The 56,971-nt window shown below is 67.6% G+C and carries 46 protein-coding genes (1 of these 46 cut by a window edge); 31 read left to right on the top strand and 15 right to left on the bottom strand.

The annotated features are described in order from the left end of the window. From narH to ACVOK1_RS01560, 10 genes are all read left to right on the top strand, one after another. Positions 1-1,391, top strand: partial view of a nitrate reductase subunit beta gene (gene narH / locus ACVOK1_RS01605; protein ID WP_333628251.1) — the 3' portion only. Its footprint begins 160 nt before the window's first position; only the last 1,391 of its 1,551 coding nucleotides appear in the window; its start codon lies off the left edge, out of view; it ends in the stop codon at positions 1,389-1,391. After that, positions 1,388-2,068, top strand: coding sequence for a nitrate reductase molybdenum cofactor assembly chaperone (gene narJ, locus ACVOK1_RS01600; protein ID WP_481560871.1), 681 nt, complete (start codon positions 1,388-1,390; stop codon positions 2,066-2,068). Before narH ends, narJ begins: the two co-directional genes overlap by 4 nt. After that, entirely contained in the window at positions 2,065-2,772 is a 708-nt protein-coding gene (gene narI, locus ACVOK1_RS01595; RefSeq protein ID WP_079222084.1) for a respiratory nitrate reductase subunit gamma, read from the top strand. The genes narJ and narI overlap by 4 nt, the downstream gene beginning before the upstream one ends. Positions 2,773-2,775: 3 nt before the next feature. Further along, entirely contained in the window at positions 2,776-3,675 is a 900-nt protein-coding gene (locus ACVOK1_RS01590; RefSeq protein WP_481560870.1) for a peptidylprolyl isomerase, read from the top strand. Between the two features lie 24 nt (positions 3,676-3,699). Beyond that, on the top strand, positions 3,700-5,031 hold the full coding sequence (locus ACVOK1_RS01585) for an MFS transporter (protein ID WP_481560869.1): 1,332 nt from the start codon (positions 3,700-3,702) through the stop codon (positions 5,029-5,031). 118 nt (positions 5,032-5,149) lie between these two features. Continuing rightward, positions 5,150-6,364, top strand: a complete 1,215-nt coding sequence (locus tag ACVOK1_RS01580; protein ID WP_481560868.1) for an oxygen-independent coproporphyrinogen III oxidase — start codon at positions 5,150-5,152, stop codon at positions 6,362-6,364. 11 nt (positions 6,365-6,375) lie between these two features. After that, positions 6,376-7,152, top strand: coding sequence for a helix-turn-helix domain-containing protein (locus ACVOK1_RS01575; protein WP_481560867.1), 777 nt, complete (start codon positions 6,376-6,378; stop codon positions 7,150-7,152). A gap of 19 nt (positions 7,153-7,171) precedes the next feature. Next, complete coding sequence (gene modA, locus ACVOK1_RS01570) at positions 7,172-7,915, top strand: molybdate ABC transporter substrate-binding protein (protein WP_481560866.1); 744 nt, start codon at positions 7,172-7,174, stop codon at positions 7,913-7,915. Positions 7,916-7,918: 3 nt separating this feature from the next. Beyond that, a complete protein-coding gene (gene modB, locus ACVOK1_RS01565; RefSeq protein ID WP_108769029.1) occupies positions 7,919-8,602 on the top strand; it encodes a molybdate ABC transporter permease subunit in 684 nt (227 codons plus the stop codon). Then, positions 8,592-9,260: a sulfate/molybdate ABC transporter ATP-binding protein gene (locus ACVOK1_RS01560; RefSeq protein ID WP_481560865.1), complete on the top strand. Its 669-nt coding sequence runs from the start codon at positions 8,592-8,594 to the stop codon at positions 9,258-9,260. Before modB ends, ACVOK1_RS01560 begins: the two co-directional genes overlap by 11 nt. Positions 9,261-9,501: 241 nt before the next feature. Here ACVOK1_RS01560 and ACVOK1_RS01555 read toward each other — a convergent pair whose 3' ends face one another. After that, complete coding sequence (locus ACVOK1_RS01555; protein ID WP_481560864.1) at positions 9,502-11,049, bottom strand: flavodoxin domain-containing protein; 1,548 nt, start codon at positions 11,047-11,049, stop codon at positions 9,502-9,504. Beyond that, positions 11,046-11,474 carry a PAS domain-containing protein gene (locus ACVOK1_RS01550; RefSeq protein ID WP_108769026.1) on the bottom strand — a complete coding sequence of 143 codons (429 nt, stop codon included), beginning with the start codon at positions 11,472-11,474 and terminating at the stop codon, positions 11,046-11,048. The genes ACVOK1_RS01555 and ACVOK1_RS01550 overlap by 4 nt, the downstream gene beginning before the upstream one ends. Before the next feature lie 345 nt (positions 11,475-11,819). Here ACVOK1_RS01550 and glgA point away from each other — a divergent pair, with 345 nt between their 5' ends. Genes glgA through glgX form a run of 7 tightly spaced genes read left to right on the top strand, consistent with a single transcriptional unit; the run spans position 11,820 to position 23,949 of the window. Further along, complete coding sequence (gene glgA / locus ACVOK1_RS01545) at positions 11,820-13,364, top strand: glycogen synthase GlgA (protein ID WP_481560863.1); 1,545 nt, start codon at positions 11,820-11,822, stop codon at positions 13,362-13,364. Beyond that, positions 13,361-15,595 (top strand): 1,4-alpha-glucan branching enzyme, encoded by a 2,235-nt coding sequence (locus ACVOK1_RS01540; protein WP_481560862.1) that lies wholly within the window; start codon positions 13,361-13,363, stop codon positions 15,593-15,595. The genes glgA and ACVOK1_RS01540 overlap by 4 nt, the downstream gene beginning before the upstream one ends. Beyond that, positions 15,592-17,313 (top strand): malto-oligosyltrehalose trehalohydrolase, encoded by a 1,722-nt coding sequence (gene treZ, locus ACVOK1_RS01535; RefSeq protein WP_481560861.1) that lies wholly within the window; start codon positions 15,592-15,594, stop codon positions 17,311-17,313. Before ACVOK1_RS01540 ends, treZ begins: the two co-directional genes overlap by 4 nt. Continuing rightward, on the top strand, positions 17,310-19,145 hold the full coding sequence (locus ACVOK1_RS01530; protein ID WP_481560860.1) for a 4-alpha-glucanotransferase: 1,836 nt from the start codon (positions 17,310-17,312) through the stop codon (positions 19,143-19,145). Before treZ ends, ACVOK1_RS01530 begins: the two co-directional genes overlap by 4 nt. Next, on the top strand, positions 19,142-21,682 hold the full coding sequence (treY, locus tag ACVOK1_RS01525; RefSeq protein ID WP_481560859.1) for a malto-oligosyltrehalose synthase: 2,541 nt from the start codon (positions 19,142-19,144) through the stop codon (positions 21,680-21,682). Before ACVOK1_RS01530 ends, treY begins: the two co-directional genes overlap by 4 nt. Next, positions 21,669-21,842, top strand: coding sequence for a DUF2934 domain-containing protein (locus tag ACVOK1_RS01520; protein WP_108769021.1), 174 nt, complete (start codon positions 21,669-21,671; stop codon positions 21,840-21,842). The genes treY and ACVOK1_RS01520 overlap by 14 nt, the downstream gene beginning before the upstream one ends. Next, on the top strand, positions 21,808-23,949 hold the full coding sequence (glgX, locus tag ACVOK1_RS01515; RefSeq protein WP_481560858.1) for a glycogen debranching protein GlgX: 2,142 nt from the start codon (positions 21,808-21,810) through the stop codon (positions 23,947-23,949). The genes ACVOK1_RS01520 and glgX overlap by 35 nt, the downstream gene beginning before the upstream one ends. 77 nt (positions 23,950-24,026) lie before the next feature. Here the strand turns inward: glgX and ACVOK1_RS01510 are convergent, their stop codons facing one another. Both ACVOK1_RS01510 and ACVOK1_RS01505 read right to left on the bottom strand, forming a co-directional pair. Then, on the bottom strand, positions 24,027-24,341 hold the full coding sequence (locus ACVOK1_RS01510; RefSeq protein WP_481560857.1) for an AzlD family protein: 315 nt from the start codon (positions 24,339-24,341) through the stop codon (positions 24,027-24,029). Next, complete coding sequence (locus ACVOK1_RS01505) at positions 24,338-25,072, bottom strand: AzlC family ABC transporter permease (protein WP_481560856.1); 735 nt, start codon at positions 25,070-25,072, stop codon at positions 24,338-24,340. The genes ACVOK1_RS01510 and ACVOK1_RS01505 overlap by 4 nt, the downstream gene beginning before the upstream one ends. Before the next feature lie 125 nt (positions 25,073-25,197). Between ACVOK1_RS01505 and ACVOK1_RS01500 the strand changes: the two genes are divergently transcribed. After that, positions 25,198-25,662, top strand: coding sequence for an Lrp/AsnC family transcriptional regulator (locus ACVOK1_RS01500; RefSeq protein ID WP_481560855.1), 465 nt, complete (start codon positions 25,198-25,200; stop codon positions 25,660-25,662). A 9-nt stretch (positions 25,663-25,671) separates the two neighbouring features. On the opposite strand, the gene ACVOK1_RS01495 is transcribed toward ACVOK1_RS01500, so the two are convergent. Continuing rightward, positions 25,672-26,070 (bottom strand): OsmC family protein, encoded by a 399-nt coding sequence (locus tag ACVOK1_RS01495; protein ID WP_481560854.1) that lies wholly within the window; start codon positions 26,068-26,070, stop codon positions 25,672-25,674. Positions 26,071-26,220: 150 nt separating this feature from the next. On the opposite strand from ACVOK1_RS01495, the gene ACVOK1_RS01490 reads away from it, so the two are divergent. From ACVOK1_RS01490 to ACVOK1_RS01480, 3 genes are all read left to right on the top strand, one after another. Continuing rightward, the gene (locus ACVOK1_RS01490) at positions 26,221-26,622 is read left to right on the top strand and encodes a response regulator (protein WP_108770692.1); all 402 of its coding nucleotides are present in this window, start codon (positions 26,221-26,223) and stop codon (positions 26,620-26,622) included. A 9-nt stretch (positions 26,623-26,631) separates the two neighbouring features. Continuing rightward, positions 26,632-28,209 carry a sensor histidine kinase gene (locus ACVOK1_RS01485; protein ID WP_481560853.1) on the top strand — a complete coding sequence of 526 codons (1,578 nt, stop codon included), beginning with the start codon at positions 26,632-26,634 and terminating at the stop codon, positions 28,207-28,209. A 142-nt stretch (positions 28,210-28,351) separates the two neighbouring features. Continuing rightward, positions 28,352-28,936 carry a hypothetical protein gene (locus ACVOK1_RS01480; protein ID WP_108770691.1) on the top strand — a complete coding sequence of 195 codons (585 nt, stop codon included), beginning with the start codon at positions 28,352-28,354 and terminating at the stop codon, positions 28,934-28,936. Between the two features lie 182 nt (positions 28,937-29,118). On the opposite strand, the gene ACVOK1_RS01475 is transcribed toward ACVOK1_RS01480, so the two are convergent. Both ACVOK1_RS01475 and proP read right to left on the bottom strand, forming a co-directional pair. Continuing rightward, the gene (locus ACVOK1_RS01475) at positions 29,119-30,207 is read right to left on the bottom strand and encodes a catalase family protein (RefSeq protein ID WP_481560852.1); all 1,089 of its coding nucleotides are present in this window, start codon (positions 30,205-30,207) and stop codon (positions 29,119-29,121) included. A 107-nt stretch (positions 30,208-30,314) separates the two neighbouring features. Next, positions 30,315-31,802 (bottom strand): glycine betaine/L-proline transporter ProP, encoded by a 1,488-nt coding sequence (gene proP / locus ACVOK1_RS01470; protein WP_481560851.1) that lies wholly within the window; start codon positions 31,800-31,802, stop codon positions 30,315-30,317. A 614-nt stretch (positions 31,803-32,416) separates the two neighbouring features. Here proP and ACVOK1_RS01465 point away from each other — a divergent pair. The 3 genes from ACVOK1_RS01465 to ACVOK1_RS01455 all read left to right on the top strand — a co-directional run bounded on the left by ACVOK1_RS01465 (position 32,417) and on the right by ACVOK1_RS01455 (position 35,330). After that, complete coding sequence (locus ACVOK1_RS01465; protein ID WP_164072546.1) at positions 32,417-32,833, top strand: host attachment family protein; 417 nt, start codon at positions 32,417-32,419, stop codon at positions 32,831-32,833. Between the two features lie 4 nt (positions 32,834-32,837). Next, on the top strand, positions 32,838-33,161 hold the full coding sequence (locus ACVOK1_RS01460) for a thioredoxin family protein (RefSeq protein ID WP_481560850.1): 324 nt from the start codon (positions 32,838-32,840) through the stop codon (positions 33,159-33,161). 171 nt (positions 33,162-33,332) lie between these two features. Then, a complete protein-coding gene (locus ACVOK1_RS01455; protein WP_481560849.1) occupies positions 33,333-35,330 on the top strand; it encodes a DUF4034 domain-containing protein in 1,998 nt (665 codons plus the stop codon). A 151-nt stretch (positions 35,331-35,481) separates the two neighbouring features. Here the strand turns inward: ACVOK1_RS01455 and ACVOK1_RS01450 are convergent, their stop codons facing one another. Both ACVOK1_RS01450 and ACVOK1_RS01445 read right to left on the bottom strand, forming a co-directional pair. Beyond that, a complete protein-coding gene (locus ACVOK1_RS01450; protein WP_481560847.1) occupies positions 35,482-36,369 on the bottom strand; it encodes a carbon-nitrogen hydrolase family protein in 888 nt (295 codons plus the stop codon). Next, positions 36,366-37,013, bottom strand: coding sequence for a GNAT family N-acetyltransferase (locus ACVOK1_RS01445; protein ID WP_481560846.1), 648 nt, complete (start codon positions 37,011-37,013; stop codon positions 36,366-36,368). Before ACVOK1_RS01445 ends, ACVOK1_RS01450 begins: the two co-directional genes overlap by 4 nt. A 15-nt stretch (positions 37,014-37,028) precedes the next feature. Here ACVOK1_RS01445 and ACVOK1_RS01440 point away from each other — a divergent pair, with 15 nt between their 5' ends. Then, the gene (locus ACVOK1_RS01440; protein ID WP_481560845.1) at positions 37,029-37,430 is read left to right on the top strand and encodes a ketosteroid isomerase-related protein; all 402 of its coding nucleotides are present in this window, start codon (positions 37,029-37,031) and stop codon (positions 37,428-37,430) included. A gap of 183 nt (positions 37,431-37,613) precedes the next feature. Here ACVOK1_RS01440 and ACVOK1_RS01435 read toward each other — a convergent pair whose 3' ends face one another. Then, on the bottom strand, positions 37,614-37,862 hold the full coding sequence (locus tag ACVOK1_RS01435) for a hypothetical protein (protein WP_481560844.1): 249 nt from the start codon (positions 37,860-37,862) through the stop codon (positions 37,614-37,616). Positions 37,863-38,287: 425 nt separating this feature from the next. Further along, a complete protein-coding gene (locus tag ACVOK1_RS01430) occupies positions 38,288-40,489 on the bottom strand; it encodes an autotransporter family protein (protein WP_481560842.1) in 2,202 nt (733 codons plus the stop codon). Positions 40,490-41,014: 525 nt separating this feature from the next. On the opposite strand from ACVOK1_RS01430, the gene ACVOK1_RS01425 reads away from it, so the two are divergent. Beyond that, on the top strand, positions 41,015-43,366 hold the full coding sequence (locus tag ACVOK1_RS01425) for a GH92 family glycosyl hydrolase (RefSeq protein ID WP_481560841.1): 2,352 nt from the start codon (positions 41,015-41,017) through the stop codon (positions 43,364-43,366). Positions 43,367-43,447: 81 nt separating this feature from the next. Here ACVOK1_RS01425 and ACVOK1_RS01420 read toward each other — a convergent pair whose 3' ends face one another. Both ACVOK1_RS01420 and ACVOK1_RS01415 read right to left on the bottom strand, forming a co-directional pair. Continuing rightward, positions 43,448-44,824 carry a sensor histidine kinase gene (locus ACVOK1_RS01420; RefSeq protein WP_481560840.1) on the bottom strand — a complete coding sequence of 459 codons (1,377 nt, stop codon included), beginning with the start codon at positions 44,822-44,824 and terminating at the stop codon, positions 43,448-43,450. Next, positions 44,817-45,491, bottom strand: coding sequence for a response regulator (locus ACVOK1_RS01415; RefSeq protein WP_481560839.1), 675 nt, complete (start codon positions 45,489-45,491; stop codon positions 44,817-44,819). Before ACVOK1_RS01415 ends, ACVOK1_RS01420 begins: the two co-directional genes overlap by 8 nt. Positions 45,492-45,553: 62 nt before the next feature. On the opposite strand from ACVOK1_RS01415, the gene ACVOK1_RS01410 reads away from it, so the two are divergent. The 3 genes from ACVOK1_RS01410 to ACVOK1_RS01400 are packed head-to-tail and all read left to right on the top strand — an operon-like array spanning position 45,554 to position 51,068. Then, positions 45,554-46,801, top strand: coding sequence for a TolC family protein (locus ACVOK1_RS01410; RefSeq protein WP_481560838.1), 1,248 nt, complete (start codon positions 45,554-45,556; stop codon positions 46,799-46,801). After that, positions 46,798-47,997 (top strand): efflux RND transporter periplasmic adaptor subunit, encoded by a 1,200-nt coding sequence (locus ACVOK1_RS01405; protein ID WP_481560837.1) that lies wholly within the window; start codon positions 46,798-46,800, stop codon positions 47,995-47,997. Before ACVOK1_RS01410 ends, ACVOK1_RS01405 begins: the two co-directional genes overlap by 4 nt. Next, positions 47,994-51,068 carry an efflux RND transporter permease subunit gene (locus tag ACVOK1_RS01400; protein WP_481560836.1) on the top strand — a complete coding sequence of 1,025 codons (3,075 nt, stop codon included), beginning with the start codon at positions 47,994-47,996 and terminating at the stop codon, positions 51,066-51,068. Before ACVOK1_RS01405 ends, ACVOK1_RS01400 begins: the two co-directional genes overlap by 4 nt. Before the next feature lie 66 nt (positions 51,069-51,134). Here the strand turns inward: ACVOK1_RS01400 and ACVOK1_RS01395 are convergent, their stop codons facing one another. Beyond that, positions 51,135-52,553 (bottom strand): aldehyde dehydrogenase family protein, encoded by a 1,419-nt coding sequence (locus ACVOK1_RS01395; protein ID WP_481560835.1) that lies wholly within the window; start codon positions 52,551-52,553, stop codon positions 51,135-51,137. Between the two features lie 118 nt (positions 52,554-52,671). Here ACVOK1_RS01395 and ACVOK1_RS01390 point away from each other — a divergent pair, with 118 nt between their 5' ends. Further along, on the top strand, positions 52,672-53,586 hold the full coding sequence (locus ACVOK1_RS01390; protein WP_481560834.1) for a LysR family transcriptional regulator: 915 nt from the start codon (positions 52,672-52,674) through the stop codon (positions 53,584-53,586). 85 nt (positions 53,587-53,671) lie between these two features. On the opposite strand, the gene ACVOK1_RS01385 is transcribed toward ACVOK1_RS01390, so the two are convergent. Further along, complete coding sequence (locus ACVOK1_RS01385) at positions 53,672-54,511, bottom strand: helix-turn-helix transcriptional regulator (RefSeq protein ID WP_481560833.1); 840 nt, start codon at positions 54,509-54,511, stop codon at positions 53,672-53,674. 123 nt (positions 54,512-54,634) lie between these two features. Here ACVOK1_RS01385 and ACVOK1_RS01380 point away from each other — a divergent pair, with 123 nt between their 5' ends. Then, the gene (locus tag ACVOK1_RS01380; RefSeq protein WP_481560832.1) at positions 54,635-56,827 is read left to right on the top strand and encodes a TonB-dependent receptor; all 2,193 of its coding nucleotides are present in this window, start codon (positions 54,635-54,637) and stop codon (positions 56,825-56,827) included. The last annotated feature ends 144 nt before the right edge of the window (positions 56,828-56,971 follow it).

Genomic DNA, 56,971 nt, shown 5'->3' with positions numbered 1-56,971 from the left:
AGGAGTGGGAGAACCAGGACAAGTGGAATGGCGGCTGGGTGCGTACCCGCGCCGGCAAGCTGGTGCCGCGCGCCGGTGGCCGCTGGCGGATGCTGGCCAAGATCTTCGCCAACCCGGACCTGCCGCAGATCGACGACTACTACGAGCCGTTCGACTTCGACTACCAGAACCTGCACACCGCCAAGGACAGCCAGCACCAGCCGACCGCGCGGCCGCGCTCGCTGATCAGCGGCGAGCGCATGCAGAAGATCGAGTGGGGCCCGAACTGGGAGGAGATCCTCGGTTCGGAGTTCAGCAAGCGCTCGCGCGACTACAACTTCAATGAAGTGCAGAAGGAGATCTACGGGGCCTTCGAAAAGACCTTCATGATGTACCTGCCGCGCCTGTGCGAGCACTGCCTGAACCCGGCGTGCGTGTCGGCGTGCCCGTCCGGTGCGATCTACAAGCGAGAGGAAGACGGCATCGTGCTGATCGACCAGGACAAGTGCCGCGGCTGGCGCATGTGCGTGTCGGCCTGCCCGTACAAGAAGATCTACTACAACTGGAAGAGCGGCAAGTCGGAGAAGTGCATCTTCTGCTACCCGCGCATCGAGATGGGCGAGCCCACGGTGTGTTCGGAAACCTGCGTGGGCCGCATCCGCTACCTGGGTGTGATGCTGTACGACGCCGACCGGATTGCCGAGGCCGCTTCGGTGGCCGCGGAGAAGGATCTGTACCAGGCACACCTGGACATCTTCCTGGACCCGGAAGACCCGGCGGTGATCGCTGCTGCGCGCAAGGAAGGCATCCCGGACAGCTGGCTGGAAGCGGCCAGGCAGTCGCCGGTGTACAAGCTGGCCATCGACTGGAAGCTGGCCCTGCCGCTGCACCCGGAATACCGCACGCTGCCGATGGTCTGGTACGTGCCGCCGCTGTCGCCGATCCAGTCGGCCGCCGAGCGGGGCCGCATCGGCATGAGCGGCGAGCTGCCGGACGTGGCGTCGCTGCGCATCCCGGTGCGCTACCTGGCCAACCTGCTGACCGCGGGCGACGAAGCGCCGGTGGTGCGCGCGCTGGAACGGCTGATGGCGATGCGCGCCTGGCGCCGGGCCAAGAACGTGGATGGCGTGGAGGACACCGCGGTACTTGACCAGGCCGGGCTGAGCATCGCCCAGGTGGAGGAGATGTACCGCTACCTGGCCATCGCCAACTACGAGGACCGTTTCGTGATTCCCACCGGCCATCGCGAGTACGCCAACGATGCCTTCGGCGAGCGCGGCGGCTGCGGCTTCACCTTCGGCAACGGCTGCAACGGTGACAGCCCGGCCGACCTGTTCGGCCAGCGCAAGACCACCAGCTTCGTGGTCAACAACGGGCCGAATCACCGGCGCCGCAAGGAGGTGGTCGAATGAGCGTCCTGAAGCTGGTCGGGGTGCTGCTGGATTACCCCCGCGAAGAACTGTGGCAGCACGGCGACGAGCTGCTGGCCGCCTGTGACCAGGCCGCGTTGTCGGCTGGCCGCCGCCAGCAGCTGCGCGGCTTCGTTCAGCAGCTGCTGGACAGCGATCCGCTGGACGCGCAGGCCGCCTGGCTGGCGACCTTCGACCGCGGCCGCTCGATGAGCCTGCTGCTGTTTGAACACATCCATGGCGAATCGCGTGACCGTGGCCAGGCCATGGTCGACCTGGTGGAGACCTACCGCCGCGCGGGTTTCGAGCTCGATGCCCGCGAACTGCCGGACTACCTGCCACTGCTGCTGGAATTCCTGGCGCACCGGCCGCAGGAGGAGGCCCGCGAATGGCTGCACCACATCGGCCATATCGCCGGGATGCTGGCCGCACGTGCGGCCGAGCGCAAACTGCCGCATGTGCCGCTGCTGGAAATCCTGGTGGAGGCCGGCGACGGCAAGATCAACCTGGAGGCGCTGCGGCAACGCGCCAGCGAGGAACCCCGCGACGATACCGCCGAGGCGATGGACCGGTTGTGGGAAGAGGAGGCGGTGCGCTTCGGCGCCGAAGCTCCTGCCGAAGACTGCAAGCCACCGACGCGCTCGCCCGGGCGTCCCGTGCACCGTGAGGTCCAGCCATGAACTACTACCTGCATCAATTCGCCTTCCAGTACTACCCGTACATCGCCGTGGCGGTGCTGCTGATCGGCAGCTGGGCCCGCTATGACAAGGCCATGTACACCTGGCGCACCGGCTCCAGCCAGATGCTGTCGGACAAAGGCATGCGCATCGGCAGCAACTGCTTCCACATCGGCATCCTGGCCATTCTCGGTGGCCACCTGGTGGGCCTGCTGACCCCGCATGCGGTGTACGAGCACTTCATCACCTCCTCGCAGAAGCAGATGCTGGCGATGGTGGTGGGCGGCGTGTTCGGTGCGCTGTGCTTCATCGGCATCAGCATCCTGCTGGTGCGCCGGCTGTTCAATGCACGGGTGCGGGCCACCGGCAGTTTCGGTGACACGCTGGTGCTGGTGCTGCTGTTCGCCCAGCTGTGCCTGGGCTTGTACAGCATCCGCATCTCCTCCGGCCACCTCGACGGTGGGGTGATGGTGCAGCTGGCCGAGTGGGCGCAGCACATCGTGACCTTCCGTGCCGGCGCCGCCGATTACATCGAGGGTGTCAGCTGGGTCTACAAGATGCACATCTTCCTGGGCCTGACCCTGTTCCTGATCGCGCCGTTCACCCGCCTGGTGCACGTGTGGAGCATTCCGATCAGCTATCTGTGGCGGCCGTACCAGGTGGTGCGCCGTCGCCAGGCCCCGCTTCGCTACGGCCCGCGGGAGTAAGCCATGGGCAGCCTGCCGAAGTTCCTGCCGATCACCGTGATCGACTCCAATGCCCCGGTTCCGGCCGAGGCCCATTCGCACCACCACGAGGCGGGGGCGCAGGGGCCGCGCTCGCTCGGGCAACCGGCGCCGTGCCGGCTTTACGTGGACGAGACCGCGATCAGCGAGGCCGACATCGCCCGCGAGATGCAGCACCACCGGGCGATGCGTCCGGAACAGTCGCGGGCCGAGGCGGCACGTGCGCTGGTGGTGCGCGAGCTGCTGCGCCTTGAGGTGCAGCGGTTGGGCCTGCACGCAGCGCAGGGTGGCCGGGTGAGTGACGAGGAAGTGCTGATCCAGCAGCTGATCGAGGACGCGATCGAAGACCGCGTGCCCAGCGACGAGGACTGCCGGCGCTATTTCGAACAGAACCCGGAACGCTTCCGTTCGCCCGATCGCGTGCGCCTGCGCCATATCCTGCTGGCGGCACCGGCCGATGACGTGGCCGGGCGGCTGGATGCACGCAACGAAGGCGAGCGGCTGGTGGCCGAGCTGAAGGAGGCTCCGCACCTGTTCGCCGATTTTGCAATGCGCCATTCGCGCTGCCCTTCCAGCAGCGAGGGCGGTGACCTGGGCTGGCTGCAGCGCGGGCAGACCACGCCCGAGTTCGATCGGCAGGTGTTCCGCCTGCGCGAGGGCCTGGCCGGTTTCCCGGTGGAATCGCGCTGGGGCTACCACGTGGTCTGCATCGACGCGCGCGAGGAGGGACAGCCGCAGCCTTTCGAGGCGGTGCTGCCGCAGATCCGCGACTACCTGGAACTGCAGGTGCGCCAGCGCGAGGTGCAGGCCTACCTGCTGCAGCTGCAGGAACGCTACCCCGTGCGCGGGCTGGATGAGATCGAAGCTGAAGCCGGGAACGGCTGACCCACTCTTGGGAAAGGAGATTGCATGAACCAGGCCCTTGCCCCCGTCAGTGCCGGGCAGCAGCAGCGTGCGCTGTGGCTGAGCACCTTCGCCTTCACCGTGTGCTTCGCGGTGTGGATGATCTTCTCGATCATCGGCATCCAGATCAGCGAGCAGCTGGGGCTGAACGACACCCAGTTCGGCCTGCTGATCGCCACCCCGGTGCTGACCGGATCGATCAGCCGGGTGTTCCTTGGCATCTGGTCGGACCAGTTCGGTGGCCGCAAGGTGATGGTGCTGGTGATGCTGTGTGGCGCGGTGGCCACCTGGATGCTGACCTACGCCCACACCTACACCCAGTTCCTGTTCGCTGCGCTGTGCGTGGGCATTGCCGGTGGCAACTTCTCGGTGGGCGTGGCCTATGTGTCCAAGTTCTTCCCGGCCAGCAGGCAGGGCACGGCACTGGGCATCTTCGGCGCGGGCAACATCGGTTCAGCGGTGACCAAGCTGCTGGCGCCGCTGGTGATGGTGGCGGCCGGCTGGACCATGGTGGCCAAGGTCTGGGCGGTGGCGCTGGCGGTCACTGCCGTGCTGTTCTTCCTGTTCAGCAAGGAAGACCCGTCGCTGGAGCAGCGCCGCCGTGACGGCGTCAAGCCGGTGCCGTTCGCCGAGCAGATGGCACCGCTGAAGAATCTGCAGGTGTGGCGCTTCTCGCTGTACTACTTCTTCGTGTTCGGCGGCTTCGTCGCCCTGGCACTGTGGCTGCCGCACTACCTGGTGGGCGCCTACGGCATGGACGTGGGCCATGCCGGCATGCTGGCGGCCTGTTATTCGATTCCGGCCAGCCTGTTCCGCGTGGTCGGTGGCTGGATGGCCGACAGGATCGGTGCGCGGCGGGTGATGTACTGGACCTTCGGCGTCTCGGCCATCTGCACCTTCCTGCTGGCGTACCCGGATACCGAGTATGTGGTGAAGGGCATCCACGGTCCGATCCACTTCCACCTGGCCATCGGCGTCGTGATGTTCACCGTGCTGGTGTTCGTGCTGGGCTTCTTCATGTCGCTGGGCAAGGCGGCGGTCTACAAGCACATTCCGGTGTACTACCCGCAGCACGTGGGTGCGGTGGGCGGCGTGGTCGGCATGATCGGTGGCCTGGGTGGCTTCATCCTGCCCATCGTGTTCGGTGCGCTGAACGATGCGCTGGGCATCTGGAGCAGCTGTTTCATGCTGCTGTTCGTGCTGGTGGCCACGGCGCTGGCGTGGATGCACTTCGCGATCCGCCGGATGGAGCGCCGGCATTTCCCGCAGATCGACCACGAAACCGACCTGCCCGAAGCCATCGACGCGGCCGCGGCTGACCGCACACGCACGACGTAGCGGTGTGGCGCCGCGGGTGGCCAGGTAGTGCCGACCGCTGGCCGGCATGCATCCAAGGATGCGCCGCGCTTGATTTCAATCAGGACCCTGCGCAGAGGAACGCTGGAGAATGTCCGCCATGAGCTTTCCCTTCGATGCAAGCGGAGACACCGCACTGCAGGCGGCATTGCTGCAGCAGCCGCGCCACGTGCTGTTTCCGGCCGCCGACCAGTTCAGTCCTGGCTTCGGCGAAAGTGGCTGGCGCGCGGCCGTGCGTGCCAGCAACGAACACCTGATCCCGCGCTGCCTGACCCTCGGCTTCCAGTCGGGGCGGGCAGGGCAGGTGACCACCGCCACCGTCTATCTGGACATGCTGCTGACCGCCCTGCGGCGCCAGGCCGATGTGCTGGCCGACGACCGCGAAGTGGTGGCCATGGTGCTGCAGCTGGGTCTGGCCGAGGTGCTCGGCACCAGCGCGCTGGGCCAGCTGCTGGACGCCGTGCCGCAGGCGCTGCGCACGGTGGCGCGGCCACAGGTGGAAGTGCGGCTGGATGCCGGCAGTACGCTGGCCCCGGCGCAGCTGCGTGCGGTGGGCTGTACCCGGCTGACCGTGATCGACCGCGCCGATGCACTGGGGCCGACCCTGCTGGCGCAGTCACGCCAGGTTGGGTTCACTGCGCGCTACTACCAGTTGCGGGTGCCATCGCTCGCGGATCAGGGCTTCATCGAACGCGTGCATGAGGTGCTGGCCGAGGCACCCGAACGGGTGCTGCTGCCCGCGCCGTGCGGGTTGCCGGAACAGCCGGCGGCCGGGCAATGGCTGCAGGCCTGGCGGCTGCTTGGCGATGCCGGCTACGTCGCCATCGGTGGCGACCACTACCAGCGCGGTGACCTGCCCGATCCCAATGGGCCCGGCGATGGCCAGCGCCATTGCGACCTGGCTGGCGTGCCACGTCGGGACCGTAGCGATTTCGTCGGCCTGGGGCTGGCGGCCTGCAGCCAGATCGGCGAGGTGTTCTACCGGTTGGAGGACGACCTTGCAAGGTGGCAGTCACGCCTGCAGGCGGGCCAGATCGGCGTGACCGCCGGGCTGATCCTGTCCGAGCAGGAGCGGCTGTCGGCGGAGGTCGCGCAGAGCCTTGCCTGCGACCATTCGGTGGATGCCGCCGCCTTCGAGTGGCGCAACGACGTCGCCTTTGAGGATTGTTTCGCCGAGGCAACGCCGGCACTGCAACCGCTGCTTGCACGCGGCTGGGCCCACTGGGATGCGCGCGTGCTGCGCCTGGCCGAAGAAGGGCGCCTGCTGTGGCGTATGATGGCGGCATGTTTCCGGCCGGCGGTCGCCAGCGCTTGAGTGTCGCCCCGATGTCCTTCAATCCGCCTTCCCGCGGCCGCCTTGGCCAGGCCACACCGAACCCCGCGGCCGCCGATGACGGCGATGCGCTGCATTTCTGCAGCACCTGTGCGTTTTCCGATGCCTGTATCTCGCAGGGCTATGACAAGACCGCGCTGGGTGACCTGCACGTGCTGGTCGACCATGTCGGTCCGTTCCATGCCGGTGACTACATCTTCCATGCCGGAGAGCAGTTCGATTCCATTGCCGCGGTGCGTGCAGGCATGGTCAAGACCTTCATCGATGACAGCCAGGGCAACGAGCAGGTGCTCGGCTTTGCCCTGCCCGGTGAAGTGATCGGTCTCAATGCCATCCATGGTTCGCGCTTCCCCTGCAATGCGGTGGCGCTGGATACCGTGCACCTGTGCCGCATTTCGTTTCCCAAGCTGAGCCTGCTGGCCACGCGCATGCCCGGGCTGCAGGCCAAGCTGTTCAGCCTGCTCAGTGCGGAGATCGGCAAGGTCGCCACGCTGGCCGCCAACCACCGCACCGAGGAGCGCATGGCCGCGTTCCTGCTGGACATGTCCGAGCGTTACGCGCGGCGCGGATTCTCCGCCACGCGCTTCAACCTGACCATGGCCCGCACCGAAATCGCCAACTACCTGCGCATGGCACCGGAAACCGCCAGCCGTGTGCTGCGGCGCTTGAGCGATGATGGTGTGATCGCGGTCAAACAGCGCGAGATCCTGCTGCTGCAACCTGAGCGTCTGGCCGCGCTCGCCATGGCCGATGAATCCGAACCAGACTGAGACCCACCGGGGGCAGATGATGAAGCGTGCAGGACTGTTGTTACTTGGGTTGCTGGCAGCGATGCCGGCCTGGGCGGCCGACCTGACGGTGTCGGCGGCCTCGAGCCTGACCGAGAGTTTCCGCGAACTGGGTGCGGCCTACGAGAAGGCCCATCCGGGCACCAAGGTCGATTTCAACTTTGCGGCCTCCGGCGTGCTGCTGCAGCAGATCAGCCGCGGTGCGCCGGTGGATGTGTTGGCCTCGGCCGACGAAACCACGATGGACCAGGCCGAGCAGCAGAAGCTGCTGGCACCCGGCACCCGCGAAGTGTTCGCGGTGAACGCGCTGTGGGTGGTGGTGCCGCCGCAGGCCAAGGCCGCACCGCGTGCGCTGAAGGATCTGGCCGATGCCGGCGTGCAGCGCATCGCGCTGGGCAACCCGGACAGCGTGCCGGTGGGCCGCTACGCCAAGGGCGCGCTGGAGAAAGCCGGGCTGTGGCCGGCGGTGCAGGGCAAGGCCATCACTACCCAGAACGTGCGGCAGTCGCTGGATTACGTGGCACGGGGTGAAGTGGATGCCGGCTTCGTCTATGCCACCGACGCGCAGGCGATGCCGGACCGCATGCGCCGGGCCTTCGAGGTGCCGGTGAGCGGGCGCATCGCCTATCCACTGGCGGTGATCCAGGCCAGCACCCAGGCGGTGGAGGCGAAGCGCTTCACCGCCTTCGTCCGCTCGCCGCAGGGCCAGGCGATCCTGGTCAAGCACGGGTTCGGCAAGCCCTGAGGCATGGATCTGGACTGGAGCGCGCTGGGCTTGTCGCTGAAAGTGGCCGGCTGGGCCACGGCGATCAACCTGGTGCTGGGCGTGGCACTGGGCGCGCTGCTGGCACGCCGGCGCTTTCCCGGCCGTGAGCTGCTGGATTCGGTGCTGACCCTGCCGATGGTGTTGCCGCCGACAGTGCTGGGCTACTACCTGCTGGTGCTGATCGGGCGCAACGGCCCGATCGGCGTGTGGCTGCAGTCGTGGTTCGGCATCAACCTGGTGTTCACCTGGCAGGCAGCGGTGATTGCCGCCGCGGTGGCCTCGCTGCCGCTGGTGTTCAAACCGGCGCGGGCTGCGTTCGAAGGCGTCGATGGCCAGCTGGAGAATGCTGCGCGCACGCTGGGCGTGTCCGAGGCGGCGGTGTTCTTCCGCATTACCCTGCCGCTGGCCTGGCGCGGCATTCTCGCCGGCCTGCTGCTGGCGTTCGCGCGCGCTATGGGCGAGTTCGGGGCGACGCTGATGGTGGCGGGCAGCATCCCGGGCCGCACCCAGACGCTGTCCATCGCCATCTACGAGGCAGTGCAGGCCGGGCAGGACGGCAAGGCCAATGCGCTGGTGATCCTCACCTCGGTGGTGTGCATCGTCATCCTGCTGCTGGCCGCGCGGCTGGTCGGCGGGCGCCGCCAGGAGCTGCGCGATGTGGCTTGACCTGCAGGTACACCGGCCGATGCAGGCGGCGACGCCGCAGTTCGTGCTGGACGTGGCGCTGCAATGCACGCAGCGCCAGGTGGTGCTGTTCGGCCCCTCGGGCGCGGGCAAGAGCCTGACCCTGAAAGCGGTGGCCGGCCTGCTGCGGCCCTGGCGTGGCCATGTGCGGCTGCAGGGCCAGACGCTGTTCGACAGCGGCAGTGGGATGAACCTGCCACCGCAACGGCGCCGGCTGGGCTATGTCTTCCAGGACTACGCGCTGTTCCCGCACCTGAGCGTGCGCCAGAACGTGGCCTTCGGCCTGGAAGGTGGCTGGTTCAATCCGCGCCGCGGTGCGCGAATCGACGCGGTGGAGCGCTGGTTGCAGGCATTTCGCATCGATCACGTGGCCGACCTGCTGCCATCGCAGGTCTCCGGCGGCCAGCGCCAGCGTACCGCGCTGGCCCGCGCCCTGGTGACCCAGCCGCAGGCGCTGCTGCTGGACGAGCCGTTTGCCGCGCTGGACCATGACCTGCGCCAGCACCTGCGGCAGGAACTGCAGGCGGTGCTGGATGAGACCGGCATTCCGCTGCTGCTGATCAGCCATGACCCGCATGACGTGGACGTGTTCGGCCAGCAGGTCGCACGCATGGTGGACGGCCGCATCGTCAGCGATTGACCCGCGCTGTAGAACCGAGCCCATGCTCGGCTGCTTTCCGCGTTGCCGAGAAGGGGAGCCGAGCGTGGGCTCGGCTCTACAGAAGTGAGATCATCAGGTACCGGTTGCCCACTGGATGAACGCCCAGCGCCGTGTCGGGGCCATGCCGAACCGATGCTGCGGCGAACGGGAGTGCCATGCGCGTACGATCATCACCCGGACCAGCACCGGGGCGCTGGGGCTGCAGGAATGGATCCCGGCGTCAATACAACTCGCAATGCGTGCGGCCTTCACCGCGCAGTGCGTCCCACTGTCCCTGACCGCCGATCGCGTCGATGGCCTCGCGGACCGCGCCTTCCAGATGCCGCTTGTTGCCACACAGGTACAGATGCCCACCACGTGACAGCAGGTCGCGCACGTCGTCGGCGCGTTGCTGCAGCAGGTGCTGCACATAGACCTTTTCGGTACCGTCACGCGAGAAGGCGGTATGCAGCCCGGCCAGCAGGCCGCCAGACTGCCAGGCCTGCAGCTGCTCGCGGTACAGATAATCGTGCTCGCGATGCTTCTCGCCGAACACCAGATGCACATCGCGCGCACAGGCGCCCGCCTGTAGTTCCTGCATCAGGCCCATCAGCGGCGCGATGCCGGTGCCGGTGCCGACCATCAGCAGTGGCGCGTCGAGGGCGTCGGGCAGATGGAAGCCGGGGTTGGAGCGGCAGTACACGCGGGCATGGCCACTGCCATGCAGCAGGCTGCCGGTGGCCGTACCGAAGCGCTCGCGGCCGCGCAGGGTGTAGTGCACTTCGCGCACGCACAGGCTTACCTGGTCATCGCCAGGATGGGAGGCAATCGAATAGGCGCGGGGCAGGCGCTGCGAGAGCAGGCTGCACAGCCGTTCCAGCGGCACGCTGTCCGGGGTCGCGTGGTCCTGTAGCAGGTCCAGCACGTCCAGCCCATGCAGGTAGGCCTCCAGCTCGCGTTTCTGGCTGACTTTGAGCAGGTTCTTCAACGGTTCGCTGCCACTGAGGCGGGCCAGTTCGCGCAGCACGCCCTTGCTGGGCAGGCGCAGTTCGCGGTCCTGCAGGGCTGCGACCGCGGCAGGGTCGCCGTACCAGGTGGCCAGCGCCTGCAGCAGTGACGGATCGTTGTCGGGCATCACGTGCAGGGTGTCGCCGGCCCGGTAGGCCATGCCGCTGCCGGCAATGTCGAGTTGCAGATGCCAGGCCGCCGGGCCTTGGCTGTTCAGGCGACGGCGTTCGAGGATGGGGGCGGCGAAGGCGTTGTCCTCACCATACGCAGTCACCTGCAGCCGCAGGTCCTGGCCGGCAGCCAGATCCCCCTGCAGCACCTGGCCCAGCACCGGCCGCCATTGCTGGAAGAACTGTTCGTAGCCGAGGTCGGCATCCACGCGATGCAGCAGCGGGATCGCCTTGCGCTCGCTCAGCGCCGTGTCCAGCGCCTTGGTGAAGCCGCAGAAGTTGGGGTAGCCGGTGTCGCCGAGCCCGAACACGGCGTAACGCAGGCCCGGCAGTGCGGTGGTCTGGCGCAGGCTGTCGAAGAAGTGTTCGCCGTTGGCCGGCGGCTCGCCATCACCAAACGAACTGGAGATGGCCAGCAGTACGTCGCCGTGGCCGAGGCTGGCGACATCGATCTGGTCGAAGGCCAGGACCTGCGGTGCGTGCGGCTGCAGGTCCGGGTCCGCGCCCAGGCGCTGGGCCAGGGCGCGGGCATTGCCCGATTCGGAGGCGAAGCCCACCAGCAGTCGACCGATGGGGAGCCCCGACAGGTGGCTGGCGGGCAGCGCGTTCATGCGGCTTCGTAGAAGTCGTCGAAGGTTTCCTTGCTGAACTCGACCAGGTCGTAGTTCTGCATCAGATCGTTCACCACGCGGCGGATGCTGATGTACGAGGTGATGTTGCCCTCGGCGTCAAACAGGGGCTGCACGGTGGTATCGACCACGTAGAGCGCGCCGCCCTTGCCGAGGTTCGGCACGATGCCGGTCCAGATCTTGCCGGCCTTGATGGTGTCCCACATGTCCTTGTAGACGGCCTTGGGCACGTCCGGGTGGCGGACGATGCTGTGCGGCTGGCCGATCAGCTCCTCGCGCGCAAAGCCGGTGAGCGTGCAGAACAGGTCGTTGGCATAGGTGATGTTGCCCTGCAGGTCGGTGGTGGAGATCACCATGACGTTCTGCAGGGCGTTCAGCAGCTGGGCGTTGTCGGGGGTGTAGCTCATCGCAGGTCCTCTGGAAGCCGGCAGCGCCGGTGTTGGGGTTCCTGCATAGAGATACGCGCCAGGCGCGTGCTGCAGATTGATATTGGTCAAGTGCAGCCGCGTGAGGCCCTGCGACCGGGTGACGCAGGGTGTCCACAACGGTGCGCACCCAACGATGCGTACTGAGCTGATGCCGCGCTGTCACAAAGAAATCGCCGTCGCTTCACGGGTGTTTGATATGGAACAGTGCACATTCGCGTAGAGCCTACGCAAACGTCCCCCACGTTCCGCGACGACTTCCTTCCCAGACCTGGCGCCCATTCGGGCGTGGCTGGCGTCTGCCTGACTGATTCAGAGAAGTTCACCATGGCCCTCGACCTCGTCGCCGATTCCCTGCACGATCCCGTTGCAGAGACTGTCCTGCCCGCCCTCGACCTGGTGCCGATCGGCACCCGCCGTGGCCCATCACAGCCGATCGAACTGCCGGAGCTGGTGCAGCGGGTACTGTTCGTTGCCACCGAAATGGCGGACTTCATCAAGGCCGGCGGCCTGGGTGATGTGGCAGCCGCGCTGCCGCGCGCGGTGCGTAGCGGCTGTGATGCACGCGTGCTGTTGCCGGGCTATCCCGAAGTGCTGCAGCGCCTGCCGCATCTGCGTGAGGTAGGTCGCGTCGCCGGGCGTGCCGGGCTGCCGGCCTGCACCGTGGCCATGGCGCTCCAGGCCGATGGCCTTCCTATCTATGTGCTGCTGTCGCCGGCGCTGTACGAGCGCGAGGGTTCGCCCTACGTGGATGCGCAGGGCCGCGAATGGCAGGACAACGCGGTGCGTTTTGCCACCTTGTCCCATGCCGCTGCGGAACTGGCCGCCGGTCGTGCCGGGCTGGACTGGACGCCCCAGCTGCTGCACCTGAATGACTGGCCGGTGGCGATGGCCGCCGCTTATGTGCGCTGGGATCGCACTGCGGTGCCGACCCTGTTGACCATCCACAACCTGGCTTACCAGGGTCTGTTCCCGTTTGCTCTGGCGTCGACCCTCGGCGTACCTGTGGAGCATCTGGACGAACTGCATTTCCACGGCCACATGTCCTTCCTGCAGGGCGGCATTGCCAATGCCACCCGCCTGAACACGGTCAGCCTGCGCTATGCGCAGCAGATCACCGCTGCCGAGAATGGCTGTGGCCTGCACGAACTGCTGGCGCAACGCGCTGCCGGTGGCCACCTCAGTGGCATCGTCAACGGCATCGACGCCAGCTGGGATCCGCGCCGTGACATTCACCTGAAGGCACGTTTCAGCATCGGCCAGTGCGCGGGTCGCGCAGAGAATGCGCAGGCCGTGCGCCAGGCCTTTGGGCTGCAGCCCTCGTCGGGCCCGCTGTTCGCCGTTGTCTCGCGGCTGGTCCATCAGAAGGGCCTGGACATCACCTGTGATGTTGCACCGCAGATCGTGGCGGCCGGTGGCCAGCTGGTGGTGATCGGCGGTGGCGAGCCGCAGGTAGAGGCCCAGGTGCAGGCACTGGCCCAGCGCTACCCCGGGCGGGTCGGGGCCTTCATCGGCTTCGAGGAGGGCCTGGCGCGGCAGATGTTCGCCGGCGCTGATTTCCTGCTGATGCCCTCGCGCTTTGAACCCTGCGGCCTCAGCCAGATGTACGCGCAGCGCTTTGGCTGCCTGCCGGTCGCGCATGCGACAGGCGGCCTGGTTGATACGGTCGAGGACGGCGTGACCGGCTTCCTGTTCCATGGCGCCAACGCCGATGGGTTGCGCCGCTGCGTGGAGCGGGCGATGCGCACGTTCCGGCTGCCGGCACTGATGCATGCGATGCGACGTGCGGCGATGCTGCGTCCGGGCGGTTGGGAAACGGCCGGCAAGGCCTACCTGGCGCTGTACCAGCAGACCTGCCAGGTGGCTGCATGAACGACGAAGGACGGGGTGCGGTGGCGTTCGACTACGAGGCTGTGACGCAGGTTGATGCGGTCGTGCCGATGGCGGCCGAATTGCAGGCGCTGGTGCAGGGTCGCCCGGCCGATGCTTTCGCGTGGTGGGGCCCGCATGCCGATGGCAACGGTGGCCGTGTGATCCGCGCGCTGGTGCCGAACGCACACCGGGTGGAGGTGATCGAGGGCAGCGGCCGCTGCTGGGACCTTCGTGGTACTGATCTGCCGGGGCTGTTCGAGGGGCGCGCCGGTGCCGACGCGATCCCGCTGCTTCAGCTGCACTTCCCCGATGGCGTCGAGCAGGTGCACGACGTGTATGCGTTTGGTCCGCTGCTGGATGAGGCGCTGCTGCAGCGTATTCATCAGGGCGACGCCGAAGCGGTGCGCGCACTGGGCGCTACCGAATTGACCGTCGAAGGCATCGAAGGTGTGCGGTTTGCGGTCTGGGCACCGAATGCGCAACGCGTGGCGGTAGTGGGTGACTTCAATGGCTGGGACGGTCGCCGCCACCCGATGCGGCTGCGCCATGCCGCCGGCGTGTGGGAGCTGTTCATCCCCGGTGTCCAGCCGGGCGCGTGCTACAAGTTCCGCCTGATTGGAGCAGACGGCCAGACCCTGCCCGACAAACTCGACCCGATGGCACGCTGGGCCGAGCGCTCGCCGGCCACTGCCTCACGCGTGGTGTCTGCTGACCCGTTGCAGTGGAACGACCAGGCCTGGCTGCAGCGCCGCCGTCAGCAGGGCATCAACGCGCCGTTGTCCATCTACGAAGTGCACGCGGGATCCTGGCAGCGCGGCGACGACGGTAGCGTGCTGGACTGGGACGCACTGGCGTATCGGCTGATCCCCCATGTCACCGGGCTGGGCTTCACCCACATCGAGCTGCTGCCGATCAGTGAGCATCCCTTTGGTGGCTCCTGGGGTTACCAGCCGCTGGGCATCTACGCACCGACGGCGCGCTACGGCACTCCGGAAGCCTTTGCTCGGTTCGTGGACCGCTGTCACCAGGCCGGCCTGGGCGTGATCGTCGATTGGGTCAGCGCGCATTTCCCCGATGATGCCCACGGCCTGGCGCGCTTCGATGGCACCGCCCTGTACGAGCACGCCGATCCCCGTGAGGGCAAGCATGCCGACTGGGACACGCTGATCTACAACTACGGCCGCAATGAAGTGTCGGCCTATCTGATCGGCAGTGCGCTGGAGTGGATCGAGCATTTCCACATCGACGGGCTGCGCGTGGATGCAGTGGCGTCGATGCTGTACCGCGATTACAGCCGGCCCGAGGGGCAGTGGGTGCCCAATGCACAGGGCGGCCGCGAGAACCTGGAGGCGGTTGCCTTCCTGCAGCGCATGAACCAGACCCTGCACGAGCGCTTCCCGGACGTGTTGGTGATCGCCGAGGAGAGTACGGCGTGGCCGGGGGTGACCAATGCGGTGGCCGAGGGCGGGCTGGGATTCACCCACAAATGGAACATGGGCTGGATGCACGACACGCTGCACTACCTGCAGCGCGACCCGGTGCATCGCCAGCATCACCACAGCGAGATCAGCTTCGGCCTGGTGTATGCCTTCTCAGAGCGTTTCGTGTTGCCGCTGTCGCATGACGAGGTGGTTCACGGCAAAGGCTCGCTGCTCACCAAGATGGCGGGCGACCGCGTCCAGCAGTTCGCCCAGCTGCGGGCGTACTACGCTTTAATGTGGGCGCACCCGGGCAGCAAACTGCTGTTCATGGGGGGCGAGTTCGGCCAGGCGGGCGAGTGGGCGCACCAGCGCGGGCTGGAATGGGAGCAGGCCGCGACCGCCGAAGGCGGCGGATTGATGCGTCTGGTCGGTGATCTGAACGCACAGCTGCTGCGCCAGCCCGCACTGCATCGCGATGAGCGCGACGAACGCGGCTTTGCCTGGAGTGTGGCCGACGACAGCGGCAACAGCGTGTACGCCTTCATCCGTCAGGACCCGACCGGCGAAGCACCTGCGATGCTGGTGGTCAGCAATTTCACGCCCGTGCGCCGTGAGGGCTACCGCGTTGGCGTACCCGAGTCCGGCCTGTGGTCGGAGCGGTTGAACACTGACAGCCACCATTATGCAGGCGGCAACGCAGGCAACCTGGGGGCGGTAGCCACCGACGCGCGGCCGATGCATGGGCACGCGCAATCACTGCGGCTGACCCTGCCGCCGATGTCGACGCTGTACCTGCAGGTTGTCGCATGACCGGTGCCGGTCGTCTGGGTGCGTGGCCAACGGGCGCGGGGATGGTGGAGTTCCGGCTGTGGGCGCCTGACATCAGCCAGGTGGAGCTGGTGCTTGGCGGGGCCGCGTTACCGATGCTTCGGCAGGCCGATGGCCTGCATTGGATCCGGACGACGGCGGCGCAGGGCGATCATTACCGCTTCCGCCTGCCGGATGGCAGCGAGGTGCCGGATCCCGCTTCGCGCTGGCAGCCCGAGGGCGTTGAAGGCCCCAGCGCCGTTCTGGCAGAGGATACCCATGCCTGGCAGACCCGGGACTGGGACGGCGTGGCCTGGCCGGACATGGTGATCTACGAGGTGCACGTCGAGGCCGCCGGCGGGTTTGCAGCGCTGGCGGCGCAGCTGCCGATGCTGGCGGCGACGGGCATCACCGCCATCGAGCTGATGCCGGTGGCGCAGTTTCCCGGTACCCGCAACTGGGGCTATGACGGTGTATTTCCCTACGCCCCGGCACAAGCGTATGGCGGACCCGAAGCACTGAAGCGTTTTGTCGATGCGGCGCATGCCGCCGGCCTGGCAGTGCTGCTGGATGTGGTCTACAACCACTTCGGGCCGCAGGGCAACCATCTGGCGCAGTATGCCAAGGGCTTCTTCCACAGCGGCCGCAGCACCCCATGGGGTGAGGCTATCGATTTCGAACAGCCGCATGTGCAGCGCTTCTTCATCGACAACGCGCTCATGTGGCTGCAGGAGTATCGGCTTGACGGGCTGCGCCTGGATGCGGTGCACGCGATCGATGATGACCGCTTCCTGCAGCAGCTCAGCGATGCGATCCGCACCGAGGTGCCGCACGCGCACCTGGTGCTGGAGAACGAACGCAACCAGGCGCGGTGGCTGCGCGGTGCCTACCAGGCGCAGTGGAATGACGACTTCCACAATGCGCTGCATGTGCTGCTGACCGGGGAGCACGAGGGCTATTACGCTGTCTACGCCGGGCGCGCCGAAGCACTGCTGGCGAGCTGCCTGGCCGAGGGCTTTGCCTGGCAGGGCGAGCCCGACCTGCGTGGCGAGGCGCGCGGCGAGCCCAGTGGCGACCTGCCGCCGTCCCGCTTCGTGGTGTTCGCGCAGAACCATGACCAGGTAGGCAATCGTGCCTTCGGCGAACGGCTCAGCCAGTTGCTTGACCCGCCGGCCTTGCGCATGGCCACCGCGCTGACCGTGCTCACGCCCATGGTGCCGCTGCTGTTCATGGGCGAGCCGTGGCAAGCCACCTCGCCGTTCCTGTTCTTCACCGATTACCAGCCGCCGCTGGACGGAGCAGTGCGCGAAGGGCGTCGGCGTGAGTTCGCCGGCTTCAGCGCATATGCCGACGCTGCGTCACGTGCGCTGATTCCCGACCCGAATGATCCCGCGACGCTGCAGGCATCGTATGTGCCGCCACCGGGCGCCGGATTCGCGGCACAGCAGTCGTTGGCGTGGCTTCGCGATCTGCTCGACCTGCGTCGACGCTGCCTGCAGCCGGGCCTCGAGCAGGCGCGCTCGTTGGGCGCAACGGTGCTGGGCACGGGCGCCGTACAGGCGGGGTGGCAGCTGCCGGCCGGGCAGTGGTGGATCGCCATCAACGCAGGGCCTGCTGAAGTGCCGCATTCGCTGCCTGACGGAGAATCGCTGCTGGAACTGCCCACCGGCCCGTTGCTGCAGGCGGGCGGTGGTCTGCAGCTGCGCTGGCTGCCGGCATGAGCGGCGATACAGCGCTCCACGCAGCCGCGCGTTCTGCAGGGCTGACGCCGCAGTGGGAGGATGTTGCCGGGCGGCACTGCGAGGTGGCGCCGGAGGTGCTGCGCGCCGTGCTGCAGGTGCTGCAGCCGCAAGCGGAAACGGGCGCGCCACTGCACACCGCGATCTGCGGGGAGGCGGTGGTCCTGCCGTGCGCTGCAGGCGCGGCGTGCTGGGTCGATGAGACCGGCCAGCAACGCGACGCGCGCCAGGATGCGGCTGGGCGATGGCCGGTGCCGCTGCAGCCCGGCTATTGGCATTGGCAGCAGGGGCCGCGTCGTATCGAGGTCGCCGTCGCACCGCAGAAGGCATGGTGGCCCGCGTATCTTGACCGTGTCTGGGGCCTGGCGGCGCAGGTCTACAGCCTGCGCAGCGCAGGCGATGCCGGCATCGGCGACAGCGCCGGCTGTGCACCCTGGCTGCAGCGGCTGGGCCAGCACGGTGGGCAGGCGCTTGCGCTCAGCCCGATGCACGCCGGCTTACCGCCGGGTGCCGGCTACAGTCCATATTCGCCCAGTGACCGCCGTTGGTTGGACCCGCTGCAGGCCTCGCTGCTGCAGGCGGTACCCGATGCTGCCCGCGCCGTGCTGGCGGACGATCCTGCGCTGGCCGGGGCGGTGAACGCTGCCACTGCCGCGCGTCGCATCGAGTGGCCCGGTGCGGCTGACCTCAAGTGGCGCTGGCTGCGCGCGACGCGGCTGAAGCTGCAGCAGGCGCAGCCCGAGCTGTGGAGCGAAGTCCGCCAATGGCAGGACCAAGCAGGCGCGGCGCTGCAGGACTACTGCGTGCTGGCGGCCGACGCGCGGAGCGGTGAGGCGCAGGACCATGCATTCGCACAGTGGATGGCCCAGCGCTGCTGGACGCAGCTGCACTCGCAGGCGCGCAGCAACGGCGCGGCCATTGGCCTGATTGCCGATCTGGCGGTGGGCTGCGCACCCGACGGTGCCGAAGCGCGTTCGCATGCCCACGCCATGCTGGCTGGCCTCGAGCTGGGTGCGCCACCTGATGCCTTCAATACCCAGGGCCAGGCGTGGGGCATCACCGGCTTCTCGCCGCTCGCCCTTCGCAGGCAGGGCTATGCGCCTTTCATCAACCTGCTGCGGGCGGTCATGGCCGGTCGCGGTGGCGTGCGCATCGACCATATCCTTGGCCTGTACCGGCTGTGGGTGCTGCCGCAGGGCGCCTCCGCCCGCGACGGTGTCTATCTGCAGTTCCCGCTGCAGGATCTGTTGAACCTGCTGGTGCTGGAATCCTGGCGGCACCAGTGCCTGGTGATCGGTGAGGACCTGGGTGTGGTTCCGGCAGGTATCCGCCAGCAGCTGGCCGCGCGCGGCGTGCTGGGTGTGGATGTTCTGCCGTTCACCCGTGATGCGGCGGGCTTCCTGCCTGCCCAACGTTGGCGCCGCGAGGCGGTCGCCATGCCCTCCACCCACGATCTGCCACCGCTGGGCGGTTGGCTGCGCGGACGTGACCTGCGCTGGCGGGCACGCCTGGGCGAAATCCAGGACCTGCCTTCAGCACTGGCGCAGCGGCGCCTGGATGTCGCGGCAATGGCCGACCTTGTTCAGGGAGACTGCGTGGAAGACGATGCACTGGGCCTGCTGGCCAGGACCCCCTCGCGGCTGGCGCTGCTTCCATTGGAAGACGCGCTGGGACTGCGTACGCAGGTCAACCTGCCGGGTACCGTCGGTGGCCACCCGAACTGGCGGCGGCGCTTGCCGCTGCACTGGAATGAGGCCGCCCTGCAGTCGCGGTTGCGGCACATCAGCGCGGGCCGCGACGGGGGCCACGCATGACCGCACTTCGCGCGACCGCACGCCTGCAGCTGCATGCCGGCTTCGATTTCGACGCCGCCGCGGCACAGGCGGACTACTTCGCCACGCTGGGCGTCAGCCACCTGTATCTGTCACCCATCGCCGCCGCGATGCCAGGCTCCACGCACGGCTACGATGGCATAGATCCCACCCGGATCAACCCGGAACTGGGCGGCGAGGACGGTTTCCTGGGGCTTGCGCGTCGCGCCCGCGAGTGTGGGCTGGGTCTGCTGCTGGATATCGTGCCCAACCATCTGGCCGCCGCGCCGGAGAATCCGTGGTGGTCTGACGTACTGATGCACGGGCGCCGCAGCCGCCATGCGCAATGGTTCGACATCGACTGGGAGGCGGCCGGCGCGGGCCAGCGGCTCTGGCTGCCCGTGCTTGACCGACCGCTGCAGGAGGCCATCAAGGCTGGCGTTCTGCGGGTAGAGGAGTTCAGGGACCAGCCCTGTCTGGTCCATCACGATCTGCGCCTGCCGTTGTCGCCGCGCAGCTATCCGTTGCAGCCAGGCGCCCGCCAGGGCTGGATCGAGCGCTGCAACCGCTCTGCGGAGCGCATGCACATGCTGCTGCACCGCCAGCACTATCACCTGGCGTGGTGGCGCACCGGCGGCGACCAGGTCAACTACCGGCGCTTCTTCGACATCACCTCGCTGGCCGCGTTGCGGGTCGAGCGCGAGGACGTGTTCGATGCCGTGCACGCGCTGCCGCTGCGGTTGGTGCGCGAGGGCTGGGTGGATGGCCTGAGGATCGACCACATCGACGGTCTGGCCGATCCGGGCGGGTACCTGCAGCGGCTGCGCGCACATCTCGATGCCGCCGCTGAAGCTGGCGGTCGTCGTGGTGCGGACATCACCTTGCACGTGGAGAAGATTCTTGCCGAGCGTGAGGCATTGCCCGCCGGCTGGTCGTGCGATGGCACCACGGGCTACGATTTCATGGATCAGGCCGGTGGGTGGCTGCATGCACCAGATGCGGCGCAGGCCTTGAGCGAGCAGTGGCAGGCACGCTCGGGCGACACGCGCAGTCTGGAGCAGGTGCAGCAGGCCGCCCGCGATGCACTGCTGGATGGATCGCTGCACGCAGACCTGCAGCGCCTGCTGGCCTGTGTACGGCAGGCAATCGGTGAGGCGGCTGGCCATGGAGATCTAAGCGATGCAACGCTGCGCCGGTCACTCTGCGCGCTGCTTCGTCACTACCCGGTCTATCGCCCCTATGCACTGCAGACGCCAGCCGAGCGGAGTTTCCTGGCCAAGGCCGAAGCTGCTGCCGTGCTGGGACTGGATGCTTCGGGACGCGCGGCCCTGAGCCTGCTGGTCAACGCGCTGCAGGCGCCCGAGGGCCACGAACTGCGCGTGCGGTTTGGCCAGCTCTCGGCACCGCTCAATGCCAAGGCGGTGGAGGACACGGCGTTCTATCGCTACTACCGTGCGCTGTCGCGCAACGAGGTTGGAAGCGATCCGCAGCGCATCGGCCTTGAGGGCGAAGCGTTGATCGAGGTCGCCCAGGGCCGTGCGCGCCAGCATCCGCAGGCGATGCTGGCCTTGGCCACGCACGACCATAAGCGCGGCCCGGATGCGCGCGCGCGCCTGGCGCTGATCAGCAGCGACGTCGGGGCATGGCAGTCGGCGCTGGCCGATTGGGAGCAGCAATGCGCGGTGGCAGGGATGCCGATGCCATTGCCCGGCGCCGAAAGCTATGCACTGTGGCAGGCGCTGGTCGGCGCCTGGCCGATGCACGGTGCGCCCGCCGCGGACTTCCCGCAGCGCATGGACCAATGGCTGCGCAAGGCGCTGCGGGAAGGCAAGCGGATCAGCAGCTGGCTCGATCCCGCTCTCGCCGTTGAAGACACCGCGCAGCGGTGGCTGCAGGCCTTGATGCATGCCAGCGAACTGCAGGGGGTGCGCGAGGCACTGGGTGATTTCGTGGGGACGCTGGCGGCCGCCGGTGCCAGCAACGGGCTTGCACAGCTGTGCCTGCAGCTGTGCCTGCCGGGTGTTCCCGATATCTACCAGGGCACCGAGTTCTGGGATCTCAGTCTGGTGGATCCGGATAACCGGCGCCCCGTGGATTTCGCACAGCGCGCACAGGCATTGGCTGATGATCGATCGTGGTCGGAGTTGCTGCAGGACTGGCACGAAGGCGCGCCTAAGATGCGCCTGCTTTCGCAGCTGTTGCAGCTGCGGCGCAAGCATCCGGCGTTGTTCCTGCGCGGCACACTGCAGGGCCTGTCCGATTCCGCTTCGGCAGATCTGGCCTTCGTGCGTGAGCACGCAGGACAGGTGCTGCTGGTGGCGGTGCGCAGGGCGAGCGCTGGGCGATGCCCCGGTCCTGCCCTTGCGTGGACAGAGGATGCGGAGCAGCGCGTGTCTGCGCTGCCGCAACGAACGATGCAGAACGTGCTGGACGGTCGCACGGAGATTTTCAACGGTTCCGCCTCGGATGCGCTGCTGTTTGCCGGCAGCCCCGTTGCGGTGTGGATCAGCCAGGAGAGTGGGGCAGATGGACAGCAGTGAGCGACGCCGCCGCATCGAGATGCTGGCGCACCAGATCTGGGAGGCCGAGGGCCGTCCGGATGATCAGGAGCAGCGTCATTGGCACATGGCCGAGCGGCTGGTGGAAGCAGAGATAGCAGCCCTTCATGCGGGGAAGGACGAGAACGATGGCAACCCGTAAGTGGACGCAGAGCTCGCGCGTCCGCGAGGGCAGGCCGTTCCCGCTGGGCGCGACCTGGGACGGGCTGGGAGTGAATTTCGCGCTGTATTCGCGCCATGCCACCAAAGTAGAGCTGTGCCTGTTCGATGCACGCAACCGCGAGATCGAGCGCATCGTGCTGCCGGAGTATACCAACGAGGTGTGGCACGGCTACCTGCCGGACGTGCGCCCGGGGCAGCGCTATGGCTACCGCGTGCACGGCCCCTATGCGCCTCAGGAAGGACACCGCTTCAATCCGAACAAGCTGCTGCTGGACCCGTATGCCAAGCAGATCGTGGGCGAGATCAAATGGGCGCCACATCTGTTCGGCTATACGCTGGGCCACCGTGATGCCGATCTGAGCTTCGACCGCCGCGACAGCGCGCCGTACATGCCGCGCTGCGCAGTGATAGACCCGGCGTTCAGCTGGGGCAGCGAGCGCGCGCCCGCAACGCCCTGGGACCGCTCGGTCATCTACGAAGCACACGTGCGTGGGCTGACGATGCAGCATCCGGGCGTTCCCCAGGCCGAGCGCGGCACGTTCTCAGCGCTGCGGCACGATGCGGTGGTGGACCATCTGGTGCATCTGGGGGTGACGGCCATCGAACTGCTGCCGGTGCATGCCTACGTGGATGACCAGCAGCTGCTGGAGCGCGGCCTGCGCAATTACTGGGGCTACAACACCATCGGCTTCTTCGCACCGCAGCCGCGCTACCTGTCGCTGGAGACGGTGGCCGAGTTCAAGCAGATGATCGCCCGCCTGCACAGCGCGGGCATCGAAGTGATCCTGGACGTGGTCTACAACCACACCGCCGAAGGCAATGAACTGGGGCCGACGCTCTCGTTCAAGGGCATCGACAACGCCAGCTACTACCGGCTGGCTGATGACCGCCGCTTCTATATCAACGATACCGGCACCGGCAACACTTTCGACCTGACCAACGCCGGCGCCCTGCGGATGGTGATGGATTCGCTGCGCTACTGGGTGACCGAGATGCGCGTCGATGGCTTCCGCTTCGACCTGGCCACCATCCTCGGTCGCGAGCGTCATGGCTTTGATCCGTCGGGCAGCTTCCTCGATGCGGTGCGCCAGGACCCGGTGCTGAGCCAGGTCAAGCTGATCGCAGAGCCGTGGGACATCGGCCCCGGCGGCTACCAGCTGGGTCAGTTCCCGCCGGGATGGGCCGAGTGGAATGACCGGTTCCGCGACACGACCCGTGCGCTGTGGCGTGGTGATGCGGGCCAGTTGCCGGAGTTCGCGGCCCGCTTCACCGGGTCTGCGGACCTGTTCGACCATCATGGCCGCCGGCCCTCGGCCAGCATCAACCTGGTCACGGCGCACGACGGCTACACCCTGCATGACCTGGTGAGCTACAACGACCGCCACAACGAGGCCAATGGCGAGGACAACCGCGATGGCCATTCGCACAATCTGTCGTGCAACCACGGCGTGGAAGGCGATACCGACGATGCGGGCATCCTCGCCCTGCGTTCGCGGCAGATGCGCAACCTGCTCGGCACGCTGCTGCTCGCGCAGGGTACGCCCATGCTGCTGGCCGGCGATGAGTTCGGCCATTCGCAGCAGGGCAACAACAACGCCTACTGCCAGGATAATCCGTTGAGCTGGATCGACTGGGAGCGCGCGGCGCAGCCGGGTCCGCAGGCGCAGGCGGCCTTCGTGCGGCGCGCGTTGGCATTGCGCCGGCGCTATGGGCTGCTGCGGCGCAATCGCTTCCTGACCGGTGACTTCGATGCGTCGCTTGGAATGCGCGACATCGAATGGCGGCGCCCCGATGGGGAGCCGATGGGCGAGGGCGACTGGCACAACCCCGACCAGCGGGCGCTGTTGATCGTGCTGGACGGCCGCAGCCCGGACAGCGGACTGCGCGAGCCCGGGCGCCATGTCAGCCTGGCCCTGCTGCTGAACCCGAGCGACCAGGAGCAGCGGTTCCGGCCTTCCGACGAGACGCTGTCGTTCCGTCGCGTGGTCCTGCAGACCGACGACGCGCCACTGGAGATGGACGAGGAGGGGCAATGGGCCTTGCCCGCCCGCAGCCTGTGCCTGCTGGCATCCAGCAGCGCAGGGTGATGGCGGGGCGCCGGGGATGCCCCGGCGCTGACGGGCCGGGGTCATGAGGTAGCGCCGGGCCATGCCCGGCGAACCGCTCACCCCAGCACGTAGCGCAGCACTCCCGCCGACACGACGCCGATCAGCACCGTCGGCAGCATCGACAACCACGTGGCGGCCAGCAGGGTAATCGCCAGCGCCGCCAGGTCGGCCGGGTTGTCCGCCACGAAGTCGGGTGCGATCACCGAGATCAGTACGCAGCCCGGCGCCGCCTCCATCACCGTCACCGCGCTCTTGCTCAGGGTGCGGTTGCGCAGGGCGAGGAAGCCGACGATGCGGGTGAGATAGGTGACTGCGGCCATCAGCACGATGGTCAGCAGCGCGGTCCAGTGGATCAGTCCGCCGAGGATCATGCTGCGTCCTCCGCCAGCAGCCACGCTGCTGCCAGACCGGCCAGCGCGCCGCTGGCCACGTACCAGGCGCCGGGCACCAGCAGGTAGGTGCCCGCCGCCACCACCAGGCTGACCAGCCAGGGTCGGGCGGGCTTCATGCCCTGCCACATGCCCCGCAGCAGGACCAGCAACACGGCCGGGAAGGCCATGTCGAACCCATAGGCATGGACGTCACCCAGCAGTGGCCCGACCAGTGCGCCAATGGTCGTGAACACCACCCAGACGGTGTAGAGCCCGGCCGAGACACCCAGGTAATAGGCCAGGCTGAAGCCGGGCGCCCGCCGGCGTGCATCGGCCACGCCCATTGCCCAGCTCTCATCGCACATGAAGAACAGCGCGGGCAGCACGCGGCGCCGCGGCAGGTGCTGCAGAAGCGGAGCCAGGCTGGCGCCCATCAGCAGGTGGCGGCTGTTGACCACCGCGGTGATCGCCACGATCAGGGCGATATGCGGCGGCGAGGTCCACAGCTCGACGGCGGCGAATTCCGAGCCACCGGCGAAATTGAGACCGGTCATCAGCGGTACTTCCAGTGCGCTCAGGCCCTTCTGTGCGGCCTGCGCACCCAGCACCAAGGCGAACGGCAGGAAGCCGACCATCACCGGGATGGCGGCGCGCAGGCCGCGCAGGAATTCGGCACGCGGCGCGGTGTCGCAGGCGGGGTCGGGCAGGGGCAGGGTGGTGCGGGCGTCCATGGAGCGATCGCGTGTGTGGGGACGACCATGCTAGCGGCGAAGCCGCAGAATCGGGTTGCGTTGATGCCGCAATGATCCGATTATTTGAAATCCTGTGCGCCCTTGTGCCAACCCGGTGAAATGCCGTGCAGAACGAGCTTGACGCCCTCGACCGCCGCATCCTCGACGCCCTGCAGCGCGATGGCCGGCTGCAGAACCTGGAGCTCGCCCGCCAGGTGGGCCTGTCACCGTCCGCGTGCCTGCGCCGGGTGCGCCTGCTGGAGGGGGGCGGCTACATTGATCGCTACGTGGCGCTGCTGAACCCGGCCAAGGTGGGCCGGGGGTTCACCGTGTTCGTGCGGGTCTGGCTGCGCGGGCAGGACGAGGACACCACCAACCACTTCATCAACAGCATCAAGTCCTTCCCGGAAGTGCTCGAGTGCCACCTGATGGCAGGCGACTGCGATTTCCTGCTGCGGGTGGCGGTGGCCGATCTCGATGCCTACCGCCAGTTCCAGATCCGGCACCTGAACCGGATCGCCGGCGTGCAGAACACCAAGACCGAGATCCCGATGCAGCGGATCAAGCAGACCACCGAATTGCCGCTCTGAAACCGGGCCTCAGCCGGCCTGGCCGCGCTCGCTGGTGATGCGGGCGCCTTCGCGCATCACCAGGGTCACCGGGGTCTTTTCCACCACCTCCAGCAGCCGCGACCACTGCGCATCGCTCAGCTCTGCGCTGGCATGCAGCACCCGGTGCACGTGCAGGCGGCCATCCTCGTCGCGCTCGGAGCGCAGCTCGGCATGGAAATCGCCCAGTTCCCAGCCCTTGCGCTGGGCATACATGCGCAGGGTGATGGCGGTGCACGACGCCAGCGACGCCAGGTACAGATCGAACGGGGCAAAGCCGCGGCCCTGTCCGCCCAGCGTGGCCGGTTCATCGGCGTCGACGCTGAAGGTGCCGTTGCTGACGTGGTGCAGGTAGTTGTCGGCGGTGGAGATGATGCGGGCGTAGGCCATGGTGGGACAGGGGGGAGTGAAGACCGGGAAATGGTACCGCCGGCGGCCCGGCGCGGGTGCGTGCGCGCGGTCGTCACGCGCTCTTGTAGGCCGATTGGCCACCCTTTGCCTGCAACAGTCGGAAGTGCCGCCTGGACAGGAGCGTTGTACGTGTTGGAAGCCGTTGATAATCCGGGCCTGGAAGGCGTGCGTGTACTGGTGGCGGAAGATGAGTTCGCCATCGCCATGTTCCTGGTCGACTACCTGGAACTGAAAGGCGTGCAGGTCGTCGGACCCGCGGGCGACCTCGCCGCGCTGGGCAGGCTGGTGGATGAACAGCCCATCGATGTGGCCCTGCTGGACATCAACCTGGGCGGCCAACAGGTCTACCCGCTGGCGGACCGCCTGGTCGAAGCCGGCATTCCCTTCCTGCTGACCTCCGGCTATGACGACAACGTGCCCAGCCGTTTCGCCGACGTGCCGCGCTGTGCCAAGCCCTATCACATCCAGGCGCTGGCCCAGCAGCTGGAGACGCTGGTGCAGGCCACGCGTGCGGCCGCAGGTGGCCAGTGAAGGCTGCACATGGGTAGCCGATTGCAGATGAGCTCGCCGGTGGCGACCACGCCGGTGCGGCCGACGTCGCCACCGCTGCACGCGCTGCGCGGCGGCATGGCCGAGCGCATCGCCTCGCACGACTGGTCGGCGACGCCGCTGGGTGCGCGCGATGAGTGGGCACCGCATCTGCGGGCAACGGTCGATCTGATGCTGGCCCACGGCTTCCCGATGATCGTGCTGTGGGGCGAGGAACTGGTCCAGCTTTACAACGATGGCTATGCCGAGATCCTGGCCGACAAGCACCCGGGCGGCCTGGGCCAGGCCACGCGCATCTGCTGGCCGGAGGTGTGGCACATCAATGGCCCCATCTATGCCCGCGTCTGGCAGGGCGAGACCATCACCTACGAGGACAAGCTCTACCCGCTGGCGCGGCAGGGCGTGCTGGAAGACATCTGGTTCACCATCACCTACAGCCCGATCCGTGACGCCGATGGGCGCATCGAAGGGGTGCTGGTAACGATGTTCGAAACCACGTCCGCGCACACGGCGCATGCGGCGCGGGCGCACGAGCAGCAGCGCCGGCGGCAGAGTGACGAACGCCTGTCACTCGCCTTCCAGATGCTGCCGGTGGGGCTGTGCATCGTCGACACCGAGGGCCGGGTGCTGCAGTCCAACGAGCAGATGCGCGCCTACCTTCCCACCGGTCAGCTGCCTTCGCGTGATACCGGCAACATGCCGCGTTGGCAGGGCTGGCATGAGGATGGCAGCCCGATTGGGCCCGAGGACTTCGCGGTCGCCCGCGCGCTGCGCGGCGACACGGTTGTGCCCGGGCTGGAATTTCAGTTCACCCACGATGATGGACAGGTGCGCTGGACACGCATCGCAGCGGCGCCGCTGCGCGATGCGCAGGGTGAGGTGACCGGCGTATTCGCCATCGCCATCGACATCGACACGCTGAAGCGTGCAACCGAGCGCCAGGCCGTGCTGTTGGCCGAGCTGCAGCATCGGGTGCGCAACATCATGGCCATGATTCACGCCATTGCCTGGCGCACGCAGGAAACGGTGGGCAGCGTCGAGGAATATGCAGAGCGCCTGTGCGGCCGGCTGATGTCGCTGGCGCGCACGCAGGCGCTGCTGACGCGCGCCGACAATGCCGGCGTGTGCCTGCGCGGCATGCTGGACGAGGAAATATCGGTGCAGGTGCATCGATCGGACCAGTACGGGCTCGAGGGGCCCGACCTGCTGCTGCCGCCGAAAGCGGCCGAGGTGCTGTCGCTGGCCGTGCATGAGCTGGTGACGAACTCGCTGAAGTACGGCGCCATCAGCAATGATGGGCGCATCAGCGTGTCGTGGTCCGTGCAGGCGGAGGGCGGGAGCAGTCCCTGGCTGGTCCTGCACTGGTGCGAGAACCATGTGACGGTTTCGGACTGGTCGCCGCCGCGGCGGCGGGGCCTGGGCTGCTCGCTCATCGAGAAACGCGTGCCCTACGAACTGGCGGGTAGCGGGCAGCTGCAGTTCCGCGCCGATGGCGTAGATGCCCATATCCGCTTCCCGCTGCGTGAGCGCGACAGCCTGCTGCAGACGGACGCGCCGGCCACGGGGTGAGCAGTCGTCGGCATTGGCCGCGCCGCGTGCACGGCCTGTGCGATGATCCGGGGCATTGAAGCTACGGATCAGGATGCAGCACATGAATGAAGGGACGCAGTGGCCGGTGCGCGGTCTGCGCGCGTCTGTCACGGGGGACGCCATGCACGTACGTCGCTTTGCCGGCGCATTGTCTGCATTGATTGTGGCCGCGCTGGCCCTGCCCCTGCAGGCGGCACCCGCGCCGCCCAGCCTGGTGCAGGCGCTGAAGGCGGCCGAGGCTACGCTGCAGCTCATTCCGGGCGATGACATCGAACTTGACTTCCGACCTGCATGGACTGGCGTGGCCGATCTGGATGGCGATGGCCGTTCTGAGATCATCTACTTCTACACGTCCACCTACACCGGGGGAACGTTCGCACAAAGAAACGTCGTTGCCGTGATGACGGCACTGACGCCGGATGATCCACGCGGCAAGGAGAATCCGAAGAGCCTGTCGCCGGTGGATGCCGAGGATTACGCGGCCATCCGTGCATCCGGCTATGCCGATGATGCGGGCATGCAGATACCGGGTGCGGTGCAGTCCATCCGCATCGAGGGCAGCCGCATCATCGTCGACTTCATCGTGACCGCCGGTGCGACGGTCTGCGAGATACCCCGCGGCTTCCGCCACGTCTGTCCGCCAGAGGGGCCGTATCAGTGGGTCCTGCACTGGACGCCGGGAAAACTGACCCGGCAGGAACCGTAGCGTCGAGCTTGCTCGACTGATCCAACTCTTTGTAGAGCCGAGCCCATGCTCGGCTGCTCCCGCTTTTTGTAGAGTCAAGCTTGCTCGACTGCTCCCGCTCTTTGTAGAGTCGAGCTTGCTCGACTGGCTTGCAAGAAGCAGTCGAGCAGGCTCGACTCTACATCGCTCACCGGAGGGCTGGATCATGTGCCTGCAACCGGCTCGTGCAGCGGACACCGATTGTGCTGCGACCGGTGCGCACGCGAGGCGGCCATGACGACCTTGCGTGCGCGGTTCAGCGCACCCAGCGGCCGATGTGCTTCCAGCGCGTGCCATGGACTGAACGCCAGGCGGTCTTCGACGCCCGGTGATTCCGCATCATCCCAACTCACCTGCGGCGGAACATGCAGCTCGGCCACGGCAATGAACGGGCTCTGCTCCTCTGGCCATTCCACCGAGGCATCCTCGATGGGCATCGTTTCTTCGTCCCGGCACAGCTGTGCACACAGCTCCCACACCAGATCGGCGCGACCGCTCGCAAGCGCCTCCTGGATGGCATCGCGCTGGCTGTCCTCGCTGTTCTCTACCGGTGCACCATCCAGTGCCTGCAAGGTCGCCGACACAGGACGCAGGCAGAACTTGGCCACGTAGGGGCCGAAGCGGAACGGCACCTGGCTGAAGAAGGTTTCCCCCATCGGGTGTGTCTGCGGTTCGCCGCCCATCCCTTTGATCTTGCCGCTGCCGCCGCCTGCGGCTTCCAGCAGCCTTTCGCCGCCGCGGAGGGCGGCCGAGATCACTGCTTTGGTGCGAGGCATCCGTTCGGTGGTTGCCGCGAGCAGCTTGGTGGAACGGAGAAAGCCTTTTGGACCCGGGCTGGTGAAGGCCGGGCCGTTCACCATCAGGAAGTCCTGGCTGTGCTGTTCTTCGCTTTCCGCGACGCGGGCGCCGCTCACACCAAGGATCTTGATGGCGATGGCGCGTGGGGTGGACACCGTGTCCGGCAACTGTTCGGCGGGCGGGGAAGAGAAGCGGACGAGCGCCTCATACGTTGCAGGCGCAGCGAAGAGTCCGTGTGCCAGTTCCTGCGGCAGGCCATCCGCAACCTGCAGCCTGCCCTTGAGCAGCGCCTGGCCTTTCGCATGCACGGCACGATGCGCATGGCCTTCGGCCGCTGCCACCGTTCGCGCCATGCCGAGGAACACCTCGCGCAGCGCGTCGATGGTCTCGGCCTCGTCAGCCTCTGGCTGCTCCATGCCGGCGTGGAAGGGAACGGGGGGAAGTAGCGTGCGCATGGCTGGCTCCATCAGGGATGAAGCCAGCATGCGTGATTGCGGTTATCCGACAGTGCAGGGCCGGCATGGGCCCCTTTCACGACCCATGCGCGGGCGCCTACGATGCCTCAGGCAGGCTTGGGAGTCTCGCCGTCACCGGCTTCCGGCAGCGGCGGCAGGGTCGGGTCAACCGTCACCGGCCCATCGCTCTTCAGCAGGGCGGCGGCTTCCTTGTCGCTGGCCACGGCCGGCGGCGAACCGCGCAGCGGCATGTTCGCCGTCTCCTTCACGAACATCATGGTGACCAGGCCGATCACCGCCGCAATCATCAGGTAGTACGCCGGTACCAGCGGATCACCGGTACGCTCGACCAGCCAGGCAGTGACCAGCGGCGTGGTACCGCCGAACAGCGACACCGACACGTTGAAGGCGATCGACAGCGCGCTGTAACGCACCGGTGTGTAGAACAGAGCCGGCAGCGTGGACGGCATCGAACTGGTGAAGCACACCAAGGCCAGGCCCAGCAGCATCAGGCCGAGGAAGATCAGCCAGTCGTTGCCGCTGCCGATCAGCAGCAGGCACGGCACGGCAAGCACCAGCAGCGCGATGCAGGCGCCGATGATCATCGGCCGGCGGCCGAGCTTGTCGCTGAAAAGACCGCCGACGATGTTCAGCGGCATCATCACCAGCATCACGATGATGATCAGCAGCAGGCCCTTGCTCTCCGCATAGCCCATGGTCACGCTCAGGTAGCTGGGCATGTAGGTCAGCAGCATGTAGTCGGTGACGTTGAACACCAGCACCAGGCCCATGCACACCAGCAGCTGGCGGCCATGCATGCGGAACAGGTCGCCCAGGCCCGGGCGGTCGTGCTCGCGCTTCTCGGCTTCCTCGGCGAAGGCGCGGAAGGCCGGGGTTTCCTCCAGCTTCATGCGCATGTACAGGCCGAGCAGGCCCAGCGGACCGGCGACCAGGAACGGGATGCGCCAGCCCCAGTCCAGCATGTCCTCGCTGCTCAGCAGCATGTGCAGCGCGGTGACCGTGCCGGCGCCGGCGATGTAGCCGCCCAGCGTGCCGAACTCCAGCCAGCTGCCCATCAGGCCCCGGTTGCGGTCGGTTGAGTACTCGGCGATGAAGGTGGCCGCGCCGCCGTACTCGCCGCCGGTGGAGAAGCCCTGCACGACGCGCGCGAGCAGCAGCAGGACCGGGGCCCAGATGCCGATGCGTTCGTAGGAGGGAATCAGGCCGATGGCAAAGGTGCCCAGCGCCATCAGGATCATGGTGAAGGCCAGCACTTTCTGCCGCCCGTAGCGGTCACCCAGCGGACCGAACACCAGGCCGCCCAGCGGGCGCACCAGGAAGGCCACGGTGAAGGTCGCGAACGCGGCGATCACCTGCGCGGTGGGATTGCTGGAGGGGAAGAAGACCTGGCCGATGGTCACGGCAAGGTAGCCGTAGACGCCGAAGTCGAACCATTCCATCGCATTGCCCAGTGCAGCGGCACCGACGGCGCGCTTGAGCATGGGCTTGTCGACGACGGTGATCTCGTCGACCTTCAGGTGGCGGCGGCGTTTGAACCAACCGAAATGGGCATGGGCATCGGGGTTGTCCTGCATGGGGACGTCCTTTCTGTTCTTGGAGGGGGAGTGCGGAATAGGCGGTGTGGTGTGTCCCGGAAATCGGAAACGGCGGTGCTGGCGCAACTGGCGCAGGGGCATCGGTGTGGGCGGTCCACGTTGGACCAGGACGTACGGGAAAAGACCACGCACGGGAAACTACGCCGTGGATTGGCGAGGGCTGGTGAAGATCAATGCCAGCGGTGATGGCAGATGCCGCCGATCAGAACGGGCTGACCGGAACAGGCTGGGTGCGCATCGGAAAAACAGTGAAGATCAGCGCCTGAGCGGCGTCATCCACCCGGATCCTGCACGCGGCGAAGGAATGAGGGGGTGGGAGCGGGTGTGGCAAGCGGTACGCCGGTCGGCCGTGCTTCCCACGCAACAGGCGTGCCTGCCACGTAGTACGTCGTGTCGATCATCCGTTCATGATAACGGTTACGGTGTGAACTTGCAGCGAAGCGGGCTGTAGCGGACGCTGTGTTCCAGCCGGCCCGTTCATGTGCGTGCTTTGATGATGCCTGCTGCGATGACACGCTGTGGACGCAGTGTGGCCGCACCGCTCACAACGCAGCCTTTACGGTGGTGGCGAACCAACGCAACCGGAGCATCGCATGACCCGTCGCATTCCCGAAGGTACCCTTGTCGTCGTCACCGATGGTGGCTCGGCGCGCGTGTTCACCAACGTCGGCACCGATCATCAGCTGACGCTGAAGCAGGAGGGCGAGCTGCGCCTGCAGGACATCAGCGAGCAGGGCGTGTCGGGACAGGGGCCCGCGGGTGCCGTGCCGAAGGACATGTCCATTTCCCAGCTCAATGAGGCGACGTTCGCCAAACAGGTGGCCGAGCAGTTGAACGAGGATGCGCTGAAGAACCGCTACTCGCACCTGATCCTGGTGGCCGATCCGATCACCCTGGGCCGCATCCGCCCGCTGCTGCACAAGGAAACGCAGGCGCGGCTGCTGGATGATCTGGCGAAGAACTTTACCAACGCGCCGCTGGAAGACATCCAGCGCGCACTGGCGGCTTGACGCCATGCCCTTCATGCGCGACCACCAGGCTGTAGAGCCGGCCCGCAGTGATGTCGATGCACAGGCCGGCTGGCTGCTGATCGAGTTTGGTGCGCCGTGGTGCGGCCATTGCAAGGCCGCGCAGCCGGCGCTGCAGCAGTTCGTGGACGCGCATGATCTGCCGCACTGGAAGATCGAGGATGGCAAGGGCAAGCCGCTGGGCCGCTCGTTCCAGGTGAAGCTGTGGCCGACGGTGGTACTGCTGCGCGACGGCCAGGAAGTGGCGCGCGTGGTGCGGCCGGTGGACAGCGCGGATCTGTCCACCCTGGTGGCAGCGCTGCCGACGTAGCGTGTAGGCGTCGAGCTTGCTCGACTGCTGTTGCCTTTGCTTTTCGCTCTGGTAGGCGTCGAGCCTGCTCGACGGAACGGTAAAAGGCGGTCAAGCAAGCTTGACCAATACGGAGCGCAGCCCCTCCGCAACGCTATAATCCGCAGGTGCTGTCGCTCTGCTTGAATTCCGATGACCTCTCCGCTTTCCGCTGAATCCCCGCGGCGTCACGCCGCACCCGCGATCTGGGATGACCTGCTCGCCCATCGCTTCGAGGCCATCGAGTCCGCCTTGCCCGAGCTCCTCGCACCGCAGGACGCCGAGGGCGGTGCGCGTGCACTGGCCCTGCTCGCGCCGCCGCAGGCACTGTCGATCAATGCGCTGTGGGAGGCCCTGACTGTGTGGCAGCGGCAGGCTCCGCAGGCTGATGCACCGCTGCTGCTGGCCGCCTTGGTGTGGGACCGCATCGCCGTCGATCTGCGCGGCTCGGGCTGGACGTCATCGGTGGGCGAGGGCGCCTGGTCCAGCGTTCATGCCGCACAGACCGCGTTGTTCGTCCACGCCATTGCCCTGGCCGATCGCGCGCCGTTGTCCTGGCCGCTGCTGCACCAGCTGATGCGCAGCGTGGCGGCGTTCGGTGTGCCGGTGTGGATGAGCGACTGGATGCACGATGGCTTCCATCCCGCCGATGGAGCTGGCCCGTGGCGCGACATGCAGGCCCTGCTCGGCGCGTGGATGGCCGAGGCGCCGCGCCTGCCGGAGCTGCCGGCGCAGATGCCTGCGTCCTGGTCTGCCGCGATTCCGCCGCCGCCGGAACTGGATGAGGAGGGCGACCCGATCGCGAGCGACGAGGCTTCGCCGCAGCCGGCACTGGCCTGGCTGCAGATGGGCCTGCAGGCCGCAGGGCACGCCCTGCCGCTGCTGGATACCTACGCGCGGCTGCGTACGCCGCGCTGGGGCGGCAGCCATGATGAGATCCTGGCGCTGGCCGAGGGTCCCCTGGCCGAAGGCCTGGACGCATCGCAGCGCAACCAGCTGCGCATGACCGTGTGGCTGGATGCCATCGACGTGGACAGCATCGACACCGACGACCGCAGCGCGGTGCAGCAGGCCTTCGCGCGCGGCATGGAACTGCTGGCCCAGCCGCAGTCTGCGCTGGAGCGGACGGGGATTCATCTGCAGCTGGCCGAGCTGGCTTCGCGGGTGGACAACGCCGAAATGGCTGCGGCGTACTACGCGCAGGCGGCCGACCCGAGCGTGCCGCGCGGTTTCGATGATCATCAGCTGATGCGCATGCTGCATGCAGCCGCGGCGACCGGCATGGGTGAGTGGCTGGCGCCGGTGGTTGCACGGCAGTGGCGCAACTCGGCCTGGGCGGCGGTGATGCAGGGCGTACTGCGCGATACCGGTTGGTGCGGGGTGACGCCCGATGCGGCGCAGGCCGAGGCGGCCTGGCGCCACGCGGCCGCGCTGATGGTGGTGCCGGCGCCGGGCGCGGACTGCCCGTTCAACGACGTCTACCATGCCTTCGACGAATCGCTGCAGCACACTGCGCTGCTGCACATGGCGCAGGTCGGTGCCGAACTGGGCTTCCCGGAGATGCAGGCCGCGCTGGGCTACCACTACTTCGAGCACGCGCCTGCCTACGATCCGGCGCTGGCCATCCAGTGGTACCGCCGTGCGGCCGAGCAGGACAGTGGCCGCGCGCTCTACAACCTCAGCTTGGTCTACGACCGTGGCCTGGAGGAGGGCGGCATTGCCGGCATCGGCGCGGACGAACTGGTGCACCTGTCCAACGCCTGCGAGCTGCGCTGCCTGGAGCTGGCGGCGACCGAAGAAGAGTGGGGCGAGCGTCTGCAGCGTCGCGTCCGCAGCTGCGTAGCGGGTGCGGGGTACTACCTGCGCACGCAGGTGCCTGCCGAGGGGCGCCTGCCGCGCCTGCTGGATACGCTGGAGTTCTGGGGTGGACAGGCGTGGACGCAGGCGGCCTGGATGCTGGCGCAGTACTACGCCGCGCGCAGCGAAGTCGAGTTTGACCGCGCGGTGTTCTGGGCCGAGCGTGCCTGCGCGCAGCAGCCGGATGAGGACGAGGTGCAGGCGTTGCGCACGACCCTGCAGCGCGGCCTGTTTGGCAGCCGCCGCTACCGGCAGGCGCTGGAACGCGTGAGCGACGGCCTGCCAGCGCGGTGACGCCCTTGTAGAGCCGAGCCCATGCTCGGCTGTTCTTGTAGAGTCGAGCCATGCTCGACTGCTCTTGTAGAGTCGAGCCTATGCTCGACTGCAGTTCCAGCCGAGCATGGGCTCGTCTCTACAGAAGGCGTCAGCCGAGCATGGCCCGGCGCTACGCCGTCCGCTGCACCTTCACCGCAAACTGCTCCGGCCAATCGCGGTACAGCGCCACCTGGCCCTCGCGACGCACCGCAGATACCGCGGCTGCATCGATCTGCCCGATCAACCAGCGGCTTTCCTCGGTGAACACCCGCTCGCTCTCGCACAGCACGCCGTTGGCCGGCATGCCGCGGTCGGCCGGCACATACATCGCCGCGCGCCCGTAGTTCACATCCACCGACGGGCTCCAGCTGGCCATGCCGGCGGTGGCCGAGACCAGCACCGGCAGTTGGTTCTCCAGTGCACGTGCCTGCGAGCCGATGCGCACGCGGTGGTAGCCGGCCTCGGTATCGGTGCAGCTCGGTGCCAGCAGCAGGTCCACGCCGGCCTCGGCCAGCTGGCGGGCCAGCATCGGGAATTCGGTGTCGTAGCAGATCAGGATGCCCAGCGTGCCCAGCGGCGTGGCGAACGTGCGCAGGCCCTCGCGGCCACCGGCGATGTTCCATTCCTCGCGCTCGAAGCGGGTCATGATGAGCTTGTCCTGGTGGCCCAGCAGGCCCTGCGGACCGAACAGGAACGCGCGGTTGCGGTACTGGCCATCGTCGTCCAGCACTGGCGCCGAGCCCGGACAGAACCAGATGCGATGGCGGCGCGCGATCTCCGCACACAGCGCCTGCCAGCGCGGCAGCAGCGGCTGGATGCCGGCGATGGACGCGGCCAGGCCGCCGCGCTCGGCCGGCCGCAGCTGGCCGGTCAGGGTCATCGCCGCGTACTCGGGAAGCAGCACCAGCTGCGCACCGGCGGCCGCGGCTTCGGCCACATGGGCGTCCAGGTGGGCGGCGTAGTCGTCCCAGTGCTCGAACAGCTCGATGGCGTACTGGCTGGCAGCGAAGCGGATCATGCGGTCAGCGCCTTCAGCCAGAACGACATCGGCTTGGCGGTCTTCTCGCTGTGGCCGACGTCGCGCCAGGTGAAGGACGTGCTCAGCTCAGGATGATGGACATAGCCGCGGTTGTGCCAGAACGCATCCAGCGGCTGGTAATCGGCCGGTCGCAGCGGGTGGTCCAGCGGGCGCTGCACCGCACTGAAGCAGCACAGGCCGAAGCCGGCCTGGCGGGCATGCGCCTCGCGGGCTTCGAAGAAGCGTACGCCCAGGCCCTGGCCGCGATACTCCGGCAGCAGTACCGATTCGCCGAAGTAGAAAATGCGGTCGGTGTCCCAGGCGCTGCCCAGGAATGGCGCCTGGAACTCAGCGGTCTCCTCGCGCATCGGGATGCCGGTGGAAGCGCCGACCACGCGGTCACCGTCCTGGGCCAGCACGATGATGCTGCCGGCCGCCGCCGCATAGGTCGCCGCGTAGCCGCGCTCGTAGGCCAGGTCGCCTTCATACAGATACGGGAAGTCACGGAAGACGCGGATGCGCAGGTGCGCAAGATCGTCGAGGAAGGGGGTTGCTGCCAGCCCCTGTAGCGTGGTGATGCGCACGTTCGTTGCCGCCCATGGATACTGGGGGTGAGTATAGGCTATGCTCCCCGGCCCGCCCATCCCCAGGATCCTCCCATGAGTGCCACCGACGTCATCCGCGCCTACTACGATTCCTTCAACAGCGGCGATATCGAGGCGTTCGTCGCCCAGGTCACCGACGACGTGGTGCATGACATCAACCAGGGCGGCCGCGAAGTCGGCAAGGACGCCTTCCGTGCGTTCTGCCAGAAAATGGCGCGTTCCTACCGCGAGCAGTTGACCGACATCGTGGTGTTCGGCAATGCCGATGGCAGCCGTGGTGCCGCCGAGTTCACCGTCAACGGCCAGTACCTGGCCACCGACGAAGGTCTGCCCGAGGCACGCGGCCAGCCGTACGTGCTGCCGGCGGGTGCGTTCTTCGAGATCCGTGACGGCAAGGTCGCGCGCATCACCAACTACTACAACCTGCCGCACTGGATCGAAGCGGTCAGCCGCTGAGGCCGGCGCCGAGCGTGCTCGACTGCTCTTCGCCTTTGTGTAGAGTCGAGCCATGCTCGACTGATCTTCGCGCAGTTGTAGAGTCGAGCTTGCTCGACTGATTGAAGCAGAAGCAGACGAGCATGGCTCGACTCTACGCAAGATCAAAAGCAGTCGAGCAAGCTCGACTCTACCCATCACGCTTCAATGCAGCGTCATGGGGCCGTGGTGCGCCCGCAGTTCACCCAGCAGCCGCCTGCCACGCTGGCTGAGGGCAATGATGGCCGCGCTGACCTTGTGGACGTTGCAGCCAGGCCGGTCATGCGCGGTCGGGTCCGGCGGTTCGTTCTCGCCGATCATGGTGGCCATGCCTTCGGTGGTGTACAGGGCGTGTTCCAGCCGGAAGAACAGCGCTTCCACTTCGGCGGTAATGCGGGGTGTTTCAGTTGACATGCGATGGCTCCTGCAAGAGTGGGCCACCCGTAGGTGGCGGGCGATGCGCGGTTGGAACTTCGGCTGAATCCAGGGAAAAGCCGGTGGGCCTTACGGCCTCCGCACACCGCCCGCCGTAGTCACGGCAAGCAGATCCCTAGATTCATTTCGGGGTTCCACGCCCGGCAGCGGTTACTCAACTGCGCGGTCATCCTGCACCCTGCCATCGCGGTACATCCAGCTTCTTCCAGGATCATCAAGGGGTCTTATTCATGGCGCTGCCAAGAGTGCTTTCGCGCATGGTCACGCAAACGGACTGATCGCGTCACTTCGGGGCGCAATGTACTTGCTGCGCATCACTGCGCTTGACCCGCCGCGCCCAGCTTCAAGAGAAGTAGGCGGCCCCGGCAGACACGCCGCGGCCGCTCGACAAAGCCAAAAGCGTCTTACCAGCTGTAGCTTATGCCCATCTGGGCACTGGTGAGGTGGTAGCCACTGGCCTGCTGGCGCGACAGTCCGCCCCAGATACCCAGGCCACCGGCAAACTTCACCGAGGCACCGGCACTCACTTCGGCGCGGCTGCGCGGAATGCGTGCATCTACCAGTTCCCCATCCATGCGCACCTGCGATTCGGCACGGCTGTGCAGCCAGTTGGCGGCCAGGTACGGCTGCACCTGTGCAGCACGGCCTTCCCAGCGGGTCACGCCGGACAGGCGCAGGCCTACGCGGCCGAACAGGCCGTCGGCATCATCGGTGGTGACCACGGTGCCGTTCACTTCGGTGTGGCGGGTGTCATCCCAGCGGTTGTAGCCCACCTGCAGCTGGGGTTCCAGGATCACGCTGCTGTTGGTGCTGCCACCCAGACGGAATGCGTAGCCGGTTTCCACCGCGCCCTGCCAGGCGCGGCTGTCGTAGCGCTCGGTGGCCAGGCCGATGCCTTCCACACGGTTGCGGAACTGTGCACGCTGCACCGAGCCATCCACGTAGAAGCCCACATACGGGTCGGCGCCGTTGCCGCCGCGCCACGTGCCATACAGGCCCAGCGCCTCGCCCTTCACCTTGCCGCGCGCGTAGTAACCGGTCAGCTCGTTGGTGGAGGTGCTGCTGGCATTGCCGGTGGACAGCATCACGCCGACGCTGCTGCCAGCGTCGGCGCGCCACAGGTCGGCACCCACCGTGAGCGCTTGGCTGTTGCCGCGAATGTCCAGCTGCTGGCTGACCGCATCGAAGCCGTTGCGAGAACCGTCTACGCGGGCCCAGGCGCGACCCGCATTCTGGCCGGCATGGCGGTCGTGGTAGCCGAGGCGGAACATGGTCTGCGCGGCCTGCAGGTTGGCCAGGTAGGCGCCCGGTTCCGGGCGCAGCACCGGGTCCGGATCGGGGCCCGGCAGCACCGGGTTGCACTCGGGCAGGGTCGGGTCGGTATCGCACGGGTCCGGCTGGGTCGGCAGCTGCGAGCGCAGGTACCAGTTGCCATCGGCGCCGGTGCCCTTGAACAGGAAGTACTCGTACTGCCCGCCCACGGCACGGCCGGCCAGGTTGAACTGGCCGTTGGAGGCGCCACCGACCGAGATCAGCTCAATGCCCTGGCTGGTCTGCGCGCCGGCGCCGCCGACGTTGTTCACGCGCGCGTTGGCCGTGCCGCTGGTATCGCCGCCGATGACCAGCTTGTCGGTGGCGGCGTCATCGCCGGCCAGTACGGTGTTGAACAGGAGAGTGCCACCGTTGCCGGTGAAGTTGCCGGCCACGGTGAGGGTGTTGAAAGAGGAGCCGTCGCCAAGGGCAATAACGCCGCCACTGCCCAGGTCCAGGCTGGCTACGTCACTGCTCTTGTTGAGCTGCCACTGGCCACCTTGGGCCAGGGAAACGTCAAAGGCGCCGGTGATGCCGCCGATCAACGATGCGTTGTCGGTCAGTGCAAGTGACCCGGTTGCACCAGCACCGGCGCGAAGATCGCCGCGCAACTGGCTGCTGCTGACCGCCACATCGGCGTGGACCTTCTGAGCAGGGTTGGTGGTGTTGGGCTGGATGTCGATCAGTACACCATTGCCAGCGATGAGCTCGGCACCGTTGCGCAGGGTGATGTCCACGTCAGTATCGCCGGCGAAGCTGGGGCCAACGTAGACGGCGCTGCCGGCGGTGCCTTCCAGGCGGGAGCCGTCCACAACAAGCGCCGAGGGCTGCGCGGTGAACCCTGCCATCTGATTGGAAACGAGGTAGGCGCCGTGCAGGTCGCCGCGCACTGACGAGCCGTTCTGCACCGTGGCGCTGCCCATTTCAACCCACAGACCGACACCGTTGCGCGGATTGCTGGGCGTGGCCGGGTCTGCGTTACCGATCAGGCTGGAACCGGATACGGTCAGTTGACCATAGCCATTGACGAGCACCGCCGTGCCGAGGCCCTCGACGGTGGAGGCATCCAGCGTCACCATCGAACGGGGGGCGCTTGGCGTTGCCGTGTTCGTGCCCAACGTCATGCCGAAGCCAGCATCGTTGCGGATGCCGCTGCGGAGAAAGCTGGCATTGGAATTGACGATGCCGACCAGCCAGGACGAGTCGCTGCCGGAGAGTTGAGCGTCAGTGGCGTTGAGCGTGCTTTGACCGTCTACGCTGACCACCCCAGCGGTCGCGCCCGTGGCCAGGACCAACGTTGAAGCACCACTGACCTGCCAATCTTCAGTAGGATCACCAGCGACCACGGTATGCGTCGCGCCATTGCCTACATTGCCGGCAAGCGCGGGGGCAGACAGACACAGCGCGACCGCGCCGGCGAGAAGGGTAGGCGCAAGCGGCGACAACGAACGACGAACAGCGATTTTCATGACGGAACTCCTGTTGATTCAAAACTTCAGGAAGAAACCCGTGCGCAACGCGTCATCGCGCATCACACGCTAAGGGGCTGTGAAGCCGCTGTGATCCGGGTGTTCTTGCCTGCCGGGTGGCGCAGCGGAGATCGCGTCCCGTCCCGGCCGGTGTCCGTCCAGGCCACCGTCCGCTCCGCTGCGCCGTTAAGGCACCTGTGCAGTCTTGGGCGAGGGGCTGGATCGATCCATACAAAAAGTTGCAGTCGAATCAGGACAGGTTTTGGCGCGTATTGAACGGTTCAGCTGCAGCGCAACATGCCACCGGCGTGGGGCGGTGCTACTCTCTGACCACCACCTGAATCGATCCAAATGCCGATGCCCATGCTGGACCGTCGTCTCCTGATCGCTATCGCCGCCACGGCGATGTTCGCTTCCGGGCTGGCCAGTGCGGCCCCGGCCCGAACCGCCGCCGACAAGGCCTATGCCTCGGTCGACCCCTTCATCGGCACCGGCGGGGAAGGGCATACCTACCCGGGTGCCACCGTGCCGTTCGGCATGGTCCAGCTCAGCCCGGATACGCGCATCCAGCCGCGCGAGAAGGCCTATGGCTGGGCCGCGGGCTACCGCTACGACGACAGCAGCATCGTCGGCTTCTCGCACACGCATTTTTCCGGCACCGGCCATTCGGACCTGGGCGACATCCTGGTGATGCCGTTCACCGGCACGCCCGGCCTGGGGCGCGGCGACCCGGAAAAGCCGCGCAGTGGTTATGCCTCGCGCTTCCGCCACGACGATGAAAAGGCAGAGCCGGGCTATTACGCGGTCACTCTGGACGATTACAAGGTGCGCGCCGAGCTGACCACCACCGCGCGCGTGGGCGTGCACCGCTACGCCTTCCCCAAGGGCGCCGACGCCAAGGTGCTGCTGGATATGCGCACCAGCATGTACGACTACCCAGGCAAGATCCTGTGGTCGCGGGTGCGCGTGCGCGCCGATGGCACCATCACCGGCTTCCGCGAAACCCGTGGCTGGGCACCGGGCCGCCAGCTGTATTTCGCCATGCGCTTCTCACGCCCGTTGGCCGCCCACGAGCTGCACAACACCGAACAGGACATCGCCTACAAGGGCTTCCCGCCGCCGGGCCACCAGGACCCGAAGCAGCGCGCGCAGATTGAAGGCCGGCAGTTGGTCGGCACGTTCGACTTCGGCAAGCTGGATGCACCGCTGGTGGTGAAGGTGGCGATTTCGCCGGTCAGCGAGGCCGGTGCGATGGCCAACCTGGATGCCGAAGTGGCCGACTTCGATTTCGACCGCGTGCGTGCGCAGGCCAAGCAGGAATGGACGCAGGCGCTGTCGGTGCTGGATATCGACGCGCCGGAGCATGCGCGCCGTAGCGCCTACACAGCGCTGTACCACACGCTGCTGGGGCCGACGCTGTTCATGGATGCCGACGGCCAGTACCGCGGCGCCGACAACGCGGTGCACAAGGCCGAGGGCTACACGAACTACTCGACCTTCTCGCTGTGGGACACCTACCGCGCCCTGCATCCCCTGCTGACCCTGGTGCAGCCGGAGAAGCGCAACAGCGATTTCATCAATTCGATGCTGGCCCACCACGACCACAGTCCCTACGGCATGCTGCCGGTGTGGTCGTTCCACGGCCTGGAAGACTGGTGCATGATCGGCTACCACGCGGTGCCGGTGATCGCCGATGCCTACGTCAAGGGCATCCGTGGCTTCGACGCCGACAAGGCGCTGAAGGCCATGGTCGAGACGGCCAACTACGGCCCCTACGACGGCATCGCGCAGTATCGCGAGCTGGGCTACGTGCCGATCGACGAAGAGGGCGAGGCCGCCAGCAAGACCCTGGAGTATGCCTTCGACGACTGGACCATCGCGCGCATGGCGCAGGCGATGGGCAGGACCGACGTCGCCACAACCTTCGACGAGCGTGCCGGCAACTGGCGCAATGCGTTCGACAAGGACACCGGCTTCATGCGCGCGCGCAAGCGCGATGGCAGCTTCCGCACGCCGTTCGACCCGAGTGCCAGCGGTTACGGCACCGACTACACCGAAGGCAATGCCTGGCAGTACTCCTGGTACGTGCCGCAGGACGTGGCCGGCCTGGCCGCTGCGCACGGTGGCAGCGACAAGCTGCTGGCGCGGTTGGATGAGGTGTTCAACGCCAAGGTCGATCCTTCCATCTTCGAGCACATGGAAGACATCACCGGGCTGATCGGCTGGTACGCGCATGGCAACGAGCCCAGCCATCATGTGGCCTACCTGTATTCGTATGCCGGGCAGCCGTGGCGCACGCAGGCGCGGTTGAAGCAGATCATGGACACCCAGTACGCCGATCGGCCCGATGGCCTGGCCGGCAATGATGACGTGGGCCAGATGTCGGCGTGGTACGTGTTCACCGCGCTGGGCTTCTACCCGGTGGCGCCGGGTTCGGGCGAGTACATTCTCGGCCGTCCGTTCCTGCCGAAGACCGCGATGCGCCTGCCCAACGGCAAGACGTTCACGATCGTGGCCAACGGCCTGGACGACAAGCACACTTACGTGGGCAGCGTGAGCCTCAACGGCAAACCGCTGCAGCGCACCTTCCTGCGCCATGACGAGATCCTGGCTGGTGGCGAATTGACCTTCACCATGCAGGCCGAACCAAACAAGGAATGGCCGGGGCAGGGCGCGCAGGCGCCGTATTCGATGAGCCGTTGATGCGGCACGCATGACGCTGCTCTGGTAGGTGCCAACCTTGGTTGGCACACGGGGAAAAACGGCGCCAACCAAGGTTGGCGTCTACAGGGTACGGAACCGCATCCCCACCCGCGCGCCACCCATCGGCGCGCTGCCGATCTCCAGCGCAGCAGCATGCCGCTGCGCGATCTCGGCCACGATGGCCAGGCCCAGGCCACAGCCATCGCCCTGGCTGCCGGCGCGGTAGAAGCGTTCCGTGACGCGGCCACGCTCGGCCGCGTCGATGCCGGCGCCATCATCATCTACCCAGACCTGCACGCCGTCCGCATCGCATTGCACGCTCAGGGTGATCATTCCGCGCACGGCGCCATAGCGGAGCGCGTTGTCCAGCAGATTGCCCAGCGCCTCTCGCAGCAGCGGTGCATCGCCCCGCACCGGCACGCCTTCGTCCGGTCCTTCGTAGCCCAGGTCCACGCCGGCAGCCAACGCGCGGTCGGCGTAACGCTCCACCACGGTGCGCGCCAGCGTGGCCACGTCCAGTACCTGCAACGGCAACGAAGCGCCCTGTGCATCCTCCGAACGGCTGAGCAGCAACAGCTGGTTGACCAGGTGCTGCAGCCTCGACAACCCGGCCAGCGTTCCGGACAGCGCCAGCTGTTGCGCCTGTGGATCCTGCTGCCGCAGCGAACTCTCCAGCTCCACCTGCATGGCCGCCAACGGCGTGCGCAGCTGGTGTGCGGCATTGCTGACGAAGCGCCGCTGCGCCGCCTGCATTGCATCCAGCCGCTGCAGCAGTGCGTTGTAGGCCTCCACCGCGGGCCACAGCTCGCGCGGTGCCTCCTGCTGCGGGTCCAGAGGCGCAAGCGGGTCCGGTCGCGGGCTCGCCAGTCGCCGCGCCACCTGGTTGGCATGGCGCGCCGCCGCGCCGGTGCCCGACCAGGCCAGCCACGCCGCCAGCGCGAGGATAGCGGCCTGGAACGGCACGCTGGTCATCAGCAGCTTGCGCTCCAGCCGGTGCCGCTTGCGCAGTGTCTCGGCCACCCGCAGGCGCACCTGGTGTCCACCCGTGGTCGGCACCAGCACCTCCACCATGCGCACCGCTTGCCCGCGCAGCCGCGCATCGTAGTAGACCGCGTCTTCATCGGCGGTCTGTGCGGGCCGCGGCAGTGCCTCGGCCAGATCGCCATACAGCCGCGCGCCGCTGGCATCGACCACTTCGCCATGTACTTCATCCACCGTGTCCCAGGTGAACATGCGTGACATGGCCGGCGTCACGTCCATCACCGCGCGACCATCCTGCTCCTTCACCAGCTCGGACAGGGACATCGCCGAGTCCAGCAGCCAGCGGTCATAGACCTGGCCGGCAAAGTAGCGCGCCAGTGCGAACGAGCCCACCGCACTGCACAGCAGCAGCACCAGCAGCGGCAGCCAGAGGCGGCGCAGCAGCAACCCGCGCAGGCTCGCCACACGCTCAACCATCGATGGCCTCCAGCCGGTAGCCGAGGCCACGCAGCATGCGGATGCCCACATCCGCGCCGGCCTGTTCGAACTTGCGGCGCAGGCGGCTGACGTGCACTTCGATCACGGAGAGGTTGGCCTCGTGGTCCCAGCTGTACAGCGCGTCGAACAGGCGCTGCTTGGTCACCGTACGTCCGGGCTGCTGCATCAGCGCATCGACCAGGGCCAGCTCGCGTGCGGTCAGCTCGATGCGCTGGCCGTCCACCTGCACCTCCTGGCGGATGCTGTCCAGGCACAGGCGGCCCAGCCGCTTCTGTGCAGGCGCATCGCTGCGGCGTCGCGCCAACGCGCGCAGGCGCGCTTCCAGTTCGCCCAGCGCGAAGGGCTTGGCGAGGTAATCATCGCCACCCCGGTCCAGGCCGAGGATGCGGTCCTCCACGCCATCGCGCGCGGTGAGGATCAGCACCGGCAGGCTGATGGACTGGTCGCGCAGGCGCGACAGCAGGTCGAGGCCGTCGACATCGGGCAGCGACAGGTCCAGCACCATCACGTCATACGGTGCAGCAGCGAGTGCCGCGGGCGCCAGCAGGCCCTGCGCCAGGTGGTCACACAGATGGCCGGCGCCCTGCAGGGCACGCACCAGGCCGTCGGCCAGGGCCGCGTCGTCTTCGATCAACAGGATTCGCATTGCAAGCTTCGCGCAAGGTTCGGGAAAGTTTGGCGCAAGTGCGCCACCTTACCGTGGCGCGCATGAATTTCCTCCCTCGTTCGGCGGCCCTGCTGGCCGCACTGGCGTGTGCACCTGCGGCGTGGGCGATCAGCCTGCAGGACGCGCAACGTGCCATGGATGCGCACAACCCTGACCTGCGCGCGGCGGCGCTGGAACTGCGCGGTGCGCAGGGTGACGCGCTGACCGCTGCATTGCGGCCTGCACCGGAACTGTCGCTGGGCACCAGCAAGATCAGCCCGAAGCACGGCGTCGGCAGCGGCCGCTGGCAGGACAAGCGCGTCGACAGCACGGTCGGCCTGGGCTTCACCTGGGAACGCGGCGGCAAACGAACGCTGCGCATGCGCCAGGCCGATGCGCTGGTGGAGGCGGCCGGGCTGGAACAGCTGGACATGCGCCGCCGGCAGCAGGTGGCCCTGCACGAAGCCTATTTCGGGCTGAAGGCCGCCCAGGATGTACGGGACATCGCCGAGGCCAACCGCCGCAGTTCGGCCGAGCAGATGGCCGCTGCGGAGCGGCAGGTCGCCAGCGGTGCGATGGCACCGGTGGATCGTGCCCGCCTTGCCGTGGATGACCTCGCAGTGGCCGATGCGGCCCGCGACGCGGCGCTGGACCTGCGCGATGCGCAGCACACGCTGGCCCTGCTGCTGGGCAGGGAGGAGAGCGCCTCTCTCAGTGCGGACGACGCGTGGCCCGACGCCAGCAGGGAGCCGGCTGGCAGCGCCGCCGATCCGCAGCAGCGCGTGGACCTGCGCGCCGCACGTTCGCGCTTGGCCGCGGCCGATGCGGGCGTGGCACTGGCACGCAGCGAGCGCCGCCGCGACATCCAGTGGGGCGTGGAGGCGGAGCGCGAGCCGACCGACATCAACGGCGTGACCTGGGGTGTGTCGGTAACGATTCCCTTGGGGGCACCGTCGCGCGCGCAGGGCGGTATCCAGCGTGCCGAGGCCGACCGCGATGCCGCCGCACTGGAACTGCATGCGCTGCAGCGCCAGACCTGGGCCGAGCTGGACCAGCTGCAGGCCGGCGCAGAAGCCGCCGCGCAGCGCCGCCGGGACTACGAGGGGCTGCAGGCCGACAGTGCACGCAAGGCCGTGCAGGGCATCGAACTGGCCTATCGCCGCGGCGCCGCCAGCCTGACCGACCTGTTGGATGCGCGCCGCAGCTGGCGCGAGTTCGAGGCCGCGCTGATCCAGGCGCGCGCCGACCATGCCATTGCACTGGCGCGCTGGAGCGCCGCCACGTCCGTTGCCGAAGGAGAGACCCTGTGAACCCGCATGCCGCCACTCAACCGCGTGCGCGCCGCGCACTGCTGCCTGCGCTGCTCGCGCTGGCCCTGCTGTCCGGCTGCGGGCGTGAACCGGCCACCTATGCCGATGGCGCGCCGATGGTCAGTGCCGGGCAGATCCAGTTCCCGGCCGACAGCCGCCAGCTGGATGTACTGCGCAGCGAGGCGGTGAGCGAGGGCGCCAGTGCATCGCTGCAGCTGCCGGGCCGCGTGGTCTGGGACGAAACCCGCTCCACTGCGCTGCGCGCGCCGTTGCCGGGCCAGGTCTCGCGCATCGAGGCGCAGCCGGGGCAGAAAGTCAAGGCCGGGCAGGTCATCGCCTGGATCACCTCGCCGGAATTCGGCCAGGCGCAGGCGGAAGGCGTGCGCGGGCGCGCCGAGCTGCAGCAGGCCCGCCGCGAACTGGAGCGCACTCGCGAACTGCATGCCGCCGGCGTGGCCTCGGGCCGCGAACTGGACGAGGCCGAAGCACATTTCGCCGGCAGCCAGGCCGACCATGCACGCGCCGCTGCGTTCGCCACCGCCTATGGCAATGGCAATGGCAACCGCGTGGACCAGCGCCTGCCGCTGCGCGCGCCCATCGACGGCGTGCTGGTGGAACGGCGGATGAGCCCGGGTATGAACGTGGGCCCCGATGGCGAGCAGCCGCTGGCAGTGATCGGTGATCCCGACCGCCTGTGGCTGTTGCTGGACATTCCCGAGAGCCTGGCCGGGCGCCTGCAGCCGGGCATGGCGGTACGCGTGCCGGCTGCCGATGGCAGCACGCTGCAGACGAACCTGCAGCATGTTGATGACTTCGTCGACAGCGAGCGCCGCGTGGTGCAGGCGCGTGCCGAACTGGACAACCACGGCCGCAGCTTCAAGGCGGGCCAGTACGTGCGCGCCCAGGTGGCGCTGCCGGCGCAGGGCGGCGTTTCGTTGCCGGATGCTGCCGTACTGCTGATCGATGGCAAGCAGGTGGTGTTCGTGGACGAAGGCAAGGGCCACTACGCGCGTCGCGCCGTGCAGGCCGAGGAGCTGGGTGACGGGCGCCTGTGGGTGCGCGAAGGGCTGGCGGCCGGCAGCCGCGTGGTGGTCGAGGGCGGCCTGCTGCTGCAGCAGCTGGTGGACAACGCGCCGGCTCCGGCGACGGCTCCTTCCGCAACCGCCGCTCCCGCCGTGGGGCATGCCGCACCATGATCGATCGCCTGATTGCTTACTGCCTGCGCCAGCCGCTGATGGTGATGCTGGCGCTGCTGCTGTTCATCGGCGCCGGCATCGCCGCGTTCCGCGTGCTGCCGGTGGAAGCCTTCCCCGATGTGTCCGACACCCAGGTGACCGTGGTCTCGCTGCACCCGGGCCGCGCCGCGGAGGAGGTCGAGCGCGAAGTCACCATGCCGCTGGAAGTGGCACTGTCGGGCATTCCGCACTCGGTGCGGGTGTTCTCACACACCCAGTTTGGCCTGTCGATGATCATCCTGACCTTCGACGACAAGGCTGATGACTATTTCGCGCGCCAGCAGGTGATGGAACGCCTGCAGGGCGTGGACCTGCCCGAGGGCGTGACGCCCGAGCTGGAGGCGATGAGTTCGGCGGTGGGCGAGATCTACCGCTACGTGCTGAAGGCCCCGCACATGAGCCCCACCGAGCTGCGCACCGTGCAGGAGTGGGTGATGGAACGTGGCCTGCGCACCGTGCCTGGCGTGGCCGACGTGATCAGTTTCGGCGGCTATGCGCGTACGTTCCAGGTCAAGCCGGACCTGGACAAGCTGCGTGATCGCGGCATCAGCCTCGGCGAGTTCTCAGAAGCGCTGGAGAAGGGCAGCTCCAATGCCGGTGGTGGCTATGTGGAGCGTGGCCAGCAGCAGTTCCTGATCCGTGGCGTCGGCCTGATGCGTTTGCCGGCCGACATCGGCAGCGTGGTGGTCGCGCAGAAGGGCGGTACGCCGGTGCTGGTGCGCGATCTGGCCAGCATCGCCGATACCGGTCTGCCGCGGCAGGGCCTGGTCGGTCAGGATGACAACGATGATGCGGTGTTCGGCATGGTGCTGATGCGCAAGGGCGAGAATCCGTCCGATGTGCTCGACGCCCTGCATGCGCGCGTGGCCGAGATCGAAGCCAACCAGCTGCCGGCAGGCGTCAGCATCGAGCCGTTCTACGACCGCTCCTGGCTGGTCTCAACCACGCTGAAGACGGTGTTCCGCAACCTGCTGGAAGGTGCGGTGCTGGTGTTCCTGGTGCTGTGGCTGTTCCTCTACAACGCCCGCGCCGCGCTGATCGTGGCGGCGATGATGCCGCTGGCCCTGCTGTCGACGTTCCTCGGCCTGCACCTGTGGGGCGTGCCGGCCAACCTGCTGTCGCTGGGGGCGATGGATTTCGGCATCATCATCGACGGTGCCGTGATCGTCACCGAGCACATCGTCTCGCGCTTGTCGGCGCTGCCGCCCACGGCAGACCGCAAGACACGGTTCTCCACCGTGCTTTCCGCAGCCTCGGAAGTCGGGCGGCCGACCTTCTTCTCGATGCTGATCATCATCGCCGCACATATTCCGATCTTCACCCTGCAGCGGCAGGAAGGCCGGATGTTCGCGCCGATGGCCTATTCGGTGACCTCGGCCCTGATCGGCGCGCTGATCCTGGCGCTGACCGTGGTGCCGCTGTTCTGCTACTGGTGGCTGCGACGCGACCGCATGCGCGGTGAGAACCCGCTGATGGACCGCCTGACCGGCTGGTACCAGCCGGTGCTGGAGCGTGCGTTGGCCCGCCCGCGGGCGGTGGTGTTGACCGCCGTCGCGCTGCTGGTCGGTACGCTGGCGCTGGGCACGCGCTTGGGTTCGGAGTTCCTGCCGGAGCTGGATGAGGGCTCGATCTGGCTGACCGCCACGCTCGACCCCAGCACCAGCCTCGCCGAGGCGCAGCAGCAGTCGCGGCGCATCCGCGAACTGGTGAACACCTACCCGCAGGTCTCCACGGTGGTGGCCAAGCTGGGCCGTCCCGAGGACGGCTCCGATGCCAAGGGCGCGAACCAGATCGAGGCGCTGGTGGCGTTGAAGCGGGAGAAGGAATGGCCGAAGGGCGTGGACAAGCGGCAGCTGATCGCCGATCTGCAGCGCACTTTGGAGCAGAGGATTCCGGGACCGGAGTTCTCGATCTCGCAGCCGGTGCGCGACAACATCCTGGAGAGCATCTCGCAGATCAAGGGCCAGGTCGTAATCAAGGTCAGCGGTGCCGACCTGGATGTACTGAACCGGGAAGCCCAGGCCATCCTCGGCCAGGTGCGCGGCGTGGACGGCGTGGAGAGCGCCTTCATCGACCGCGATGGTTCGCTGCCGCAGTTGCAGGTGCAGATCGATCGTGACCGCGCGGCGCGCTACGGCCTGAACGTGCGCGACATCGACGAGGTGATCGAAACGGCGCTGGGCGGCCGCGAAGTGGGCGAGCTGTGGGAGGGCGACCGCAAGTTCCCGATCACCCTGCGCCTGGACGATGCCGACCGTGACCTGCAGCGCCTGCGCATGGTGCCGGTGGGCATCGGCGACGGGCATACCGTGACCCTGTCCGACGTGGCCGATTTCCAGATGGCCAGCGGTGCGATCAACATCTCGCGCGAGAACGCGCAGCGGGTGAAGGCGGTGAGCATCTTCATCGCCGGCCGTGACATGGGCAGCGTGGTGGCCGACATGCGTGCGCGGGTGGATGCCAGCGTGAAGCTGCCCGAGGGCTACCGCCTGGAGTGGTCGGGTGAGTTCGAGAACCAGCAGCGTGCGATGAAGCGGCTGGGCTGGGTGATCCCGCTGTCGGTGCTGATCATCTTCGTGCTGCTGTTCGATGCGTTCAAGGACATCAGCAGTGCAGCGCTGATCCTGGCCAACGTGCCGCTGGCGATGATTGGCGGCATCCTCGCCCTGTGGTTGACCGGCATTCCGTTGTCGGTGTCGGCGGCGATCGGCTTCATCGCGTTGTTCGGGCAGGCGGTATTGAACGGCGTAGTCATGCTCAGCCGGTTTGCCCAGCTGCGCGAGCAGGGCATGGACCTGCTGCAGTCGGTGGTGCAGGGCTCGCTGCAGCGCCTGCGCACCGTGCTGATGACGGCGTTGCTGGCGATGTTCGGGTTGCTGCCGATGGCCACCTCGCACGCGATTGGCGCCGAGACGCAGAAGCCGCTGGCGGTGGTGGTGATCGGCGGCCTGCTGTCGGCGATGCTGCTGACCCTGTTGGTGCTGCCGACGCTGTATTACTGGCTGCACAGCCGCCGCGCCGCGAACCGGTAGGTGCCAACCTTGGTTGGCACTCGCCACATCCGCCGGGCATGGCCCGGCGCTACCGGTGGGCGGCCATCACCCCACCACCAAGGTCTGCGCTTCCAGGAATGCTTCCATGCCCCACGCGCCGCTCTCGCGGCCAATGCCTGACTGCTTCATGCCGCCGAACGGGGCCAGCGGCTCGTGCCGCAGCGTGTTCACCAGCACGCGGCCGGACTGGATCTGCCGCGCCACCGCCGTCGCATGGGCTTCATCCGCGCCGATCACCAGCGCACTCAAGCCATACGGCGTGTCATTGGCGATCGCCACCGCCTCGGCTTCATCGCGGTAGGCGATCACGCACAGCACCGGCCCGAAGATCTCCTCACGGGCAATCGTCATGTCGTTGCGCACGCCGGTGAACAGGGTGGGGCGCACGTACCAGCCGCGCGACAGGCCCTCGGGGCGACCTTCGCCACCGGCCAGCAGCTGCGCGCCTTCCTCGAGGCCGGCGCGGATATAGCCCTGTACGCGCTGCCACTGCCGTTCGCTGACCATCGGCCCGACCGTGGTCGCGGCATCATTCGGGTCGCCGCTGCGCACGGCCTGTACCGCCGCCGCCAAGGCACGCTCGAACTCCGCCCGGCGTGATTCCGGTACCAGGATGCGGGTGCCGGCGACGCAGGCCTGGCCACTGTTGATGAAGCCGGCCTGCACGGCCAGCGCCGCCGCCGTCTGCGCATCGGCATCGGCGAGGATCAGTGTGGGCGACTTGCCGCCCAGTTCCAGGGTGACACGCTTGAAGGTCTCCGCCCCCGCGCGCAGGATCGCGCGGCCGGTGGCGGTCGAGCCGGTAAAGGACATCTTGGCGACATCCGGCGAGGCACTGAGCGCCGCGCCGACCTCCTGGCCCAGACCGTTGACGATGTTGGCCACGCCGGCCGGCAGCTGCGCCGCATGCAGGGCCTCCATCACCACCTGGGTCTGCAGCGCGGACATCTCGCTGGGCTTGACCACCGCCGTGCAGCCGGCAGCCAGGGCGGTGGCCAGCTTGCCGCAGATGAAGGAGGCATTGCTGTTCCAGGGCGTGACCAGACCGGCCACGCCCACCGGCAGCAGATGCACCTGCGCCTGACCGACGCTGCGCTGGAACGGGAAGTCGGCCAGTACGCACATCGCATCGTCGATGACCTGCACCGGGTGTTCGACCATCCAGCGCGAACGCGCCGCGGGCGCACCGTACTCGGCCAGTACCGCGGCATGCAGGGCATCCTGGCGCTCGGCCATCGCATCGCGGAAGCGGCCGAGCATCGCCAGGCGCTCAGCCACGCTGCGGGCGGCCTGTGCGGGGAGGGCGGCCTTGGCAGCGGCGATCGCGCGTTCGGCGTCCACGGCGTCACCGAGGCGGACTGTGCCGATGACCTCCTCGGTGGCGGGGTTGTGCAGGTCGGCGGTGTGCTGGCCGTGCGAGGCCACAAAGGTGCCGTTGATGTAGTGCTGTTCGATGCGTTGCATGAGCGGTTCCTTTCGGAGCGGAGATGTGTGGGCAAAGTCTGGCCCGGCTCGACCGTGCAGGGAATCCGGTCTATCGTGGATGGGGTGTCCCTTTTTTCGGGACTATTGGAGGCATGCCGTGCACCGTTCCGGTTTGGTTGGACTCGATGCGGTCCTCGCCGTGGCCCGGCGTGGCAGCTTCCGTGCGGCCGCTCGCGAGCTGGGTATGTCGACCTCGGCGCTGAGCCATGCGGTGGCCAGCCTGGAGGCGCGACTGCAGGCGCGGCTGTTCCACCGCACCACACGCAGCGTGGCCCTGACCGAGGCCGGCGCCCGCTACGTCGCGCGGATCGGCCCTGCCGTGGCCGAGATCCAGGCCGCGGCGGAGGAGCTGCATGGTGATGCACTGCACCCCAGTGGCACGCTGCGCATCAGCGTGCCGCCGGAAAGCACGCGCATGCTGTCCGGGCTGGTGGCGGCCTTCGTGCAGCGCTACCCGCAGGTGCGGCTGGAGCTGTCCGCCGAGGCGCGCCTGGTGGACATCGTTGCCGATGGTTTCGATGCCGGCGTGCGCCTGCATGAGCAGCTGCCGCAGGACATGGTGGCGCTGCCGCTGTACCGGCAGCAGCGGATGCGCGTGGTCGGCTCGCCGGCCTATCTGGCCGAGCACGGCACGCCGGCCACGCCCGATGCGCTGGGCGGGCACGGGGCGATCCGCATGCGACTCTCGCACGGTGGCCTGTACCGCTGGGAACTGGAACACCGCGGCCAGGTGCTGCAGGTCGATCCGCCGCCGCGGCTGGTGGTGGGCGAACTGCAGGCGGCGCGCGCGGCAGCGCTGGCCGGTGTCGGCCTGGCGTTCCTGTCCGAATGGCATATCCGCGAAGACCTGGACAGCGGCGCCCTGGTGCCGGTGCTCGATGCCTGGTGCCCGCCGTTCCCGGGGCTGTATCTGTATTTCCCGGGCCACCGCCATCTGCCGCCTGCGTTGAAGGCGTTCGCCGACCTGCTGCGCGAACGCGACGCGCAGGGGTTGGCCCCCGACGCCGGGTAGATGCCAACGTTGGTTGTCACTTTGCCCAGATCTGGTAGATGCCAACCTTGGTTGGCAGGTTAGGAACGTCCACCAAGGTGGACGACTACCGGGACCCGCGGCCCCACAGACTTGGCGCACACCCCATCACCCGCCGGAACGCGGCGCTGAACTTGCTGGGATTGGCATAGCCCGCTGCAAGCGCCACCTCGGTCACCGCGCGGCCCTGCAGCAGCACGCTGGCAGCCCAGTGCATGCGTCGCCGGGTGAGGAACACATACGGTGATTGGCCGGTGGCCGCGCGCAGGGCGCGGCCGAAGGCCGAGGCCTCCATTCCCACGGCCGCCGCCAATGCCGCAACATCCAATGCATTGGCGCGGTGGGCATCGATGTAGTCCTCCAGCTGCCGCAGCCGGCGCGCCGGCAACGGCGCTGACGCCAGCGGCGGGGCTGGCGCCCGTCCTGCCAGCTGGCCGAGCCGGTGCAGCAGCACCGCGCTGCCGTGCTGCAGGAAGCCGGGCAGGCAGGCGTCGGCCTGGGCGCTCGCCCACAGCGCCTGCAGGACCGACGCGATCACCGGGTCCTCGTGCAGCCGGGTGGCCAGCGGCGCCAGCAACTGCGCGGCCTGCGGATGCAGGCGGGTATCAATGGCGATGCCCAGCAGGTCCACCGCCGGGCTGGCGTAGCAGCCGGCATCACCGGGCAGCACCAGGGTGAACTGGCCCGGCCGCCAGCATGCCTGCAGCCGGCCCAGCGCCGTGCGCTGATGCAGCGCGCCGCCACCGGCCAGCGCCAGGCCCAGCCGCAGTTGATCGGGGTGGCCCATCTCACCCTCGCTGGCCTCAAAGCAGTGTCGCAGCAGCACGATGCCGCCATCGTCGCTGGCATGGGTGCCAAGCGCGGGTTGGCCGGTTTCGTGCTGCAGCTGGGTGGCAAGGGCGGGCATGACGGTTCCGGGAATGGAGCGGCGGCGCACGGAATGGAGTGGCGGCTACCGGCAGGTGTTACATCATAACAATGTGTGCCAGCCGTCCTGCCAGGCACCTGTCCGTCCCCCGAGAGGTCTCCCTTGAAATCCCCCGTATCGTCCGCTGCGCTGGTCGCGGCGTCCCTGCTCGTTCCCGTCCTGCCCGTGCATGCCCAGCAGAAGGATGCCGCCACCACACTGGACGGTGTGATGGTCACCGGCTCCAAGCGGGATACGCCCTACCTGAAGAGCGATCTGTCGGTCACCGTGCTTGACCGCGAAGCGCTGCAGCAGGCCGGCGTCACCGAGTTCCGTGACCTGGACAAGCTGGCACCCAACGTCAAGTTCAACGTGATGGGTCAGCTCAGCAACATGTTCATCTCCATCCGCGGCATCGAGTCCAACCCCTTCCTGGTCAACCGCGCTTCGGTCTACATCGATGGCATCCCGTTCCGCGAACTCAGTAACGCCGTGCTCAACCAGGTCGAATCGGTCGAGGTGCTGCGCGGCCCGCAGGGAACGCTGTACGGCGCCAACAGTGAATCGGGCCTGGTGCTGGTGCGCACGCGCGGCCCGTCCGATGCCACCGAAGGCGAAGTGAACCTGCGCCACACCTGGTTCGGCAACGGCGGCGGCACCGCGCTGGATGGCTTCCTGTCCGGCCCCCTGGACAAGGGCGGCGCGCTGACCGGCTCGGTCGCCTTCATGGGTTCGCAGGAGGATGCCTACCTGAAGAACCTGACGCCGTCCGGTGCGCGCGGCAAGGTGGACGAAGGCTACCTGCAGGGCAAGCTGCGCTGGCGCCCCAGCGACTACGTGCAGGTCAACGCGCTGGCCTACCACCTGCGCACGCGCGCGCCGGGCATGTTCGAGTACGAGTACCTGCCGCTGGATACCGGCCTGTACAACCGCACCTACGGCAGCACGCTCAACGGCGGTCGCCAGGCCGGCGACTTCACCTACATCAACGACGCGCCCAAGCGCACCGAGAAGGATGAAACCGTCGCAGGCCTGAGCGCGCAATGGCAGCTGCAGGTGGGCACGCTGGATGTGGCCACCTCTTACCGTGGCGAGGAGGTGATGTCGGCCGGTTACGATTTCGACATGACCGCCAGCGCTGCACTGGCCGGCCGCATCTACGACAAGAAGAACGAATGGACGGGCGAGGCGCGCTTCAGCTCACCCAGCGACCAGGCGCTGACCTGGATGGCAGGCGTGGCGACCTACCGCACCGGCAAGGATTCCATCCTCGGTACGTTCGTCGGGCCGGCCACGCGCGGCCTGGACAGCTACAACCTTGCGCCGCGGCAGACCTCCAAGGGCGAGGACTACAGCGTGTTCGCCACCGCCAGCTACACCTTGCCGGCGCTGCCGAAGCTGACCGCCAGCGTCGGTCTGCGCCACGAGCAGGCGCGACGTTCCACCGAGCAGCGCGCCGGTGCGCTGGACCTCGGCGCCGGTGGCCTGGTGCTGTACCGCGACGCCGCGCTGGCGCACACGTTCTCGGCCACGCTGCCGCGCGTGTCGCTGCGCTACGACGCCAGCGATGACCTGTCCTTCTACGCGGCCTCGGCCAAGGGCTACATTCCGGGTGGCTTCAACCTCGCGGCCGCGCAGAGTGATGTGGTCAATGACAAGGTGCTGCGTTACGAGTCCGAGCGCATGTGGAGCCACGAACTGGGCTTCAAAATGAACCTGGCCGGCGGTCGTGGACACATCGGCGGCGCGCTGTTCCACATCACCTCGGACAACTGGCAGGAGATCCAGGTCGCCACCGATGCCGATGGCCGGCCGATCTCTTCGGACTACGTGGGGTCGGATGCCTCGATCCGCTCGCGCGGTGCCGAGCTGGAAGGTGTTTTCGACGTGCTGCCGGGGCTGAGCCTGATGGCCAACGTCGGCTACGTTGATGCGAAGTACATCAAACTGTGGGTCAGCGCGGAGCAGAACCTTGCGGGCAAGCGGGTCAAGTTGACCCCGCATTACACCGGCTACCTGGCCGCGCGCTACCAGTTCGATTCGGGACTGTACGCGCGGGTGGAATCGCAGTTCACCGGTTCCAGTGCGCTGGACGAGCGCAACCGTGCGTTCCAGCCCACGGTAGCGGTGCTGGGGTTGCAGGTGGGATATGAGACGGGGCCGTGGAGCACCCGGCTGTTCGTGCAGAACCTGACCGACAAGCGGCGCATCAACGGTTTGATCTTCGACAATCTGGCCTTTGGTCGTGATGGCAACTACTACGGCCCGGTGGACCATCCGCGCATGTTTGGTGCCGAGGTGGGTTACCGGTTCTGAGTGCTTTGCCGGCCAGCGGCCCGGCCGTCCGGGGGGGGCGCGGGGGCCGGGCAGCGGGTGTGGCGGGCCCGGGGCCGGCGTACCCCCGTTCCCCCGGGGGGGGCCAGGCCCCCGGGGGGGGGGGTGGGGGGGGGGGCGCCCACC

The sequence above is a fragment of the Stenotrophomonas sp. STEN087 genome (assembly GCF_056759115.1).
Note: the sequence above shows the minus strand (reverse complement) of the source record. Positions and strands in the feature narration are given on the sequence as shown.

Excerpts from the sequence above, each read along its gene's own strand:
- narJ (WP_481560871.1), top strand. The coding sequence starts at position 1,388 with ATGAGCGTCCTGAAGCTGGTCGGGGTGCTGCTGGATTACCCCCGCGAA.
- narI (WP_079222084.1), top strand. The coding sequence starts at position 2,065 with ATGAACTACTACCTGCATCAATTCGCCTTCCAGTACTACCCGTACATC.
- ACVOK1_RS01590 (WP_481560870.1), top strand. The coding sequence starts at position 2,776 with ATGGGCAGCCTGCCGAAGTTCCTGCCGATCACCGTGATCGACTCCAAT.
- ACVOK1_RS01585 (WP_481560869.1), top strand. The coding sequence starts at position 3,700 with ATGAACCAGGCCCTTGCCCCCGTCAGTGCCGGGCAGCAGCAGCGTGCG.
- ACVOK1_RS01580 (WP_481560868.1), top strand. The coding sequence starts at position 5,150 with ATGAGCTTTCCCTTCGATGCAAGCGGAGACACCGCACTGCAGGCGGCA.
- ACVOK1_RS01575 (WP_481560867.1), top strand. The coding sequence starts at position 6,376 with ATGTCCTTCAATCCGCCTTCCCGCGGCCGCCTTGGCCAGGCCACACCG.
- modA (WP_481560866.1), top strand. The coding sequence starts at position 7,172 with ATGAAGCGTGCAGGACTGTTGTTACTTGGGTTGCTGGCAGCGATGCCG.
- modB (WP_108769029.1), top strand. The coding sequence starts at position 7,919 with ATGGATCTGGACTGGAGCGCGCTGGGCTTGTCGCTGAAAGTGGCCGGC.
- ACVOK1_RS01560 (WP_481560865.1), top strand. The coding sequence starts at position 8,592 with ATGTGGCTTGACCTGCAGGTACACCGGCCGATGCAGGCGGCGACGCCG.
- ACVOK1_RS01555 (WP_481560864.1), bottom strand. The coding sequence starts at position 11,049 with ATGAACGCGCTGCCCGCCAGCCACCTGTCGGGGCTCCCCATCGGTCGA.
- ACVOK1_RS01550 (WP_108769026.1), bottom strand. The coding sequence starts at position 11,474 with ATGAGCTACACCCCCGACAACGCCCAGCTGCTGAACGCCCTGCAGAAC.
- glgA (WP_481560863.1), top strand. The coding sequence starts at position 11,820 with ATGGCCCTCGACCTCGTCGCCGATTCCCTGCACGATCCCGTTGCAGAG.
- ACVOK1_RS01540 (WP_481560862.1), top strand. The coding sequence starts at position 13,361 with ATGAACGACGAAGGACGGGGTGCGGTGGCGTTCGACTACGAGGCTGTG.
- treZ (WP_481560861.1), top strand. The coding sequence starts at position 15,592 with ATGACCGGTGCCGGTCGTCTGGGTGCGTGGCCAACGGGCGCGGGGATG.
- ACVOK1_RS01530 (WP_481560860.1), top strand. The coding sequence starts at position 17,310 with ATGAGCGGCGATACAGCGCTCCACGCAGCCGCGCGTTCTGCAGGGCTG.
- treY (WP_481560859.1), top strand. The coding sequence starts at position 19,142 with ATGACCGCACTTCGCGCGACCGCACGCCTGCAGCTGCATGCCGGCTTC.
- ACVOK1_RS01520 (WP_108769021.1), top strand. The coding sequence starts at position 21,669 with ATGGACAGCAGTGAGCGACGCCGCCGCATCGAGATGCTGGCGCACCAG.
- glgX (WP_481560858.1), top strand. The coding sequence starts at position 21,808 with ATGCGGGGAAGGACGAGAACGATGGCAACCCGTAAGTGGACGCAGAGC.
- ACVOK1_RS01510 (WP_481560857.1), bottom strand. The coding sequence starts at position 24,341 with ATGATCCTCGGCGGACTGATCCACTGGACCGCGCTGCTGACCATCGTG.
- ACVOK1_RS01505 (WP_481560856.1), bottom strand. The coding sequence starts at position 25,072 with ATGGACGCCCGCACCACCCTGCCCCTGCCCGACCCCGCCTGCGACACC.
- ACVOK1_RS01495 (WP_481560854.1), bottom strand. The coding sequence starts at position 26,070 with ATGGCCTACGCCCGCATCATCTCCACCGCCGACAACTACCTGCACCAC.
- ACVOK1_RS01485 (WP_481560853.1), top strand. The coding sequence starts at position 26,632 with ATGGGTAGCCGATTGCAGATGAGCTCGCCGGTGGCGACCACGCCGGTG.
- ACVOK1_RS01480 (WP_108770691.1), top strand. The coding sequence starts at position 28,352 with ATGCACGTACGTCGCTTTGCCGGCGCATTGTCTGCATTGATTGTGGCC.
- ACVOK1_RS01475 (WP_481560852.1), bottom strand. The coding sequence starts at position 30,207 with ATGCGCACGCTACTTCCCCCCGTTCCCTTCCACGCCGGCATGGAGCAG.
- proP (WP_481560851.1), bottom strand. The coding sequence starts at position 31,802 with ATGCAGGACAACCCCGATGCCCATGCCCATTTCGGTTGGTTCAAACGC.
- ACVOK1_RS01465 (WP_164072546.1), top strand. The coding sequence starts at position 32,417 with ATGACCCGTCGCATTCCCGAAGGTACCCTTGTCGTCGTCACCGATGGT.
- ACVOK1_RS01460 (WP_481560850.1), top strand. The coding sequence starts at position 32,838 with ATGCCCTTCATGCGCGACCACCAGGCTGTAGAGCCGGCCCGCAGTGAT.
- ACVOK1_RS01455 (WP_481560849.1), top strand. The coding sequence starts at position 33,333 with ATGACCTCTCCGCTTTCCGCTGAATCCCCGCGGCGTCACGCCGCACCC.
- ACVOK1_RS01450 (WP_481560847.1), bottom strand. The coding sequence starts at position 36,369 with ATGATCCGCTTCGCTGCCAGCCAGTACGCCATCGAGCTGTTCGAGCAC.
- ACVOK1_RS01445 (WP_481560846.1), bottom strand. The coding sequence starts at position 37,013 with ATGGGCGGGCCGGGGAGCATAGCCTATACTCACCCCCAGTATCCATGG.
- ACVOK1_RS01440 (WP_481560845.1), top strand. The coding sequence starts at position 37,029 with ATGAGTGCCACCGACGTCATCCGCGCCTACTACGATTCCTTCAACAGC.
- ACVOK1_RS01435 (WP_481560844.1), bottom strand. The coding sequence starts at position 37,862 with ATGTCAACTGAAACACCCCGCATTACCGCCGAAGTGGAAGCGCTGTTC.
- ACVOK1_RS01425 (WP_481560841.1), top strand. The coding sequence starts at position 41,015 with ATGCCGATGCCCATGCTGGACCGTCGTCTCCTGATCGCTATCGCCGCC.
- ACVOK1_RS01420 (WP_481560840.1), bottom strand. The coding sequence starts at position 44,824 with ATGGTTGAGCGTGTGGCGAGCCTGCGCGGGTTGCTGCTGCGCCGCCTC.
- ACVOK1_RS01415 (WP_481560839.1), bottom strand. The coding sequence starts at position 45,491 with ATGCGAATCCTGTTGATCGAAGACGACGCGGCCCTGGCCGACGGCCTG.
- ACVOK1_RS01410 (WP_481560838.1), top strand. The coding sequence starts at position 45,554 with ATGAATTTCCTCCCTCGTTCGGCGGCCCTGCTGGCCGCACTGGCGTGT.
- ACVOK1_RS01400 (WP_481560836.1), top strand. The coding sequence starts at position 47,994 with ATGATCGATCGCCTGATTGCTTACTGCCTGCGCCAGCCGCTGATGGTG.
- ACVOK1_RS01395 (WP_481560835.1), bottom strand. The coding sequence starts at position 52,553 with ATGCAACGCATCGAACAGCACTACATCAACGGCACCTTTGTGGCCTCG.
- ACVOK1_RS01385 (WP_481560833.1), bottom strand. The coding sequence starts at position 54,511 with ATGCCCGCCCTTGCCACCCAGCTGCAGCACGAAACCGGCCAACCCGCG.